Annotated in this window: 63 protein-coding genes and 1 tRNA gene (1 of these 64 only partly in view); 9 read left to right on the top strand and 55 right to left on the bottom strand. The window is 54.8% G+C overall.

Going from position 1 to position 53,933, the window contains the following annotated elements:
• The 3 genes in view from AC0L30_RS21595 to AC0L30_RS21585 are tightly spaced (at most 19 nt apart) and all read left to right on the top strand, a layout consistent with a single transcriptional unit that may run on beyond the window.
• A protein-coding gene (locus AC0L30_RS21595; RefSeq protein WP_246649374.1) for a DoxX family protein crosses the window boundary here: on the top strand, positions 1-209 show its final stretch. Its footprint begins 256 nt before the window's first position; the window shows 209 of its 465 coding nt (coding positions 257-465); its start codon lies beyond the left edge, outside the window; the stop codon is at positions 207-209.
• Positions 210-228: 19 nt separating this feature from the next.
• The gene (locus tag AC0L30_RS21590) at positions 229-690 is read left to right on the top strand and encodes a DsrE family protein (protein WP_219684545.1); all 462 of its coding nucleotides are present in this window, start codon (positions 229-231) and stop codon (positions 688-690) included.
• Entirely contained in the window at positions 683-1,279 is a 597-nt protein-coding gene (locus AC0L30_RS21585) for a TlpA family protein disulfide reductase (protein ID WP_473405162.1), read from the top strand. Before AC0L30_RS21590 ends, AC0L30_RS21585 begins: the two co-directional genes overlap by 8 nt.
• 6 nt (positions 1,280-1,285) lie before the next feature.
• Here the strand turns inward: AC0L30_RS21585 and AC0L30_RS21580 are convergent, their stop codons facing one another.
• The 13 genes from AC0L30_RS21580 to AC0L30_RS21520 form a co-directional block, all read right to left on the bottom strand.
• On the bottom strand, positions 1,286-2,425 hold the full coding sequence (locus tag AC0L30_RS21580; protein WP_473405161.1) for an amidohydrolase/deacetylase family metallohydrolase: 1,140 nt from the start codon (positions 2,423-2,425) through the stop codon (positions 1,286-1,288).
• A 112-nt stretch (positions 2,426-2,537) separates the two neighbouring features.
• On the bottom strand, positions 2,538-2,669 hold the full coding sequence (locus tag AC0L30_RS21575; RefSeq protein ID WP_473405160.1) for a hypothetical protein: 132 nt from the start codon (positions 2,667-2,669) through the stop codon (positions 2,538-2,540).
• A 9-nt stretch (positions 2,670-2,678) separates the two neighbouring features.
• Positions 2,679-3,401 (bottom strand): DUF2569 family protein, encoded by a 723-nt coding sequence (locus tag AC0L30_RS21570; RefSeq protein WP_473405159.1) that lies wholly within the window; start codon positions 3,399-3,401, stop codon positions 2,679-2,681.
• Between the two features lie 117 nt (positions 3,402-3,518).
• Positions 3,519-3,595, bottom strand: a tRNA-Arg gene (locus AC0L30_RS21565).
• Between the two features lie 281 nt (positions 3,596-3,876).
• Positions 3,877-4,134, bottom strand: coding sequence for a hypothetical protein (locus AC0L30_RS21560; protein WP_473405158.1), 258 nt, complete (start codon positions 4,132-4,134; stop codon positions 3,877-3,879).
• A 123-nt stretch (positions 4,135-4,257) separates the two neighbouring features.
• The gene (locus AC0L30_RS21555; RefSeq protein ID WP_473405157.1) at positions 4,258-4,401 is read right to left on the bottom strand and encodes a hypothetical protein; all 144 of its coding nucleotides are present in this window, start codon (positions 4,399-4,401) and stop codon (positions 4,258-4,260) included.
• A gap of 212 nt (positions 4,402-4,613) precedes the next feature.
• The gene (locus AC0L30_RS21550) at positions 4,614-5,159 is read right to left on the bottom strand and encodes a hypothetical protein (protein WP_473405156.1); all 546 of its coding nucleotides are present in this window, start codon (positions 5,157-5,159) and stop codon (positions 4,614-4,616) included.
• Positions 5,160-5,892: 733 nt separating this feature from the next.
• Positions 5,893-6,288 carry a hypothetical protein gene (locus AC0L30_RS21545; protein WP_473405155.1) on the bottom strand — a complete coding sequence of 132 codons (396 nt, stop codon included), beginning with the start codon at positions 6,286-6,288 and terminating at the stop codon, positions 5,893-5,895.
• A 644-nt stretch (positions 6,289-6,932) separates the two neighbouring features.
• The gene (locus tag AC0L30_RS21540) at positions 6,933-7,241 is read right to left on the bottom strand and encodes a hypothetical protein (protein ID WP_473405154.1); all 309 of its coding nucleotides are present in this window, start codon (positions 7,239-7,241) and stop codon (positions 6,933-6,935) included.
• Between the two features lie 159 nt (positions 7,242-7,400).
• Positions 7,401-7,790 carry a NinB/YbcN family protein gene (locus AC0L30_RS21535; protein WP_473405153.1) on the bottom strand — a complete coding sequence of 130 codons (390 nt, stop codon included), beginning with the start codon at positions 7,788-7,790 and terminating at the stop codon, positions 7,401-7,403.
• Between the two features lie 3 nt (positions 7,791-7,793).
• The gene (locus AC0L30_RS21530) at positions 7,794-8,078 is read right to left on the bottom strand and encodes a hypothetical protein (protein WP_473405152.1); all 285 of its coding nucleotides are present in this window, start codon (positions 8,076-8,078) and stop codon (positions 7,794-7,796) included.
• A 2-nt stretch (positions 8,079-8,080) separates the two neighbouring features.
• Complete coding sequence (locus tag AC0L30_RS21525) at positions 8,081-8,683, bottom strand: YqaJ viral recombinase family protein (protein WP_473405151.1); 603 nt, start codon at positions 8,681-8,683, stop codon at positions 8,081-8,083.
• Positions 8,670-9,353, bottom strand: coding sequence for a recombinase RecT (locus tag AC0L30_RS21520; protein ID WP_473405150.1), 684 nt, complete (start codon positions 9,351-9,353; stop codon positions 8,670-8,672). Before AC0L30_RS21520 ends, AC0L30_RS21525 begins: the two co-directional genes overlap by 14 nt.
• A gap of 101 nt (positions 9,354-9,454) precedes the next feature.
• Between AC0L30_RS21520 and AC0L30_RS21515 the strand changes: the two genes are divergently transcribed.
• Positions 9,455-9,805: a hypothetical protein gene (locus tag AC0L30_RS21515; RefSeq protein WP_473405149.1), complete on the top strand. Its 351-nt coding sequence runs from the start codon at positions 9,455-9,457 to the stop codon at positions 9,803-9,805.
• Positions 9,806-10,366: 561 nt separating this feature from the next.
• Here the strand turns inward: AC0L30_RS21515 and AC0L30_RS21510 are convergent.
• The 4 genes from AC0L30_RS21510 to AC0L30_RS21495 all read right to left on the bottom strand — a co-directional run bounded on the left by AC0L30_RS21510 (position 10,367) and on the right by AC0L30_RS21495 (position 13,183).
• The gene (locus tag AC0L30_RS21510; protein ID WP_473405148.1) at positions 10,367-10,528 is read right to left on the bottom strand and encodes a hypothetical protein; all 162 of its coding nucleotides are present in this window, start codon (positions 10,526-10,528) and stop codon (positions 10,367-10,369) included.
• A gap of 84 nt (positions 10,529-10,612) precedes the next feature.
• Positions 10,613-11,038 (bottom strand): hypothetical protein, encoded by a 426-nt coding sequence (locus tag AC0L30_RS21505; RefSeq protein WP_473405147.1) that lies wholly within the window; start codon positions 11,036-11,038, stop codon positions 10,613-10,615.
• A 104-nt stretch (positions 11,039-11,142) separates the two neighbouring features.
• Entirely contained in the window at positions 11,143-12,318 is a 1,176-nt protein-coding gene (locus AC0L30_RS21500; RefSeq protein ID WP_473405146.1) for a type IV secretory system conjugative DNA transfer family protein, read from the bottom strand.
• Between the two features lie 274 nt (positions 12,319-12,592).
• Positions 12,593-13,183: a hypothetical protein gene (locus tag AC0L30_RS21495; RefSeq protein ID WP_473405145.1), complete on the bottom strand. Its 591-nt coding sequence runs from the start codon at positions 13,181-13,183 to the stop codon at positions 12,593-12,595.
• Positions 13,184-14,762: 1,579 nt separating this feature from the next.
• Between AC0L30_RS21495 and AC0L30_RS21490 the strand changes: the two genes are divergently transcribed.
• Positions 14,763-15,080, top strand: a complete 318-nt coding sequence (locus AC0L30_RS21490; protein ID WP_473405143.1) for a hypothetical protein — start codon at positions 14,763-14,765, stop codon at positions 15,078-15,080.
• A 1,130-nt stretch (positions 15,081-16,210) separates the two neighbouring features.
• Here AC0L30_RS21490 and AC0L30_RS21485 read toward each other — a convergent pair.
• The 20 genes from AC0L30_RS21485 to AC0L30_RS21390 all read right to left on the bottom strand — a co-directional run bounded on the left by AC0L30_RS21485 (position 16,211) and on the right by AC0L30_RS21390 (position 34,383).
• Positions 16,211-17,014 (bottom strand): peptidoglycan-binding protein, encoded by an 804-nt coding sequence (locus tag AC0L30_RS21485; RefSeq protein ID WP_473405142.1) that lies wholly within the window; start codon positions 17,012-17,014, stop codon positions 16,211-16,213.
• Positions 17,011-17,250: a hypothetical protein gene (locus AC0L30_RS21480; protein WP_473405141.1), complete on the bottom strand. Its 240-nt coding sequence runs from the start codon at positions 17,248-17,250 to the stop codon at positions 17,011-17,013. Before AC0L30_RS21480 ends, AC0L30_RS21485 begins: the two co-directional genes overlap by 4 nt.
• A gap of 27 nt (positions 17,251-17,277) precedes the next feature.
• On the bottom strand, positions 17,278-18,498 hold the full coding sequence (locus AC0L30_RS21475; RefSeq protein WP_473405140.1) for a hypothetical protein: 1,221 nt from the start codon (positions 18,496-18,498) through the stop codon (positions 17,278-17,280).
• Positions 18,498-20,441: a hypothetical protein gene (locus tag AC0L30_RS21470; RefSeq protein ID WP_473405139.1), complete on the bottom strand. Its 1,944-nt coding sequence runs from the start codon at positions 20,439-20,441 to the stop codon at positions 18,498-18,500. The genes AC0L30_RS21475 and AC0L30_RS21470 overlap by 1 nt, the downstream gene beginning before the upstream one ends.
• A 12-nt stretch (positions 20,442-20,453) precedes the next feature.
• A complete protein-coding gene (locus tag AC0L30_RS21465) occupies positions 20,454-21,851 on the bottom strand; it encodes a hypothetical protein (protein ID WP_473405138.1) in 1,398 nt (465 codons plus the stop codon).
• Positions 21,852-22,043: 192 nt separating this feature from the next.
• Positions 22,044-22,334 (bottom strand): hypothetical protein, encoded by a 291-nt coding sequence (locus AC0L30_RS21460; RefSeq protein ID WP_473405137.1) that lies wholly within the window; start codon positions 22,332-22,334, stop codon positions 22,044-22,046.
• Positions 22,335-22,389: 55 nt separating this feature from the next.
• Positions 22,390-23,364: a phage tail tube protein gene (locus tag AC0L30_RS21455; protein ID WP_473405136.1), complete on the bottom strand. Its 975-nt coding sequence runs from the start codon at positions 23,362-23,364 to the stop codon at positions 22,390-22,392.
• A gap of 3 nt (positions 23,365-23,367) precedes the next feature.
• Complete coding sequence (locus AC0L30_RS21450) at positions 23,368-23,532, bottom strand: hypothetical protein (RefSeq protein WP_473405135.1); 165 nt, start codon at positions 23,530-23,532, stop codon at positions 23,368-23,370.
• Positions 23,533-23,541: 9 nt separating this feature from the next.
• Positions 23,542-24,045, bottom strand: a complete 504-nt coding sequence (locus AC0L30_RS21445) for a hypothetical protein (protein WP_473405134.1) — start codon at positions 24,043-24,045, stop codon at positions 23,542-23,544.
• Positions 24,046-24,048: 3 nt separating this feature from the next.
• On the bottom strand, positions 24,049-24,507 hold the full coding sequence (locus AC0L30_RS21440; RefSeq protein WP_473405133.1) for a phage virion morphogenesis family protein: 459 nt from the start codon (positions 24,505-24,507) through the stop codon (positions 24,049-24,051).
• Between the two features lie 5 nt (positions 24,508-24,512).
• Complete coding sequence (locus tag AC0L30_RS21435) at positions 24,513-25,370, bottom strand: phage protein Gp36 family protein (protein WP_473405132.1); 858 nt, start codon at positions 25,368-25,370, stop codon at positions 24,513-24,515.
• 256 nt (positions 25,371-25,626) lie between these two features.
• Entirely contained in the window at positions 25,627-25,938 is a 312-nt protein-coding gene (locus tag AC0L30_RS21430; protein ID WP_473405131.1) for a hypothetical protein, read from the bottom strand.
• 43 nt (positions 25,939-25,981) lie between these two features.
• Complete coding sequence (locus AC0L30_RS21425; protein ID WP_473405130.1) at positions 25,982-26,740, bottom strand: hypothetical protein; 759 nt, start codon at positions 26,738-26,740, stop codon at positions 25,982-25,984.
• A 1-nt stretch (position 26,741) separates the two neighbouring features.
• Complete coding sequence (locus AC0L30_RS21420) at positions 26,742-29,594, bottom strand: hypothetical protein (RefSeq protein WP_473405129.1); 2,853 nt, start codon at positions 29,592-29,594, stop codon at positions 26,742-26,744.
• 2 nt (positions 29,595-29,596) lie between these two features.
• Positions 29,597-30,148 carry a hypothetical protein gene (locus AC0L30_RS21415; protein WP_473405128.1) on the bottom strand — a complete coding sequence of 184 codons (552 nt, stop codon included), beginning with the start codon at positions 30,146-30,148 and terminating at the stop codon, positions 29,597-29,599.
• A 59-nt stretch (positions 30,149-30,207) separates the two neighbouring features.
• Positions 30,208-30,759, bottom strand: coding sequence for a hypothetical protein (locus tag AC0L30_RS21410; RefSeq protein ID WP_473405127.1), 552 nt, complete (start codon positions 30,757-30,759; stop codon positions 30,208-30,210).
• Positions 30,760-31,223: 464 nt separating this feature from the next.
• A complete protein-coding gene (locus tag AC0L30_RS21405) occupies positions 31,224-31,781 on the bottom strand; it encodes a hypothetical protein (protein ID WP_473405126.1) in 558 nt (185 codons plus the stop codon).
• A gap of 57 nt (positions 31,782-31,838) precedes the next feature.
• Positions 31,839-32,639: a major capsid protein gene (locus AC0L30_RS21400; protein ID WP_473405125.1), complete on the bottom strand. Its 801-nt coding sequence runs from the start codon at positions 32,637-32,639 to the stop codon at positions 31,839-31,841.
• A gap of 156 nt (positions 32,640-32,795) precedes the next feature.
• Positions 32,796-33,164 carry a capsid cement protein gene (locus tag AC0L30_RS21395; protein ID WP_473405124.1) on the bottom strand — a complete coding sequence of 123 codons (369 nt, stop codon included), beginning with the start codon at positions 33,162-33,164 and terminating at the stop codon, positions 32,796-32,798.
• 19 nt (positions 33,165-33,183) lie between these two features.
• Entirely contained in the window at positions 33,184-34,383 is a 1,200-nt protein-coding gene (locus tag AC0L30_RS21390; protein ID WP_473405123.1) for a phage protease, read from the bottom strand.
• A gap of 174 nt (positions 34,384-34,557) precedes the next feature.
• Here AC0L30_RS21390 and AC0L30_RS21385 point away from each other — a divergent pair, with 174 nt between their 5' ends.
• The gene (locus AC0L30_RS21385; RefSeq protein ID WP_473405122.1) at positions 34,558-34,992 is read left to right on the top strand and encodes a hypothetical protein; all 435 of its coding nucleotides are present in this window, start codon (positions 34,558-34,560) and stop codon (positions 34,990-34,992) included.
• 11 nt (positions 34,993-35,003) lie between these two features.
• Positions 35,004-35,375: a hypothetical protein gene (locus AC0L30_RS21380; RefSeq protein WP_473405121.1), complete on the top strand. Its 372-nt coding sequence runs from the start codon at positions 35,004-35,006 to the stop codon at positions 35,373-35,375.
• A gap of 5 nt (positions 35,376-35,380) precedes the next feature.
• Here the strand turns inward: AC0L30_RS21380 and AC0L30_RS21375 are convergent, their stop codons facing one another.
• From AC0L30_RS21375 to AC0L30_RS21340, 8 genes are all read right to left on the bottom strand, one after another.
• Entirely contained in the window at positions 35,381-37,573 is a 2,193-nt protein-coding gene (locus tag AC0L30_RS21375; protein ID WP_473405120.1) for a phage portal protein family protein, read from the bottom strand.
• 18 nt (positions 37,574-37,591) lie between these two features.
• A complete protein-coding gene (locus AC0L30_RS21370) occupies positions 37,592-39,088 on the bottom strand; it encodes a hypothetical protein (protein WP_473405119.1) in 1,497 nt (498 codons plus the stop codon).
• A gap of 67 nt (positions 39,089-39,155) precedes the next feature.
• The gene (locus AC0L30_RS21365; RefSeq protein ID WP_473405118.1) at positions 39,156-39,737 is read right to left on the bottom strand and encodes a terminase small subunit; all 582 of its coding nucleotides are present in this window, start codon (positions 39,735-39,737) and stop codon (positions 39,156-39,158) included.
• Positions 39,738-40,504: 767 nt separating this feature from the next.
• Positions 40,505-40,933 carry a coiled-coil domain-containing protein gene (locus tag AC0L30_RS21360; protein ID WP_473405117.1) on the bottom strand — a complete coding sequence of 143 codons (429 nt, stop codon included), beginning with the start codon at positions 40,931-40,933 and terminating at the stop codon, positions 40,505-40,507.
• A 467-nt stretch (positions 40,934-41,400) separates the two neighbouring features.
• Positions 41,401-41,712 (bottom strand): VRR-NUC domain-containing protein, encoded by a 312-nt coding sequence (locus tag AC0L30_RS21355; RefSeq protein ID WP_473405116.1) that lies wholly within the window; start codon positions 41,710-41,712, stop codon positions 41,401-41,403.
• Positions 41,713-42,120: 408 nt separating this feature from the next.
• Entirely contained in the window at positions 42,121-42,297 is a 177-nt protein-coding gene (locus AC0L30_RS21350; protein WP_473405115.1) for a hypothetical protein, read from the bottom strand.
• The gene (locus tag AC0L30_RS21345) at positions 42,294-43,010 is read right to left on the bottom strand and encodes a DUF932 domain-containing protein (protein ID WP_473405114.1); all 717 of its coding nucleotides are present in this window, start codon (positions 43,008-43,010) and stop codon (positions 42,294-42,296) included. The genes AC0L30_RS21350 and AC0L30_RS21345 overlap by 4 nt, the downstream gene beginning before the upstream one ends.
• 204 nt (positions 43,011-43,214) lie before the next feature.
• Positions 43,215-43,637, bottom strand: coding sequence for a CHC2 zinc finger domain-containing protein (locus tag AC0L30_RS21340; RefSeq protein ID WP_473405113.1), 423 nt, complete (start codon positions 43,635-43,637; stop codon positions 43,215-43,217).
• Positions 43,638-43,741: 104 nt separating this feature from the next.
• Here AC0L30_RS21340 and AC0L30_RS21335 point away from each other — a divergent pair, with 104 nt between their 5' ends.
• Positions 43,742-43,945 carry a hypothetical protein gene (locus tag AC0L30_RS21335; RefSeq protein ID WP_473405112.1) on the top strand — a complete coding sequence of 68 codons (204 nt, stop codon included), beginning with the start codon at positions 43,742-43,744 and terminating at the stop codon, positions 43,943-43,945.
• A gap of 40 nt (positions 43,946-43,985) precedes the next feature.
• Here AC0L30_RS21335 and AC0L30_RS21330 read toward each other — a convergent pair whose 3' ends face one another.
• The 10 genes from AC0L30_RS21330 to AC0L30_RS21285 all read right to left on the bottom strand — a co-directional run bounded on the left by AC0L30_RS21330 (position 43,986) and on the right by AC0L30_RS21285 (position 52,986).
• The gene (locus AC0L30_RS21330; protein WP_473405111.1) at positions 43,986-44,228 is read right to left on the bottom strand and encodes a hypothetical protein; all 243 of its coding nucleotides are present in this window, start codon (positions 44,226-44,228) and stop codon (positions 43,986-43,988) included.
• The gene (locus tag AC0L30_RS21325; protein WP_473405110.1) at positions 44,225-44,353 is read right to left on the bottom strand and encodes a hypothetical protein; all 129 of its coding nucleotides are present in this window, start codon (positions 44,351-44,353) and stop codon (positions 44,225-44,227) included. The genes AC0L30_RS21330 and AC0L30_RS21325 overlap by 4 nt, the downstream gene beginning before the upstream one ends.
• Positions 44,346-45,224, bottom strand: a complete 879-nt coding sequence (locus AC0L30_RS21320; RefSeq protein ID WP_473405109.1) for a hypothetical protein — start codon at positions 45,222-45,224, stop codon at positions 44,346-44,348. The genes AC0L30_RS21325 and AC0L30_RS21320 overlap by 8 nt, the downstream gene beginning before the upstream one ends.
• A 108-nt stretch (positions 45,225-45,332) precedes the next feature.
• Positions 45,333-46,718 (bottom strand): type IV secretory system conjugative DNA transfer family protein, encoded by a 1,386-nt coding sequence (locus AC0L30_RS21315; RefSeq protein ID WP_473405108.1) that lies wholly within the window; start codon positions 46,716-46,718, stop codon positions 45,333-45,335.
• Positions 46,715-47,308, bottom strand: coding sequence for a hypothetical protein (locus tag AC0L30_RS21310; protein ID WP_473405107.1), 594 nt, complete (start codon positions 47,306-47,308; stop codon positions 46,715-46,717). Before AC0L30_RS21310 ends, AC0L30_RS21315 begins: the two co-directional genes overlap by 4 nt.
• A 537-nt stretch (positions 47,309-47,845) precedes the next feature.
• Positions 47,846-49,129: a tyrosine-type recombinase/integrase gene (locus tag AC0L30_RS21305; RefSeq protein ID WP_473405106.1), complete on the bottom strand. Its 1,284-nt coding sequence runs from the start codon at positions 49,127-49,129 to the stop codon at positions 47,846-47,848.
• A gap of 271 nt (positions 49,130-49,400) precedes the next feature.
• On the bottom strand, positions 49,401-50,357 hold the full coding sequence (locus AC0L30_RS21300) for a tripartite tricarboxylate transporter substrate-binding protein (RefSeq protein ID WP_473405105.1): 957 nt from the start codon (positions 50,355-50,357) through the stop codon (positions 49,401-49,403).
• Positions 50,358-50,403: 46 nt separating this feature from the next.
• A complete protein-coding gene (locus AC0L30_RS21295; protein WP_007599315.1) occupies positions 50,404-50,775 on the bottom strand; it encodes a dimethylsulfonioproprionate lyase family protein in 372 nt (123 codons plus the stop codon).
• A gap of 28 nt (positions 50,776-50,803) precedes the next feature.
• Positions 50,804-51,442 carry an RraA family protein gene (locus AC0L30_RS21290; protein WP_275172775.1) on the bottom strand — a complete coding sequence of 213 codons (639 nt, stop codon included), beginning with the start codon at positions 51,440-51,442 and terminating at the stop codon, positions 50,804-50,806.
• A gap of 26 nt (positions 51,443-51,468) precedes the next feature.
• Positions 51,469-52,986, bottom strand: a complete 1,518-nt coding sequence (locus tag AC0L30_RS21285) for an AMP-binding protein (RefSeq protein WP_007599311.1) — start codon at positions 52,984-52,986, stop codon at positions 51,469-51,471.
• Positions 52,987-53,194: 208 nt separating this feature from the next.
• On the opposite strand from AC0L30_RS21285, the gene AC0L30_RS21280 reads away from it, so the two are divergent.
• The gene (locus AC0L30_RS21280; RefSeq protein ID WP_219684833.1) at positions 53,195-53,827 is read left to right on the top strand and encodes a hypothetical protein; all 633 of its coding nucleotides are present in this window, start codon (positions 53,195-53,197) and stop codon (positions 53,825-53,827) included.
• Positions 53,828-53,933: the final 106 nt, after the last annotated feature.

Here is a 53,933-nt window from a genome sequence, read left to right as displayed (position 1 = left end):
TCCTGCTGCCGGCGCTGACGCGGGTCCTGCCCCGGCTGACGGTGTTGGCTGCACTGGGCTGCTCCATGTTGCAGGTGTTGGCGCTCGTCTTCCACATCTCGCGCGGCGAGGCGCCGGTCACGCCGCTCAACGTCGTTCTGCTCGCGCTCAGCCTGTTCGTGCTGTGGGGGCGCGACCGCAAGGCGCCGATCGCGCCGCGTCAGTTCTGAACAGCTGAACGCCGCAGCCATGATTTCTGCCAACGGATGGTCCCGCAGGGGCCTGCTCGCCGGCACCGCGATCCTCACGGCCGGCGGCACCGCCGCGGCCAAGGAGGATCGTCTCGCCGACGGCGTCGTGATCCTGATCGACAGCAACGAGCCCTATGTCATGGGACACGCGATCAGCTACTCGGCCAACCTCTCGAAGCACTTTGCGGACAGGGGCGCGCGATTGCTGATCGAGGTCGTCGCCAATGGTAAGGGCATCGACGTCTTTCGGGCGGACAGGAGTCCGCTGGTCGAGCCGCTCGCGGCGCTGCGGCAGTCGCTGCCCAACCTCGCCTACAGCATGTGCGCATCGTCAAAAGCGATCGCCGAAGCCAAGGAGCAGGTCCCGATTCCGCTGATAGCAGGTGCCAGCCTCGTGCCGTTCGGCATCGGCCGCGTGGTCGATCTGCAACTCAAGGGCTGGGCCTACATTCATGCGTGAGACCGCGCGCGAAAGCGGTCCATTGCCGTCGCGGCGATCGATCATGATGGCCGCGCCGGCGCTTGTTGCCTCCTTCCGCGCGGCCCATGCGCAGGAAGACTGGCCGCCGGTGTTCGAGGCCGGCCGCAGTCAGTTCACGCTGGTGCGGCCGCGCGCGTCGATGCCAATGCTCAGGCTTCAAGACATTGGCGGGAAGGAGGTCGCGTTGAGCGCGAAGCCGGGCCGCATCACCCTCGTCAATTTCTGGGCCACCTGGTGCGCGGCCTGCCGGCTCGATCTGCCTGTGCTCGCAAGTCTCGCGGGATCACGGTCGGACCGGCTCGATGTTGTCGCGATCTGCACGGATACCAAAGACCTGCGCAAGATCCGCACCTTCCTCGGCGGCCTCGCCGTGCAGAACCTCGCTTGCTATGTCGACGCCTATGGCGCGGCGGCCGAAGCGTCGACCGCGATGTTCTCCCTCGTCGGCATGCCCATCACCTATCTCGTTGGAACGAGCGGTCACGTCGAGGGCTACATCGCCGGTGCGCCCGACTGGCTTTCTCCGGCAGGCGCGCGGCTGCTGCAATTCTATCGCGAGCGGGGCTAGCGCCGCTCAATTCGGATGCCACCAGCGGCCGCCGATCACGACGCCTTCAGACACGATCTTGCGGTCACCGATCAGGTGCTCGCCGACGACGTCCTCATAGTCGAACTGGCCTTCCCTCACCGAGATCAGCGTGGCGTCGCCGACGCTGCCCGGCTTGAGGCTGCCGAGCTCGGGGCGCCGCAGCGCCATCGCCGCGTTGACGGTCGAGGTTGCGATGACGTCGGACAGCGGCATGCCCATGCACAGGAATTTCGAGAGGGTCGTCACCTGGTCGAAGGCCGGGCCGTCGATGCAGAGTTGATGAATGTCGGACGAGATGGTGTCCGGATAGAAGCCGTTGGCGAGCATGGCGCGCGCAGTCTTGAACGCGAACGAGCCCTTGCCGTGCCCGATGTCGAACAGCACGCCGCGCTCGCGGGCGTCGAGCACCGCCCGCTTCACCGTGCCCTGCGCGGTCGCGGGCGTGTTGGGGAAGGGCCGGAACGCATGGGTGAGCACGTCGCCGGGGCGCAGACGCGCCAGCACCTCCTCGTAGCTCGGCGGCGGATGATCGATATGCGCCATCAGGGGCATGCCGACTTCGTTCGCGACCTCGAGCGCGATGTCGAGCGGCACGACGCCCGACGTGCCCGAGGAATGCAGCCCCACGCGGACCTTGATGCCGACGATGAGATCGCGGTTGGCATCGGCCACCTTGGCCGCCTCGATCGGATTCATCAGCCGCAGCTCCTCGCTCTCGCCGACCATGATCCGGTGCGAGAAGCCGAAAATGCCGGCATGCGAGACGTGCAGATAAGCGAGAATGCGAACCTGGCTCGGCTCGATCACATGCTTGCGGAAGCCCGCGAAATTGCCGGGCCCCGCGCTGCCGGTATCGACCGCGGTGGTGACGCCGGAGAGGCGGCAGAATTCCTCGGCGTCGATGCCGAGCGACGTGCCGCCCCAATAGACATGGGTGTGGAGATCGATCAGCCCCGGAGTCACGATGAACCGCGAGACATCGCGCACGTCAGTGCCCGGATCTGCCTTGAGCCCGGTGCCGATCGCAGCGACCTTGCCGCCGGAAAAGGCGACATCGGTCACGGCGTCGAGCTTCTGGGACGGGTCGACCACACGGCCGCCGCGCAGGATCAAGTCGAAGGGCATTGTCGTCTCCGGATATGGCAGCGAGGCGGGAAACAAACCAGGCTGGAAGGCAGAGTTCCAGCTTGATCACCCCTGTAGCAATTTTCGCGCCGCCGAAGCAAATCGGCCGCGATCAGTGCCCGTTGGACTTGCGATCTGCGCGCGGCGCCTGGTCCTTCAGCCGCTCCAGTGCATCCGGCATCATGCGGCCGAACATCGAGCTCAGCATCGCGGTCGGGATCAGGCCCGACGCAAAGCGGACCACAAACGCGACTTATTTCGTGAACGTATTCGCGACTCTGCGGGAGCGAAGCACGTACGTTATCCAAACCGCGGCACTCGTCACACGGACAACCGCCTGTCCGACCTGTCGCGTTTCAATGATGAAAAAATCGCTGAAAGGTCGGTTCAGCGCGGCGGAAAAAAACGATGCGACGCAGAGGAGATCGACGAGCGGCATCAGCACAGCGCAGATCATTTGCACGATGAAAAAGGCGGGAAATCTGTGGGAGTGTCTGAACAGGAGCACCGTTGTCCAGACCGAGAAGCCTATCATGGCGGCATTTATCAGCATTTCGCTCCAGATCACCGTCGGAAAGTAAGTCCAGGTTTCGTCGGTGATCGACTGCACGTATTGTCCGACGTTGAAGATCAGGCGCAGAATGCCCATCACTTGGCCGAACGCGAGTAGCGCGAGCCAACCGCTGATGCCGGTCATCTCGGGTTGGACGTTCTTGAAGGCAGCAGCGTCTTCTGCGGGAACGGACGGCTCCCGCGTGGCGTTGACCGGTTGCGGTGCCGGCATCGGCGACTGCGTTCGAAAGAGGTGCTCCGTGATCTCACGCACCTCCGCGACCGGCTTCCAGCTCTCCCAGCCCTCCCGCCAGACCAACACGCGCGGTGAATCTGCGATGCGAGCCAGTAGCGGAAGGAGCTCCGATATCGGCATCGGACCGCGTTTCTGCCCACCTTCCGCGTAGAACCACGAATCCGCCATGCGAACGCCCCCCTGCACCCGCCATATCCTAGCCGGCGATCGACACACGTCACGATAGAAAGTAATTGGAGGGGCGACCAGTACCGCGGCCGTCGCGGCGCTTAGCTCTCGAGAAAATGGCGATCCCGGGAAGACTCGAACTTCCGACCTACGGTTTAGGAAACCGTCGCTCTATCCGGCTGAGCTACGGGACCGGATCAATGATATCAAAGGCTTAGGCTGCTTCTTGTTTTTCGTTAGGCACCGTTTTGGCACGTCGTTGATGCGTGCGAATGCGGTGACAGTTAGAGCAAACCAAATCGCATTTCGCAAGTTCGTCGATAGCCGTTTGGAGACTGCCGACGAGATGCAAACGGTTCGGCTCGTAAAGCTTTACCACTTCAGGCCGATGGTCAAAGTCCATCACGTAATATGGATGGGTGTGTTTGCAGTCCGTACCATGAAAAGGCCCCGGATTTCTCCGGGGCCTTTCTCATTATTCTCTTTCTTTGACGATGGTCTTGCTGCGGGTACCGTCATCATGTTCTTTCTTGATGACGGTCGTGCGGTCGGTAGGTTCGCGCTCCTTGACTACGGTCTCGCGCTCACGAACACGGTCACGATCGTAGCCGGGACTTTGACCAACGGTCACGCCAGCGCCACCTGGGCCGACGCCAACACCGACGCCGACTTCATCCGCAAGTGCGGGCGTGGCAAGCGCGCACACTGCAGCTAGTAGTACTAGACGTTTCATGGGCATCTCCTGTTTCCGTACCGAAAAGGAGAAATCCATCGCGTTGCACGAAGTTCCTGCAAATCTCTCTGGAACTTCCGTCAGAACAAAAGGTGATGCCGGTGTCGCCACCGGCACCGTTCCTTACTTGCGCTGACCCTTCGTCTCGTCCTGCGACAATACGGAAGCTGCCAGCTTCTTGGCCTCGGTGATCGTCGGCTTCTTATCGCCGCTGAGCACCTTGGACGCGAGTGTCGAGAGCTTGCTCGACGATTGCTTCTTAGACATTTGTAATCCTCGGGATAGTGGACAGATTGAGTTTGGTCGACTACATATCCCGCAAGCACCGAGGCTTTCGCCCCGATGCCGGCGGGCAGTCTATCTTCTGACGGCTTGCCACATTGGGATACTCCTAGCTCTCCCTCGTGAGGGTCATGGGGTTGAACAGTGCCGACGGGTTCTGTTTTGACGGACCGATGCCCGACGGCGGTGACTAGAAACTACTTAAACATATCCTCGGCGGCCGATTCTTCGGTCGCCGTTTCTGTTTCTTCTTCTATAAGCGTTATCGGAATTCCTGGACCGCCGCCTGCGAACTGGACAGTCGCCCTCGTAGGCTTGGCGTTCGGATACCAGCTCAGCATCCCGAAGCGGCCGTTAGGAAGCTTGTGGAATGTGACGGTATTCTTCGAGAGCGAGTTGCGGAGCGACTGACGCGCGACGTCGTCAGTCTTGGTGTTGAAGGTGTAGCCGCCCTGGGTGAGCGCCTCGAATATTTCATTGATCGTCGCGGCGCCGAGGTTCTGCTGCTTACGCATCTCCAGGATGGTGCGCACCGCCGTTGCAAGCGGCTGCCCATAGAACTGGTCAGGGCGAATACGGCTCGGGACCGCGTCGTCAGGCAGTACGTCGAATGGGAATAACTCATCCCGCTCAGCGACGACGCACAGCGTGTTCACGACCTTCTTCTTCTCGCGGATCTGGCCCTCGAGCTGGCCGATCTCGGCGACGATCTCATCAATTGCCTGGTCTACCGTCTTGCTCATGGCGAATCCGCCTCCAGAGGTTCCAACGGATATACGGTAGGTTGCCAAGTTCCGCAATAGCGTCGATGCGTTCCCGCACGCCTTTTTTCGTTCATGTTGCAGACCATCAAGTAAGCCTTTGGTTTACCGCCATTTTTTATGCAGAGAAAGTTTCATGAGAGTTTCACGTGAAACTACCGTGATTCGGGTTTGTCCGGGTTATCCACGTTGTTCACAGGGTTATCCACCCATTCGGGTGCGGTTTCGGCGAATCGCTGTTCCCTCGGTGTGATGTCGAATCTAGCGACAGCGTACGCCCCTCCGTTGCTCTGCCGAACCGTGCAGACGCGGCGAAGCGCCCGCCCCGGTGGTCGGATCAGGTCGCGATAAGCGGAGTGAGATGGGCTTTTGAAAAGAAAAAGGCCCTCATTTCTGAGGGCCTTCTCTTTTAGAACAGCCGAGATAGTAAGGCTATGATCGACGCCATGTGCAGATTGCACGCGAAGCCGAGACGATAGGTCTTACCGCAGGGCTGGCTGGCTTCGAGAGTGAGCAACACTGTCACGTGTCTCTCCATCTCTTATGTACGAGGGTCCCTTACGGTACGTGCCTTCGCACACTAGGCCAGTAGCTGGGGTTTTTTGTTGAGTGCTCCGTGGTCCCCAACACACTGCACGTATTTCGGTATTCATCTTCTATGTAGATGATGTTTACGGCAGTTCAATGGCCGAAAACTTAGTAAGCCCTTAACGGACTAAAACATCCGTTGTGCCGGCACACACTTCGCAGTCATCCAGGAGAGGAAATGAGCCGTGCCGCCCGCTTTCAATTTCTTTCGCTCTTCAGGTGTCATCACGGTCATCCCCAAGCTGCCGGACACGCGATCGAGGGTCCCCGCCGTAGAGTATTTGTCTGACTCAAAACCAAACGAAATATTGTTCGCTTCAACGCGAATGAGCGGATGATCGGTATACAGCGGTGGCTTGAATGAATTGAGCTCTATATCCAAGATGGCTGTTTCTCCATTTATAGGGATCTGATTGCCCTCGGCCGTCATGCTTCCATTACAGACCAATGTGATGGGAGCAGCATTTGCTGCCCCAATGAATCCCAGCCACACAATGAAGAACGCCCCGAGCCGCATCGTCACCCCCTGTTCGTGCCGCACACGTTTATCTCACCCCTTTGTAGTTGTCGTCGACAATCTCTCTGTGCTGCTCGCAGAGCGGTAGTGATTTCTGTATGTAACTAGGCTCTGTAGGGGTTGATAGCACCTGGCTGATCTCATCTGTTGTTATGAGCATCCTCCCCGTAGCATCAGCGCCGCACACCTTGCCTGTATTACCAGGCACGACGTAGCAGCAGCGATCTTTCAGAGTGATGGGTGTGTCATTGGAGGGACCGACGAGCTTCCATCTTTTTCCCACCTTTACGAGAGTGCCGGAATCGAAGGCGGAGTCTCGTACCGTTCTGCGGTAGTTTTTTGGATTGGGCCACCAGTTGGAGATGTCGCGGAGTTCGGTCATACAAAAATAGTGAATGTTCTCCGTCCCGATGACATGTGCGGCTCTGTGCACTCGACACACGAGTCATTGTCTCCGATAGTGAACATTTCGCATTGTCTGTGCTTGTAGTACCGCATCTCCTTGATTTCTTCGATTGTTGCTACGCGGGGGTCTTCTCCTAATTCGTCTTCGATTGCTTCTTTAAACGCAGCAAGCGCCTCTTCCTTCGTGCGGCACCCCATCGTCATATACCCATCGCCTTCTGATAAACGTATCGCGTATCCTTTTTTCATACCTTTGCTATTCCTGGCTGATAATTCTCGAAGTACGCCAGCGCTGCATCATTGTCCTTGAGCACCTGGGCGCGGTCCTCTGGCCTGACGTACGAGACGCCGTTGATGCTGACGAGGTGATAGATGTAGTCTCGTCCAGTATCCTCCTCGCGAAACTCGTATTGATCCTTAGTTTCGAGGTCGCGGATGCGACTGGCTAATCTGGTGATCGGCGGCTTTGCGAGTCCGAGACATTCGTTCCGTGAGATTTTTCCAAACGCGAGAAGCCGACCGCGCACCCGCTCCAACTGAGATTTAGGTCTCATGCTGATCTGGGGATAAACCTGTGGATGTGGGGAAAAGTCGGCCTTGATGTTCCTCCTTCATGTGTCGCGCGAGTGCCTCGACAGAGTTGAACGGCTCGTGCGGGCTGCACATTGCGCACCATTTTGGCTGATAGGCTTTCTTGGTTTTTGTTGCCATGTTTAGTGAGGCAAATATCCCGCTGCCTGCGGGTCTGGTAATAGTACTTCGGTCATAGCGCAGATTTTCTCCAGGTATTCTCCGAATTCTACCTTGCCCAGCCCGGTGGTGCTGCGCGGCAGACGTATCTCCTCCCCCCGGATCGTTTTGAATACAGGGGGAAGAAACTTGCGCTTGAAGAATTCGTGGAGGTCGTCGGCGTTCTCGCCGGTCTCGCGCTCGATCACATGTAAGTAGACCCAATAGTAATTGTTCTGAGTGATTGACCGGGTGCGCTTTTCGAGCTCAATGGTGACGTGGCGGCCTTCGTGTGCTGCGAGGAATTCCTGGAATTTCTTTGTGAGAGCCGGACCGAGTGATAGCTTTCCGTCTTTGATGACAGCGCGAAACATACGCTAGAAGGGAATGTCGTCCGGGTTGATGTCGTCCTTCGGGTACTCGATTCCTGAGTTGGTCGTTTGTGCTTCATGTCGTTCGTGCCCTTGTCGCTCCTCCGTGTCGTCCTTAGGCTTCGAAATGAGCACGCGCCAATCGGGATGCCTCTCTTCTTTCTTGTAGCCATTCGTGAAACAGACGATTTTTATCTGCTCGCCATTGACGGTGATGTGGCCGGTCATAAACTGGCCTTTAGCGCCGTTCTTAATCCAGAGTGCACCGATTTCGTTTGCGTCTTTTGCCATATTTAGAATGTGAGCTGATTAACGATGTCGTTCACCTCCTTGATAATGTCGGCTTGGTACGTGAGATATTCGTCAATCTGCTCCTTTAGAGTTTCGCGCTTTACCTCGATGACGAAATAGTCTTTGACGAGGATGCGCGGGTCAAAAAAGACCATATGCAGCGTTTTCAATTTGTCATTGACGATGAAATATTGAAGCACTTGCATCTCGTACTCAGAGGGTACGGCTTTCGTCAGGAAGGCTTCGATATGACGCGCTGATGCGAGGCATTTTGCCTCTACAGCCTCGGTCTTTCCAATGAAGCCATCCGGTGATACCGCGATGCTCTCATTGTCGTCACGGGTCCAAATTACGAGGCTGGTGTCTACTTTCTTGCCGGTCTCATTGACGAACCTCTCCACGGCCTCCGCTTCGAGCCTGGAGCCCCTGTCCATCGGGTTTTCCTCGTCTGCCGGGACGCCCAGGCGCTCGGCAATCAGCTCGTAGAAGCCGATCTTCTTGCCCGTGCCGCGCTTGACGATGATGTCCTTGAGGCGCGATCCGGTAATCTTGCCCCGGCGTGCTGCGAGCCACTCTTCGCGGCTCTCAAACTTAAGCGTTTGCATATTTCGTTTTGAGTTCTTCCTTTACTGCTTCTAATGATTTCTTGGCCTGTATGGGGATGTTGGCCCAGACAGTTTTGAGCTCGTCGAGTGTCTTTACGGCACGGAGCTTCGCTTCGTAGTCAGTGAGATCGACTACATCCGTTTTGATTATTTCGGACTGCCTTTCTTCTTCGACGTACATCTGCGCCATCTCCTCCGGACACGCCATTCGGAGCGCATGCATCTCAGCGACCTTTGCGATCATGGTGCGGGGCTTGCTTGTCCAGAGGTTGCGGCCAGTGGTGTATTCCGTGAAGAAGACGGTTGCGGTGTAATCACCGATGTGCTCGCCAACCTTGCGCTTGATCGTGACGCTGCATGACAGGATTTTATTGCCGTCCATCTCGTAAGTAGGCGCGGACTTCCCGACAACGCCGCTTCTCATGCCGAGCTTGCGGGCGTAATCGATAGATGTGACGAGGCTATAGCCGCCGCTAAACGGGATGGCGTAGATGTTCTTTTGAAGGAAGTCTTCAAATTTGAAGTTGCGGAGCATTCCTTCGAGGATTGCGCGCTTTGCCGTCGGCGCGTCGAGCCCCTTGAAAGTCGTGGCTAGTAATGCGGGTAGCGTTTCTTTGTCTGCGAGTTGTTTGTTGATCTCGTTCTTAATTTCTAAGACGTCGGTAGACATATCATTGTTGGTTACCTTGTAAGTCGTGGCTCGCTGACACGATCGCCAGCGCGAGCTCGTCTGCAGCTCTTTCGTCGTGATCCGGGCAGTAGCCGTGGATCATGATGTTGCTCCAGTGGTCTGGGCAGTTTTCCGATCTTGCTGTGAAGGGCTCTGGCCGTTCTACGTTAGGCATACCTAAGAGTTGGAATACTGAGACTGATCAGTCCCATTGCTGCTGCGATGCTCCACAGTTTGATGCTGTTGACGGCGCGCTCCACGATCTCGAAGAGATGGATGGCTCGGCCACGGTCGCTGAACTTGGAATATCTCACGTTGTTGTAGGTGTAGTGCTTCATACGTGGGTGATGAAGAAGATTGCTAACTCGAAGAAGATTGTCAAAAAGACGCCGAACATCACTCCGCTAGTGAATGTTTCGGTGTCCTCCTTCTCTGTGTATTTCTTTTCTTGATCCATAAATTGATTTGTTTATCCCTTCGCCCCCGCCGCATCGAAAAAGGAGGCGGAGGAAGCGAAAGGTTCGATGCTATTTGTAATGAGAGAGAAAAGCTGGGAGGGAGTGATGAACAAAGTCCCCAGACCAATGGCGGTCCAATCTCAGTGAGATTTATCCGGATGGGTTATCGTAATGGCCCAAACTGCACGCGCCCCCTGCTTCGTGAGAGCATTCCTCGCGCCGTCGTACCTGTGTTTCCCCCTTTTTTACTACTCCTAGAGATGGTCGACTGGATTACCACCGGGTGCCGTTAGGAGCCGTCCTCCACTCTGTTATCCTGCCTACGATCGCTCGCGGCAGACCATTGCCGTCGGGACACTTTATTCACCTGTCCCCTCCAAACTTTCCTCTCTTGAAATCCTATTTAGTTTTCAAAGATCAAAACAGATGGAGAAGCAGAGCGGAATGGGTATGCATGCACTCCATGTCGGGTGCCCCAGTCACTCTGCTTCTTTGATCCACCTACAGCAATTAAAGCACCTATAAGAAAGCGGTCAAGCGCTTGGAGGTGGATAACTACACTCGCTTCTTTTTCTTAGGTTTGGAGCCACCTTTTGCACCGAGCTTTTGAAAATAGTCAGCGCCGTATTTTGTTTCTAACGTGGCACGCGCCTTTTTTGCGTTCTCGCTTCGATGCTGTTTTATAATCTGCTCGCGCGTTTCTTGAGAGACGTTCATGCACCAATGATAGCATGCGCTTACAAGCGGCTCGGCGCTATCCACAGTTCCTAGTGACCGTTGCATTACCGCGCCCCCAGCCCGCTACTTCCCAACTGACGCCTTGGGGTTCGGATAGATCTTCTTGAGCTCATCGGCCATGCGATTTGTTTCCTCTCGTATAGCATTGTACCTGGAAGCTGGAGCGTATTTGTCCGTAATCATCACGCGCAGATCAAGGCGATCGAGTTCAAGCGCGAGCAGCCACGAAATCAAAATGCCCTTTTCAACGCTTCTCTGAGCGATGACCGTCTCCCACATCAGTTGGCAGACCTTTTTGTCCTTGGAATCTGGCTCGAGAATTGAGCACGCTTCCATCCGATATCGTCCTGCTGCGTGAGACGCTGCGTCGTTTGCAGCTATCGACACATTAATGGCCACGGCATAATCTTTGTCCGCTTGTTTATCAGCGTACGCAAGGCTGCCGGAGCACATGAGGCTCAGGGCGACTAATGCTATAAATGCGCGCATGGGATTCACCTTTCCTCAAAGTAAAAGCGTACAGGTAAGGTATTCAGACCAATCGTCGCTTTTGTGCTAGTCGCCCAGATATTAGGCGAAGGCAGCCAATTCAGCTAACAGTTCCTGTCCCAATTCCCCCAGCCCCGAGGAGATTTAGAAAGCATCTTTTCAACAAGCTCACGCGGCCTTCCAAAGTTCGCAGCGGTGTTGCGGATGTTCTTGTCGAGATGTCCCGTCTCCAACTCCACCACCTCCGTCCTGGCAAGCGTCGCATCCGTTCTCCGGCCGTTGAGCGTCGAGACAAAGCGGTACTGACCAATTCCTAAATTCATCAGATCGGTTGCATTCCAGTCGAGAGCCTTGCCGATCAGTGGCGCGTCTTCAGGACCGATACGGAAAGATATCAACGTCTCGCAGTTTCCCAGGATTGCATCTCTCACTTCGTCGGAAAGCTGAGAGATGAACTGATGGGCAAGTGTGAGGTTGAGCTTCCACTTCCTTGCCTCGGAGAGAATGCTGCAGATCACATGCGTACCGAAGACCGGAAACTCGTCGATAATTAGTTGATATTCGATTGGTGGATATGCACTAAGTCCCGAGTTAGTTGAGATTCGCGCTTCTGCCGCTTGCTTAAAAGAATTGATGACCAGTGCGCCAATGAGGGCGGCGGGCTCGTCTCCGAGGTCTGATAAATCAATGACGAGCGGCGTACCTTTCTCAAGAAGAGTGTCGATGTGCAGTGTAGTGGACTGTCCGAGAATGTAGCGGAGCGGAAGGGGATCTGCGAGAGCGGCCACTTTGTTCTGCAGGCTTCCGATCTCCTCAGCTTGCTGCTTTTCTGTTTTGTTGTAGAACTCTCTCCATGTTTGACGAGTCTCTCTATCGGTACACTTCTTTTCCAGGCGGGCTCTGTACGTGCTGTCAGAAAGAATACGCCGAATATCCAACAAGGATGTGCCAGGCGTGTCGAGCAGAAGCCGCAACGAAGCTCGCAAGTAGTATAGAAGCCGAGGCGTCTCAGGTCCGAGCTTCCAAACATCAGCAAAAATAGCCACCACATCGGCGGTGACTTTCCATCTCAGGTCTGGATGGACATCTTGCAGTGGGTTGAGACCGATCAGCGCGGTGAGGTCTGACGGCTTCCAGTAAACGCACTCGCGGCTGTCTGCGATCTCGCGCGCGAGAGTGCCGTGCTTGTCGATCAGACAGAAGGCGCGGTCAGGGATGAGCTGCTTGAGCAGCGTTGATTTTCCAACTCCGGTCGCGCCGATAATATAAGAATGAGCCATCTTTTATCCGGCCACTAAAGATCGCCGGAATGAAAGAGAGCTACGTGGTGCTTACGTCTTGCATATTAGAATCCAAGTGCTCCGTCTTGCATATGTAAATTATATCACGTGCCGCGCCAGCTCAATGTCAGTTCTTGCGGTTGGAAAGCTGTGCGCTGATACGGGCGCGGCGGTCGTGTGTGGTCCGGGACCAAAGAACTCCCTACTTAGATTTTACACCCTGGCTGCACTACGCGTTCATTGAAGAGGCGATCAAATCGCGGAACGCACCGCGTTAGATTGGAAGCCCGGCAGAGTGCGCGGCCGTTTTAAAAGCCGACTGGAAGGCTATCTTAAAAAGAGCACTTCCTGAGTTCTTTGCAAAGGTAAATGCACCGCTTCTTATACTGCGCATTTGAAGATGTCTGACGAGATTTCCCGTCATTTGCATTCGGTCCTGGTCCGTGAGCTGCTTACCTTCCGGAGTGGCCTCTCGCATGAATTCGTCTATTGCGAGGATAATATTCTTTCGCTCGGTTTCGTCTGCCAAACTGACCTGCATTTGATGCGCGCCATCATTGAAGTCGTCAAACACAAGTGCCGGCGTGTCCTTGTCCTCAACTCCGTAAACATCCCGCATCTCTTTAGCTAGCGCGGTGTTGAAGTTCATGGGAACGAGAACAGACGTATCATTCTCATCGATGGGAAGCTTGTTTAGTGGAACAACAATATGCCATCGATCGCCTGATCTTCGGCCAAGTTCAAACCACGTATCGAAGACCCACTTCACAGCCCCTGTGTCGAGGCCGGATGCGACGAAGACGGCAACGATCTGCTTTCGCTTCTCGAGATAGACCACATCGTCGTAGGAATTGATTGCCTCCATGATCTGCCTCCCATTGTTCCGGGCAGATTAATTCAATAGTGAAAACTTGCAAGGCTAGCGTGGCGCGGGAAAAGGGATTGTCGTCTTTGAACTGTGTCACTGCACACTCAGCGAGGAACTGGAACGCGCTGTGTAGTGTAAGGGTGAGTACTGTCCGCATTGTCCGTCAACGAGCGTTCTGACTTCCTACTGGGGTTGTCCTTGAACATGTCCTTGTCCCTGTCCCTGAGCGGAGCGTAAGGGCAGCGCAGGAAGTGCAGGCCAGTAGGAAGTCAGAACGGGAGTGCCTGACGGAATGGATGCGGAAAAGTGAGCAATTGCAAAGCGCTGGAAGCGCGAGGTGGATCACTGGAGGGGGGCAGACAGTGAAGGGGTGTGTTTCATGGTCCTTCTGACCCACGTGAGTGGAAGCGTTCCGACATTTATAGAATGGCAAGCGCGAGCGGGACGCACGTTTTTCTACAGTTGATGTCAAGAGTCGCGAACATGTAAGGTGTCGCGGTCCGACGAGAAGGGGTACTTGTCGCTGGATGAGTCCAGCCATTAAAGCAGTGCCCCCCGACCTCGAAGATTCGGATCGTTCCGCGTACTACCGTTTCGCTATCTAGATTAAAGCGACGTCTACGTGTGCAACGCTGTACGCAAGAAAGCCGCCATTACCAAATGGGGTCATTCGTTTCTCTCTAGTGTGGCAACGCTAGTTCTTTGACAACGGTGATGGCGGCTACTCTTGCTTGGACTATCCCCAGGCTGCCATTATGATCATGAGGATCGCGTGGTCTCAGAGCCCGCCGCTCACTAAGTGAACAACAAGCATAGGCTGACGCATGACACGTCACTCCCAATGGGAGCTCTCGAGGAAAACTATTTAGACAGAGATTTGATGAAGCCGGGCCTTTTCCAAAGGGCTGTGAGTGCTTCTTTTCGTGCTGAGACACAGATTGGATGGGAGGGAGGACGTGTGGCCTTTTACCCTCCTTTCTCATCTATACCCCAGCTACGACTTCGATGATTGACTTTGCTTTGGCGGCGTTATGGTCCTTACGTCCGGACACTTATGAAATCTGCGCGCAAGCCATCCGTACTTAGTTTCTGGAGTAGCGGCGTCGCCACCGGAACCGCCAAAACGAAATCAACCATCTCGTTTTTAGCAGACGCTTATTTATGCTGATTGGCTTCGGGCGAGAGAGTGGACATTGTTAACATCCTGCATCGGCTACCCTCCCGAGAATTACTCGGTACTCTCGCTCACTCCTGCATGTAGGCTCTCCTACTCTCCCTCTCGAAACCAACCACAGCGGTGCGCCTGAACTCTTCCGCTGTTTTCTCTGTCAATGTACAAATATGCAAAAGAAAAAGCCGCCTATTTCTAGACGGCTCTCTCCGCATTGAACATGCAAGTGTCGAATGCTCGCTGTGAACAGATCGAATCTGCGCACAAAGAGCATCCTTCATTGCCATTCGATACTTGCATACCAGAACTGTAGCACGAGGTTTCACGTGTCACGCTAGAGGTGTGGATATCTTGCCAAGCCATTGCGGTGGAGTAGACTCTTCCCGATCAGAACGGGAGGTCGCTATGACCGTCAATTGGTTCGCGGAAGCAAAGCCAACGTTTGAGCACTTAGTGAAGCTGTGTGATCACCTGGCGAACGAATTGGAGATAACGACGGCGGAGTCAGCAGACGCGCGCGCGCTGCTGAGAAGGGCGGGCGCCTTTATCGAAGTACTGGAGCACACTGCATTAGATCCTGCGTGGCTCAAGGACGTAGGGGAGACTATGCCCGACGAGGAAGTACTCTTGAGGATGATCACTGATGAGGCGCTGTTCTTTTCGGGACTTGCCGAGAAATATTTCGGCGATCTAAAAAGTGAACTGAAGGACGTCGCGCACTAAATTGGCGAGCCTCGCATTTGCGCGAGGCTCTAGATGCATCCTCATTTGATCATACCGCAGGTTGCAATCAAATGTCTCAGAAGCTAGAATGGAGTGTTGCCTCTCTGCAGATCGTTTCTGAGCTGCCCCCTAGTGAAGCCCCGGCATTGAAGCAAAACGTGATCTTGCTTGGTGTATAGATTACATAAGAGATCGGAGCGTACTCAGTATCAGCGCCTCCTCGACGGGTTGACACCTCATATATCGAGTCGTGCTGCACCTCGAGGGTCGGTTGTATGGAGCAGTCATTCACCGTTCCGGTCGATATAGTCGGCGAAACCCATGTCTGCAAATTATTGGTGAGCTTGCGCTGATATTGCATCATGAATGCAATGTCGCACGAGACACGTCTATTTAGATTCTTGTCGATGATTAACGTATTGAAACGACAATTGAACGTGGATGGGGAGCCGACGTGGACGGGGCACTTAACGGCTTGCGAAAGGACTGTTACGCCATCCTGTGAAAGCGCGATGGTGTTCAAATTTGCTGTGATCGCGAACGCTAGCGGTATTGCGAGGACAAGACGCTTCATGGGCAGTCTCCTTTGAAAAGAATGACTGACTTACTGGAGTGGTCGATGCCGAAGTCGCAGGGACTAGAGTAGCTCATGATTCATTTCAGCACTACCGGACATTCACAACCCGGAACGTCCTGTGATGGTCCGAAACGCAAGCCCCCCTGGGGAAATGGTCAGGGCGCATTCGCGCGCCTCCTGGGTTCAATCCTTACTCCAGTGTAGCATCGGACTGAAGCAATCCGGCGTGGGTACCGTCGATTGTGCGGACGATCTTGCGGATCAGCGCGGCGATAGCGACGAGAGAGGAAATGATCACGAGCACGCTTTGGACTACTGCAACAACAGAGTCGACGAGCTGTGTAAGAAGATCTGACGGAAGAGAGATATTTGCAAGACCAGCGGCCATGGTGCCGTAAGTTACTAGGGCAGTAAGACCGGCCTTGACTGTTAGGGAGCGCGCAGTCGGATCAGCAGACGACCATACGAGCCAATTCCACGCGAGTGAGATGTATTTTGTCATACCTTAAGTGTACGACATGAAACGGCCGGTCCAGGAGCCGAGGTGGATAAGTCAGAGCCCCCACCTCTCCCGCACGACCTGGCGAGTCTTAGGACCAAAGAAGCCAGCATCAGGCATGATGCCAAGCTTGCGCTGAAACGCACCGAGAGCTGCCACCGTAAGCTGTCCGAAATATCCGGTCGGTTCGAAAGTCGCGACGCCTTGTTTCACCATTAGGCGCTGAAGGACGTACACATCGTACCCGATGGCGCCGAGCGTAAGCGTACGTTGGAAGATTGATTGCGTTGGGTCCACGCAACCGTGGTATCCCAAATCGTAGTCCCAAATTTCGTAGTAGTAGCCGGCGGTGTCGCGATAGATCGATCCCGCTGGCCAATCGGAATAGCTGCTGAGGTACTTCTTATCGGGCGAAGTCTGCGGCGTCCTGCGTAACGCCCTCTTCTGACAGTGCCGATGTGATCCGCGCTTGTCGCCAGCCTTTTGCATGGCCAAGGTTATCTGGACGCCGCTAGAAAAGACCAATCCGTGGTTCGCCTCGGTCCCTATGACCTCGCCAGCCTTAATATTCTGCCCCTGGCTGCACTTAGGATCGCAATGGCCCACCAGATACTCGTAGAGCTCAATTCCGTTGTCTACGATGCCGAAAACGCCGGTAAAGCCGCTTCCGTCGTTTGCCGGATTGGCTACGGTCAGAACCTTGTAAACATACATGTCAAACGGGGAGTGGATGAGGCTTCCGTAACCGCAATCGACGTCGATTGCGGGATGGCCTTTCAGTCCGGTTGATACATACGCCGAATTGGCATTTGCTCCGAAGCCTTGGTCCATTCGGCAGGTGTCTGGGTTGATGTTCATGAATTTGTTTTGGTGCTGATGACGAGCGCCACGAGTGCACCTATCACCGCTATGAGAACGATACCTACAAAGCCATACACGAGCATTTTTACAGGCCAAAATTCCGCCCGTGTAACGTATTCATTCTTCGCTTCTTTAAATTCTTCACGGAGCTGATTGACCAGGACATACAAGGAGATGAGAATGTCGTGATCGTTTGTAAATTCTATTTTTTCTGAAGGGTCTTTAGGAGGCATATCAGTTCATGAAAGTAATTATACAGCTTAGGAATAGGTCTCGGGGATCGAAAAGCCTCCACTGGTGATATCTGTAATTTGCCTACCCTGCTTGGCCTGGGTGTCAATGAAACTGCTTTTCACGAGCTCGATGGTGATCTCGACGCTTTCAAGCCTATACCGGACTTCGGTAATGAGCATATTGTCGCGAAAGATGTCGTCCTGGTTGGAACTGTAGCCCACCAAGCGACAGGTATCGCCTGGATTGATGTCCTCAATGTCCGCCCCTAAACCCTCTGAGTTGTTGTTGTCGAAGATGGTGCAGACAAGACGAAGCGCCGGGTCTTTGTTCTCTGCAAGGAACTTGGCGCCAGCCTGGTCGGCGGCTCCTGTGTCTTTGATACCCAGATCCGTAAGGCGCTCAGCTCGTCTGCCATAAATGGCAACAGAGGCATCGTCTTGGTAGTGGTTATAAACCCCCGATGAATCGCCGTTATAGATGAGGACGAAATTGCGAAGTTTCTCGAGTGATTTCTCTACGTGCACTCTTGAGAAATGACGACCGAAAATGAATGTATGAGTTGGCTCAGTCGGAATTTCTTTGAACGTGAAGTTACCCACCTCATCGAAGTACCAGTACACGTTCTGGGGCGCGAGGCTCTTGAGCGCATCAATCGCTTCGCGGTATGTCTTTTGCTGAAAGATATACTTGGCGGTCGTCGACGTGTTCGGTATATCGTCAGTTGAGTTGTAGTGGATCTTCGTGCTGCTCGTCTCCGACACATATTGGTCAATCACTGCACGCATTATGAGACCAATGTCGGCCGCATTATTGCTCGCGCCGGTCGTCGTGAGGCCCGTTGAGCTGTTTGAGTAAAGCGTGCTCTGCGAGCCGTCCTTGAGGATATCGAGCGCGAGAAGCGTATAGTATCCGAGAATATGCACGACTACCTTCTCACTTGATCCATCGAGATCACGTTCAACAAGTGAAATATATCCGCGATAGATCGTGCGAGTCATGCCGTACGGCAAGCCGTTCGCATCCTGGGCTAAAGTATCAGCGTCGCAGATGACGAGCTCCACGTCATTTCCTTCACGGAGGTCGCTGCCTGAGTAGTCAAATCCGACGTTGTACGTGATGATGCATTCGCTCGAGCCACCATTGAGTGTCTTCGTGTATCCATTGAATTGGATATTGGTCCATGCCGTGATGAAAGTGCCGCTAGACGTCGACACCTTGGCGAGCAATTGTTTTCGTGCGTAGGTCATTAGAGATACGTCTTAGTGTACTGGACCGTGTGAGTGAATGTCGTTGCCTTTGGCGAACCACCCATCAATAATCGAAATGAGAGCTTCTCGAGCCCTGCTGCCGGCCACGTGCTGCCCGAGTCTGTGCTTCTGACGTTAGTTGTGTACGGTGCGTTGTCGTAATCCAGATATGGAGAATCGGGACCGTAAATGAAATAAGTGTTCGACGGGTCCGTAGATGCAGCAGTAAAACACAACCAATACTTGGTGTTTGCATCGAGAGAAAATATGGACCCGGCAGGAATGTAGACGTAGCTCATGTCGGGTGTGGCCGGGATTGCGGTAGCCGCAATAGGCCCTGACGCAATCGTAGCGCCCCCAAAATCCGGGGCCCCTGCATTGTCATTCTTGATGTACCAGGTGAAATTTCCTGGTGATCCGAGTTTGCAGAGGCCGATCACGAAGCCGCCGAAAGTATCGTCCGCATACGGTACCTGAAAGCTTTGTGCGTACCATCTGGAATTCAGATTATGTACCAACGCAACCCCTTGCGCGGGAGTCGTATCGGCGTAATCGCTCGTTGCTTGATTGATGAAACCACCTGTCTGAATCCGGATATTATTCACGCCAATCTTAAGCCGAGGGAAAATTCCAAAAAACGGCCCTTCTACCTGTTCCGTGGACGATAAATTGTCGGTCACTTTCTTGTTGGCGAAGTCGATGACGATCTGCTTTCCTGACAGTCCCGACATATTGACGTTGCGAGTGACGATGATGCGTTCACCTGTGTCCACATCGGTGTACTGAAAGCCCCGCATAGTTGAGTCCGGAGTGCCTGAGAGCGTGAGCGTCACGACGGGCTTTGGTATTGCGCTTCCGGCTAAGGTGAACTGCTGATCACTATCGCAGGCGAAAAAGTTTCGCGGGGGCACGGCAATCGTATAGGATACCCACTGTTCGGTGCTGCTGGTAAATGTGCCCGGATTTTCATCGAGCGTGGGGTTGGGATTCAGAAGGCGTTCTGCTGTATTTGTGCTGGCGCCATTTGCGCCTGCGGCTGTTGAAGTCTGAAGGTTTGAATATGCAGCGGGAGCAACGGTGGCGACGACCTGAGCGTCGCCGCCACGAGTTGCGATCCACATATGGATATCGGAAGTCGTTACGGACTGTGCTGGTGGGTTTGAATTGGTGGAATTTCCCGTACTCGCTGTGCCCGTCGGTGTGTTGGCATTTGCAATTCTGAGTACTACGTGCGTGCTTTGTTCTGATGCACTGGTCGTTATCGTGCAGGTATCTGAGCCCTCTGCCGCTTTCCAAAAGATGGCTTGCGTCACAGCGCTCGTGCCATCTGTCGTCTGTCCAAGTTTTGTCCAGTCGGCCGGCGCGGTGCACGTGGGGTTTCCATCCACCGTGAACACCAACAAAAGAATCTCACTCTCGAGAATTCCAGAAGGCAATGTAATGACGTGGGAGAGTGTATCTACCGCGGTCGTAGCCCCTGTCGAACGCGTCATCACCACGGGCCGTGTGGTGTCTACTGCAACGCCATTGGCGGCTGTGGTCGTTGCCGTGTCTTTTCCTACACCGGACGAGACGGTGAACTCGGCCGTCCAAGGAACCGCATTGGTGTGGTAGTGGTCTCGGTCGAACGCGTGCGATGTGCATGTGGCAACAAAGCGCATCGTGCCACCACCCCACGAAACATCCAGGTTCTTTTCAGGGCGTGAGAACAACTCTTTGAAAGAGTCGATATTGGCATCGAGCGTTGCCTGGTCGGCGGCTGTAAGCGTTCCCTGCAGCCTAACGGTCTTCCTTCCGTAGCGCTCTGAAATGAAAATATCACCGTCATCTCGAGCTTGCGGCAGCGCGATTATTGATCGATCCGCGACGGTTTCGTGCTTAACGAACTGCGGCATATAGGCGGAGGTCAGTATTTCTGTTCCGTCAAATTGGATCGATGCCATATGCCAATTGTACTATGCTCCTGCAGTGCGGAGGGAGCTCTGACGATTGATAGTGTCGATGGTCTGCTTGATCAGCGTCTGAATGCCAGCGTCGCCAACGACGGCATCATTGAAATTGAAATGGTAGGTGTTTCCCAAGCTGCCGGAATTTCCAACAGGGATCACCCGCTCCTGACCATGCGCGAGAATCGGAACGGGCATACCAGGCGCACCGGGTACAATGCCTCCTTTGTCAAAGCTAGGTAGAGCATGGAAGGTACTCTGGGTCGCAGGTGCTCCGATGGCCGAGCCGACCTTACCAGCAATGTCACCGATAAACTGGAACGGCTTCTCGATGATCCCTTTGGCTTTGTTGTAGAGATCGATGAGCCGCTGTATCCGATCGGCAATCGGCTGGAACACCTCGAGGGCCTTGTCCCTGAGCATGTCCCAATGTTTGATAATCCAGAGTACGCCAGCAACGATGCCGCCGACGATTGCGCCGCCGATGATGAAGGGCGCAAGCGCAATGGCCGCGGCGACGATCGCCGGAATGAGAGCAGTCCAAATCGTGATGCCAAGGGCTATGAAGGCTGGTATGAGCGCGCCCGTAATGGCGCCTGCGATTATGAGAAGAATTGTCTGGTGCTTTTGCAGCCATTTAACGAGCTCTGCCGTGTTATCGGCCCATTCCATGATCTTCTCAATGATCGGATTCAGCGCTTTCAAAAACGCAGTGAGTAGTGGCAGCAGGCGGGTTCCGATGCTTTCTTCCAGGTTTTCGAACTCCTTGTGAAAGATCTGTACCTGGCCTTGGAACGTATTAGCGAACGCCTCGGACTGGCCCGATACCTTCTTCTGCAGCTCAGCGAGTGCTTGCATCGGCGTAAGGGTGTCGCTGATCTCAATTCCGTAGAGCTTTAGAGCACGCTGGTTGCCAGACATGACCAGACTGATGAGCTTTTGCGAGTCCGCCAGATCAATACCTTTCGCGCGCGCGAGGTCCATTGCGAGGCCGTTGAGCTTGATCGCTTCGTTCAAATCGCCCGTGCGCTGAAGGAGGTTAGCAATAGAGACCGCGGCATCCTCGTCATCAAAGCCGAGCTTTGTGGTTGCCGCAGCAGCCTTGAGGATCGAATCGCGGGCGACCAGGCCAGTCTTACCCATGGTCGCAAGCGTGGCGTCCATTTTAGCTATCTTGGTCTCCGCATCCGCTGCCGCCTTAACAGCTGCAACGCCAAACGCTCCGACGGCCACGCCGGCAGCACCGATACCGATAGCGAACTTCGTGGAAGCGGAAACGGCGTATTCGAAACTACCCCTCATCTTCTTGAGTTTCTCGTTTGCGTCATCCAAGGCCTTACTGGCTTCATCGCGCGCCTTGATTACGATCTGTATTTCTTGCTCGCTGGATGATCCGAATAGGGACATATGTCTATTGTAACTGATCGCGGGCCTGCTTCTCCTTTTTCGCGTCGAGATCGTACTTGGAAATGAGGAGGTCTATAAACCACTTAGGCTGCGCCGAGTAGGTTGTGAAATCCCAACCCATGCGCTCACACATGAACGCTATCAACATGGGGCCTTTGATTTGCCCTGACGCGTAGCTCGCGATTGATTCTGCTATTTTTTTTTATCACCGGTCGCTTCGTCGATGGCCGCGACGACTTCGCGGTAATCGCTGACCGGCAATTGGAGCACTGCGTCGAGTACATTGTCTCTGTTGCCATCTACGCTAACGACCATGGTTTTGATCGCAAGATGGCTAGACTCCGTGGCCATAGAAGCGGTGACGCCGCTGAGCTGGGCGGACGCGCCGCCAGCAGCATCACGCTCAATTCTGCCGACTTCCATCTTCTTGAGGAACACGTCTTGGACCTGCTCGAATTCACCCCCGGTCATGTAGGTGAACATAGCGATCTCGTGCCCTCCTGCAGTGTTGACTATTCGTGTTGGTCGATCCGCCATATTATGCGTAGCTCGAGGTGTCGTTGACGACTACGACCTGAACTTCTTTATCGGTGGCCTCGTATTCGACTGTGAAGGTTTGATTTAGGACGATGATGCCATCGAGGTTATGAACGATAGGCTCGCCGGTAAGGACCAGACGACCGAGCTTGATGGTGATGCTTTCTGCCGTAGTCCCGCCACCTGTTACGGCTCCGGTGAAAGTGACGATAGCGGCGTTCTTCGTGTTCGCCTTGTATTTGTCGAGCTCCGTAGTGCTTGAGAATTGGAGGGAGTAGGAGCCTGTGGCTTCGAAGCGGCCAGCAATCCACGCGGTCGGCTGGTTGCTACCTGAGAGAAACGCCTCATCCACGAGCACGTTATTCTTGATGTTGAGATTGAAAGACTTGATCGCAGTAGCGGAATTTCCTGCTGCTGCAGAAAGAGATGTGCCGAGCTTGAGCGTCATTTGGTGATAGGCGTATTCGCTCTCCTGGGCAAATGACTCCGTTACAGAGCCCGTATCAGGATAGCCGCCAAGTATCTGGGCAGTCATCTTTGCCCATGAGTCAGAAACAGAAAGGTCGAGCTCGTTGACGACGCAATTCGCGAAACGCTCGGTGACGATCGATCCATCCTCGGAAAGAATGGTTGCCGTTTTCATTGAGGCGTTTGTCTGCTGGACAGTGAACGTATGCGAGTAGGTGCCATCCGTTGGGCCAGATGTGGATTTACTGCCGAGAGCGAGATAGCAGAATATCGGGGCGATGTCGCCGTTCGGAATTATGCCGATCGATCCGCGCGAGAATTTGCGCTTGATCATACTGTCGGAGGACATGTTGCGCACACCTCGTTGGGATGTGAGCATTTCTTTTTCGGACACCCCTTGCAGCGAAAGCTCAGTCCACTTCGGGAAGTGTGTTGCAGCGACTGCTGTTCCTGCGGTCGCTTCGATGCCGATGCCTACATTGGTCTGTGTTCCGCTGGTGATTGCCATACATTATTTGATGACTGCTTTTTTATTATCCTCCACCTTCGTAATGTGGGGATGTGCGAGGATAATCTTTTGGTGCTCTTTGTTTTCAGGAAGCTCGCGATGTTCTCCGGCGGAGATGGCCCATCCGAATCCGGGGAAATCAATGGAGCGTCGTGAAGTCACTTTCATACGTATATTCTACCGCACTTGGTGGAAGGTCGCGACGAAATCCACACGTGCCTCTACCGACCACTGCTCGGGCGCGCGATTTTGCAGGGTGAGACCGTAGTCAACTCTGGTGACTGTGCCGAGATCAGTGCGAAGGCCATATGTCGAATCCAGCAAGGTATTATGCCGTAAAATCGACAGCACCGAATTGTCTTTGAGGCTGTAATCAGCGTCGCGGCCCTCGATAATTTCGTACAATGTAGCGATCCCGGCGTTGACCGCACCCGCGTTCTCATCTGTGGACAAGTCATTGCGAATATCGGCCACGACGGTGATGGACATACTTATTCCGTGCTCGTCCTCAGTATTGGTGAACGTGCCCACGCGCGTTTCTCTTTTCGAGATCATCGCGTACGGAAAATCGACACCGGGCACCCTGATCGGTTCGCCCTGGAAATACGTCTTAATCAACGCGCCATTTGCTTTTAGGAGGGCGATGTACTTTTCAATTACTGGGTCTGAGTAGTCGGACATAGATTAGGGGTTATGCATTCCTGCTTGTAAGTGCGCCTGGAAGAATCTCACTATTTCTTCGCGCTGAGACTGCCCGATTTTCATCATCACACGACGTGGCAATCTCTCTCGCGGTTTGTTGCTCTGGTGATATTTGAAGTATGGAGCGGTGTTGTAGATGACCGCCTGGTCCGTCGAGACTATCGCTTGAAAGCTTCCTTGCATCCGCCCCGATGCAATCAGAGGCGTGGATGGAAAGCCCCGCCGCGCTTTCTGCGCAACAGTGTACGGTGAGAGGCGTTGCCATCTCTCGCCGATCGCTGCGCCTTGTGACTCGAAAACATCCCGCGCAAAGACAGTCTTCAGATACTGAGCAGATTCCTTGAACGGATAGGACAAATCCTTGATGCTCGATCCCAAACCGAGGAGAACTCGAGAGAGCTGCTTGTCCCCTTCGATGCGCCATTCCAGTTGAAATGCCATACATATTAAAATCTGTCGCCTATTGAGAATTGAGCCTCGTCAGTGTCTTCGTCATTCGGGTAGCCGTCCAGTACACCGACCTTCGTGTTACGCTCGAGCTCTGTACCGTCTGCGCCGATGAGGATTTGCGTTCCTTTCGCGATTGATTTGATGAGCGCGCGACCTTCGCCAAGCCACTTCACTCCTTCACCGTCTTTGCCGAATTCTTCGTAGTCGATATATCCCGCCGCAAGCAGCTCGCAGATTTGACCGAGAAGCGCCGGTACCTCCGCAAGTGGCATAACATACTTCGCTGCAAGAGCGCTATTGATCTCGTTCTCAGCCTGCTTGCGCTTCACTTCCAGACGTGCATCTGAGTAGCGTGGATTACCCGCCAGTCCCGCATGCTTCCTGATCGCGTAGAGAGAGGCGTAGCGTAGACTCTCATCCGCGAGTACCGCCTCAGCATCGTCGTCATCCGTCTCCTCGGCAGTCGTCGAATTGTAATAGGTGGCTTTGAAATAGGTGTACGTGCTCCCGGTGTATTCGAGTGTCGTACCCATCGGGTCGTCGACTTGGATGAGAACCGGAGAGCCCTCTGCAGTCAGTTCTGTGAAGCTACCAGCAGCCGATGTAGCGCCGTAGAACTTGCGTTTGTCGTACCGATAAAGCCTGATCGGCTCGCCCTTCGAATGATTGAACTTCAGTGTTGCTACGCGGATGTTGGTGCTTCCTGAGACCGCTTGATTGATCTGCGCGAGTTCACAGAGCTCGTTCCCTTCATGGCCGACTGCTAGAAACGCTGCATTTGCGAGACCGTTGTTGTTGACCAATGTAAGGGTCACGTTCGATCCGGCAGTTGCGTCGGCATCGAGAATACCCATTTCTCCCTTTATGAAATCCTCTGTCGGCGCCTGGAGAGCTCTCATGCCTTTAGGATAGCACGGCAGTATGTGCCTTCGAGGTCAAGAGCGTGCTTGTGGGGAAACGGGAGGTCATCAGCGGAGAGGACGCGCGCCGCGTAAGAAGAATGGTCGTTGGCCGGCCTGAGGTGGTTGTGATCTGGACCGCCTGCGTTCCTATGATCGATCCGTATGCTACTGAGCCATATGAAGCGTTGCCGAACATATAGTTAGTGTATCAGATACTTTTTGCAGGCAACGGCCCATTCGCTTTGTAAATATCTGATTCCGCTTTTGTGATTGGAAATTCAAACCTCGTTCCGCTTTGATCCAGACACACCTCGTAATCTTGCGACCCGATGATGTTAGCAACGATCGAAACCTTACCGCTAGTTGCAGAAGGTAGACTACCGATCCTATTCATTGGATCGTAGTAGCCATCATCGAGACTGCCTGATGGTGTGTCGTACACGTTCTTGGTAACCGCCCCTGTGCAATCCAATGGCGTGCCCGCTTTTCCTAATATTTGTGCTGCACTGGCGAAGGTCATGGCGCCGACGACTATTGCAATTCCTTTTTGCGTGGGCGTCATACTATGGAAAAAAGAATGGAAACGCCGCGCTGCTGTCAGAGTATGGATCGGCGGATGTTACAGCGACTCCCACAGGCAATTCAGCCATCAAAATACCGACACTTGCGATTGCAGCCGCCTTCGAATAGGTAGCAGTGAAACCACCCGCTGGATGCACGACGCCATTACTGTCGCCGTATTCACGCGACGCGGAGCCTACACTTCCAGAGTTATCCACTCTCCCAGTTGCTCCTGTTGTTGCCCATCCGTTGCTTGATTCATTGTATGCCATCTCCACGACCCAACTATTATCAGCAACAGTCGTGAGTGTTTGGGATATTGAAGCGGCTCCTGGCCCGCCAGTATTTGAAATGAATGTTGTAGGGAGTGTTGGCGCATTTTGTCCTGTATACGACGCCATGAATACAATCACTGACTCAACCCCCGTGCCGCTCGCAACAACACTCTTAATCCCCGCATGAGGACTTTTAATCGCCCATAATGCAATACTGCCGTGAGTATTATTCACATTTCCAATGAATGTCATCGCTTGACCGTCCCATGTAACACCCGAAGAAGTGTCACTCGCTCCATTTTGCTGAAGAAATACAACACCAACCGTTGCGCTTGCTGAGGTATTTCCGCTGTTGACGGTAACGGTGGGGAAATTCCCGTTGCCTGTAACGCTGACATCAAACGCAATCGTCGATGCAAATACGGGATGCGGATTGAAGAATACAAAGACTGACAGAATGAGAAAAAGCGTGAGCAGTCGTCGCATATTACGGTAAGCATGTGCCCTTGGGCGTGGTTGATGCATACAAAAGTAGATAGCGACCACCGAGGGGACTATTTGCCATTGCCGAATAGATGAATCCGAAAATCGTAGATCTCCCCGCAACGGTGCTTACAGTGGGTGTGCCCATCGACGATATGATAAAGCCGGATGAGAAATTGTCCCACGCTACATTGCGCCCGCCGGTCGCGTCTTCGCAGATTTCGAGCAAATATTTGAATCCGTCGATTGGCCGGGAAGATGTTGAATTGAGCTGTAATGTGAGGGTCGATGTTGCGAGCACGCGGACGTAGTTTCGAGTCCACACGATATTCAGCAGAGGGCCTCCAACAGCACTCGATGAAGCAATATTGCTACCTACTGCGGCATCGAAGAGCGTTGTCGTTGCAATGGATACACCTATACCGCGCGAGCTATCGAGTGTTGTTGTCGCTATACCAAACGAAATAGCGCTCCATAAGGGGGCTTGGAAGGTCGATGACGCGTTCACGAAAATCCCTTGCGGGAAGTTCACCGTTCCTGTTCTGCCGTTCATCATTATTGATGCTACGGTCGATGTGCTCAGATTCGTGGAGGTCGCGAAGTAGAAGTTGCTCGAGATCGATCGCATCGTCCACTGAAAGTCATTGGGATTACCGCTCGAGAGCGCGAGCTGTGGGCGAGACGAGGTGGCAATCGTCAGTAGTGACCATGCAGGGCTTGATGTGCCGAATAACCACAAACCACTGTTGGTGAGCCGGCCGCGCAAATTTGATGAGAGTGTCCCTTTGGTGAAAAAGTCTATGGTCGATGAAGCATCCGAGAGTGTCGAGGATGCGGTCGTGAATGAAAGGCCGCCATCGCTTGACAGAAGCGAGAGGTCATTATTTCTTTGGCCTGAGAAGAGCGCCTGGCTATATCCGTCACCGTTGAGGCACAGTTCTCCAAAGTAAGACGTATCCGTGGAGAGCCTGTTTTTTACAACCTTACAAGCCGATGCATTGGTTCCTGCATTCGTATTTGACGTTATATCTTGCACGTAGCTATTCACGTTGCCGGACGACTGAAACAGTGTCGTTGAGCCGAACAGCATTCCGCTGTTAGCGAATTTTCCGACCATCAATCCACCGAGTATCGTAGTCGTAGAGGTGTCGGTACCAAGGGTTGATGAGGCGTTTACGGTGATGCCACCGTTAAAATTAACGACCGTCGAGGTGCCGTTGTAGGCTTGTGTGAACGGATAAGATCCCGCGCTGGGCCATGCAGATCGACAATCACCACTTACACACACCGTTGTCGCCGAAAGGGCGGTAGTCGAAGCGTACGGAAATTGCGAGGCGAACGTTGTGGTGGCAAACACTGCACCAAAACTTGGGGATGACGAAGCATTAATGGTCAGAGTACCACCGAGGGCCACACTCGCATCACCGGACAAGCCCTTATACGAGAGATTGATCGTCGAGTTTACGAGATCAGTATTGGCGACAGTTGCGCATGTGAAAGCACCTACGGCTGAGATCGCTCTCAGAAACTGATTAGAACATGCTGATGGTGCGGTGTAGCCCGTTACACCGCCTGTCGATCCAGCGAGAAGGAGCGCCGAGGCGATGCCGCGAATACCGAGAGTTGTGGTTGTTGCGCTCGTCGTCGTGCTGTTTATCCCAGTGAAATTGTCGAACACAGCGGGATTTTGAGCGGTCGATGAGGCAAAGATTGGACCGCGAATCCAGATTGGTGTCGTAGTTGAAAGTGTCGTCGTGGCGTAGGTTGAGAGCGAAACAAATAGATTACTGAGGGTCACTTTCGCTGCGAACGTGGCGAAGTCCGCCGCTGCTATACAGCCTGGCACCGAGGCAGTAGCTGCTGTGCAGGTGACTGCATTGGTTGCACCGCTCCACACGAGTGCTCCTGAGAACGTCGTGGTCGCGGTGTGTACGTAATTAAATTCATTTTGCGTTTCGTAGCCGGCCTGCCCAGCGGTTGCAGGTTGAATTGTGATCGATCCGCCGGAGCCAATCTGCGTGAGAGAGCCACCGAGAGGTGACGCAGGTGTCAGGGTCGATGTGGCGACCGATGCGACTGTGTTCTGTCCGGTCGCATAAATAAGTTGATTTGCCGTTATGGCGGACGAGGTGCCGATCTTAGTAGAGAAGCTTGCATTGAGATCAGCCTGGCTCGAGAGCGTCCCAGTGATTGCACCCCACGCAATACCAGTGATGTACCCCTTACTCGTGCCCCAGTAGTCAGCCGAGGTCGTAGAGAACGCAGAACCTTGGTTCTGTGATAGGAAGTAGGATGCCGACGATGTGGAGAATGCTGGTCCCTGATTTTGTGCGAGGAAATATGTAGACGATGTGGTAGCCCACCTCACCTTTGTAAGATCCCAGGCCTCGGCAGATGTAGTAGAAAAGAAGTTGTTCTGTGTCTTCCAATAATCTGAAGAGGTCGTAGCCCAACGCCACTTGGTCGCGTCCCACGCGTCTGTCGATGTGGTGGAGAAGAAATCGCGGGTGCCCTTCCAATAATCAGCCGATGTCGTGGAAAAGGTGCCGCTCGCCCCCCCTATAGAGGTGTAGCACGTGCCATTGAGACACAATGTGCCCGTTGAGATTGCCGTTGTAGAGGCATATGGGAATGTCGAGGCGTTTGTCGTTGATGTAGCAGTGAAGTATCCGGCGGTCGGGGATGTTGTGGCGGCAAGTCGAAGTTGTGAGTTGCCGATAAGAAATGCCCCGGCAGGCACGCTTGTCAGACCGGTGCCGCCGCTCGGCACCGTCGACTGCGCATATGCGATTGGTACGATTGCAATCGAGGCGAAGGCTGTGGCTGCGAGTATTGATATGAAACGGTGAAGCAGCATAGTTACATTATCCCATGGATTGAACCTCCGATGCCGACGGGAAATGAGAGTGTCACGTTGGGAGTACTCCAGGTCCATACGGCTGCGCCGCCGACCGTTGAATCAGAGAAATACGTGCTGCCGTTGATGACGACCGCGCGGGGCTGCGCGGTAAAGGCAAATGTCACGTTCGAATCGTTAACGGTGCCAGTGGGGATCTCCTTCGGGAAGAAGCTCGCCGCGATATCGATGATCATCTTCTGGGTAAGCGCCAAAACCATCTTATAGGTCTTGCCGGCCGTATTCTTCGTGCTAGCGCTGCTACTCTCCTGGGCGCGAGTGATCGTGAGTGTGTCGCTCGAGCGCGCGGTGACGCGCACAATCTCCACATTGGGATCATCTGCAGGGTCGCCGTATGTGGTGGAATCCCACCAAACGAGATTAAAAGCCCCGTCCGATGATGGATCGGGGAGTCTCGCTCCATGGCCTGACGAGAGCGCTATCGAAGTAGCGGACGCGTCATACCCTGTGCTCACGGTGCATTTTGCAAAGTTTTTGGTTGGATCTAGGGTCATGAAAATGCCGCCTGGTCGCTACGGCCGGAGTGGCGGTGTCCTCCGGCCGCTTTGGCTGCTTACTTTTGCTGCTTGATTGGCACGACCTGCATCCAGACAGAACCGTTGGCTCCCGTGATCGAGGAAACAAAGCGGGTGTACTGGAATGGGGTCGGCATAACGAGCGATGCGGTAGAGCAAATACTGACTGGTGTCGTCGTAGCTGCGCTAGCGAGCGTCGATGTCGCGAACGGCCATCTGGTGGAGAACGGCGTCCCCAAAATCGCGGGATTACTTGTGGTCGCAGAGATAGTCATCGGATCGACGACAAAGTTACGGTAGTAGTCGATGTTATCGGCTGAATGCTCCTGAGCGATGTTGAGGGTGGTGAGCGTCGAGCTTGCACAGAAGCGTACAAGCAATCCCACGAAGTCAGTCTTGGAGGTAAAACCCCCTGCGACTGTCTGCGCGAGTGCGTTGTAGACCGGTGTGGTGCTCGTACCCGTACCAGGCGTCATCCATGCGGGTGACGTACTTGCTGCGCTATTGGTTGTGACGCCAATACCGAAGAATGATGGGTTGGCGTGTGCCACACTTGCGAATGCGAATGCAACGAAAAGCGCCACCATCATGATGAGGCCCCGAAGCTGGATTATTGATTTTGACATAGATTACAGATTAGCGGATGGGTCTTTCTCCTTACTAGGCGACAGGCTGCGGCCCTTGCGGGAGATCGTTGTCTTAGTGGGCTGGTCCGCATGCGCAGGCTCCTGTACGGGAGCGGGAGCTCGCGTCACCGGGTCAACGACCACGGTGATGTCCTTCGCTTCCCCTGAAGCATTTGCGCTATCTGGAGTATCCAATGAGGGCTCGCCTGTCTTGATCTCCTCGCCGCCAGATACCGCCTCCTGGCGTTCTGGCTCCGCATGCGCAGGCTCCTGCACGGGAGCGGGAGCACTGATCGGCTCGGACTGTAGGAGGCCGGCTGAGGCGAGGTCATCTGCTGCTGCGCCTGCAAGCTCAATGGTATCACCGAGCTTATAGTCCTTTCCGTCGTGACTGAGATTACCCTTTACGTAGTAAGTCGCCATATGCCTTATTCGGAGATGACGTACTCAACAAAGACATTAAGCTTGCCGGCCGTGAGAGCCGCAGTTGCGACTGTCGCGGTGATCTCCCTTACTGCTGTGGTCTTGATGAAGGATGCTGCGTTACGAGCTGCATCGAGGACGGCTGTGTCTCCTGCTACTGTAGCTTCAGCGTACGAGCCTGGCAGACATCCGTGAATGCCCGCATCCCAGACGTCGCCCGCAGTTGCGATCGAGATCGCAGATACGAGATCGTTGGCACTTTGTACCGAGAGAGCGATCGTCGCGAGGTCCGTGCCACCGGCCGTCGATTGGAATGTCGTAATGACATCCACCCATGCCTTGGTGATGATCGCTTTGGTCGGCAAATACACTCCGAGGCCGTGGGCCGCAGTGGTCGTATTCGCTACGCCGGAGCTGTCATTCGCTGCCGTGTCAAAGGTCGCAACTGCGAGCCTTCGAGCGACCGTACCCACGCGCTTGGTGTCCGTCTGTCCAGATTTGTTCTGGATGATGAAGTCAGGCGCCGAGATGGCCAGATCTTTCTTTTCTACTGTTCCTGCCATAAATGATTTTGATTATGCGCCCTGGCCCCGCCGAAGCGGGGCCTAGACGCCTAGTAATTAGGAAACGACTGTCTTGAGGAGGTATCCAGCCGAAGCCGATACGAGGTTCTGGTCGTAGTACCAGTTACCTACGCGCACATACGTACCCTTACGGTCCTCTTCATCGGTGCCGCGGAGTCTTTCGACTTGGCGCTGCTGCCAGGTGTAGTTGAGACCGAGCGAGACGGTCTTCTGACCAATACGAGGGTTGATGAAGGCAAGAACCATGTCCTTACCCCAAATGTATGAGGTGGCGTTGGTCTGGGCTTCGTTGGCGGTCTGCTTACCTGCTGCGCCGATGAGTACGCGATCAACTTCGAGCAACGCCGCGAGCAAATCAGGAGTTACCTGACCGCGCTGCGTGTACTTGATGCGCTCAAGGAAAGCAGGATGGAATTTAAGTTTGTCCCATACCTGTTTGCCCATGATAACCGTGTTTGGGCGCTTGAAGATCGAAGCGTGAACGGTCTGCATGCCCGTCTCGATCTTTGTGAACGGGTCACTGTTGCTGTAATCATCAAATCGGTCAGTACCAGAAAGTGTGACGTTCTGGGTAAGGTTCGCGGTGCTCGTGACAATACCGGCGAGCTCGACTTCGCGCGCGACCAAATTCATTTCGGTGACGTTCTCGGTAGCATCGACCATTGGGTCAATACCAGCCGGAGCGTTCTTGAGATCCTCATCTGGAACGAACTGCTTGAGAGCGTGATCTTCGCAGAAGTACGTGAGACCGCTAGTTACTTTGATATCGACTTCATTCGAGTTGGAGCCAGCAGCACGACGATTCGGCGTGTTGGTGAACATACCCTTGTCGTACATGAAGTGCTTACCGGACTGCAATGCAACGGGGAGCGATGGAAACACCTGATCCGCGATGTATGCGTCGTTCTGGTAACCAATCGAAATATTCGAAAGGACTGGATCGACGACTTGATAACGATTAGTAGACATAGAGAATTAGAATTACGTGAGTAATTAGATTGAGATCATCGCCATCGGCGTGAGCATCATTTCGAGGTAATCGCCGTCGGCTGCTGCCGCTTCTAATGCGATACCGATGATTGCTTGCTTGTCGGTCGTCGTCGTAACGACTTTACCGCCCGTAGTGGCCGTGAGGCGCGCCCCTGCCGAGATTGCTGCCGAAGCTGTTACCTTGGTTGTGCCGAGGAAACGGAACGTGCATCCTTCTGTAATTGCCGCCGTGTTCTGCGATACTCCGACCATTGCGTCGGTGTTTGCTGTTGCGACATCAACGCCTGTCGAAGTCACCTTGACTACGAGAAACTTTGTGATCGCGGCGTCAGCAACGAGTGTCTTTTCAAAATCCCTTACTGCTTGAGACATAGACTATAGATTTATATGATTAATTGGACGTACCCGACTCCATCGCCTTATCGTATTCGGCCTTCAATTCAGGCTTCTCTGCGAACACTGCGAGGACGGCCTTCGAGTAGGTGAGTGACTTATCAGATGCCATCTTCTCGCTGGCGAGCTTCTGGACTTCCTTTGCAATGCCTTCTGCACCAGCATTGGCATCATTGCCGCCGTCGCCGAGTTCACCGAAGATCGATGCGTCAGCCTTAGGCATATTGCCGATAAGGGCAACAAACTGAGTGCGCTGCGCTTCTGAGAGCGTCTTAAGAAACGATTCGAGAGCTTCATTCTGCTTAGGAAGGAAGTGACCGGCCTTGTTGGACTCAGAGAGTGTCAACTTGGCGATAACCTCTTTGCGCTCAGACGCCTCCACTTTCTGAAGTGCTTTTGCTCCTGCTTCCGCTGCGACGCGGAGTGCCGCGACCTCCACCGCATCCATGGTAATGACCTTGCCCTTTTCGCTGGCTTGGATCACTGGCTCAGGGGTTGGCTCGGGAGTCGGTTCAGGTTCAGGAGTCGGCTCCGGGGCTGGCTCGGATGCCAACACTACCTTGAACGTCTCCTTCTGTTCCGCCGTCATCTGTTCACTATTCGCGCGGAGGAACGTCTTCTCTTCTGCGGAAAGCTCGGAAGCCTTCTTCGCAAGAATGGACTGTAAATTCATATGGAATGTTATTTGCTTACTAATATCTTCACTAAATGAGTACACCTGCTCGAGCTCCTTGAAGTACGGCTTATTGGTGAGCGCGGCGCCCACAAGAACATTCTTGCGGATGTCGTGCGTCTCCGGGTCGTCGTACACTTCATAGAATTCGGGCGAGAGGTACTTGAACGAACCCTCGGTCAGCAATTTCTCGCCTTCCGGTGTCCATTCGACAGTGCAGTAGAGTCCGTTGACACCGCGATCGATGGCTTCTTTAAACCATCCAACTGCGGGCAACTCTCCACCGCTCATGCCGTTGTCGTGGCCCTGCGTGATTGGAATCTCACGGCGGATCTTGTCATCGAAGTTCTTTTTGAACTGCGTGATATCGCCCGCTGTGATTATCATGGGGCCGTACATCGGGTGAGCCCATTCACCTGTTGGGATGACATGGATCTCACTCGGTAGTTCTGCAGAACCCGACCGTTCTGCAAATAGCTGAACCAACGCGACTCGCTTTTTGCTATCTCGCTGATCTTTGCTCATGCATTCATCATACCGCACACGCGAACGCTGCTGCGGAATGGGAGCGGCCCTATGTTGATAAGTGGAGCCGGGAGAGAGCATCCTTAGGCTGCAATTGCTGCTTGTTTGGCGAATGACTTGGGTACATGCTCTTGTCTTAGTTTGGACCCACAACGACCCGAACAGGAGCTTTCAATGAGCGCTAACGAAGAGCCGTACGGCGTTGATTCTGCAGATCGATTGTATGCAGAGCTTGGTGCAAGTCGCACCTACGAGATAGTGGCCCATTTTACTGCATTGCAGAAAGAGAGGTATCTTACTGCATCGAACCATCTGACTATTGGTTCCTCTATCGCGACTATACTAGTGGGCACTATTTCCATTTGGGCAATAAGATCATTCCAAAAGGACTTTTTCCTTACAGTTGGAGAAATCTCGGGCGCAGGGCCTTCTTTGCTGATCGTTCAAGTAGTATTTTGGCTAGCAGCAATCGCTTCGATTTCTGTTTGCGTCTATATCATTGCGTACATCCATTTGAATTTAGAGAGGTCGCTGGAATTCACCTACAACGAGACGAGAGACTACCTGGAAGAGTTCTTCCACGTTCAGCTCCCAAGACGCTACGCCTAAGGTGAAATGAGATGGCGGACACAAAGGAAGTTCTCATAGCTACGCTAGTTCAGGCCTTACGTTCTCGGATTTTGGGTCCTAAGGATTTCTTCGAACGTCAAAAGAAGCGGTTGCTCCGCAGAGTTTTCATTCTGCTGGGCGTCGTCATCGCAGGACCAGCCATTCTTACCGGCTTGCTCTCTAATACAGACCGAGTTGCTGTACAGTATCGCGGAGCATACATTCAATTCGTTGGAAGGGCGACTGACGACACGCTCATTTTTGCAGGTGCGTTAGTCACCGTATATCTGTTCGCTCTTCTTGCGAACCTCTACTACGCAGCGCACGTCAGAAGTAGTTTCAATGACGTCCAGGCGCTCGAGAAGGAATTTTCAGAGCGGTAGTGCGGTCACCTCTTCTTTGGCATTGGATTCTTAGGTTGAATCAGATCATTCACCGCATCGCCAAACCGGTCGCGCAACGATTGCGGGATGCCACCGATTGTCGGCAGCTCCTCCTCGTCCTTGAGAATTGCGACCCATATGCCGCGACAGTTTGAATGGAAGATGGTGTTCTGTGCGAACGCGTCATCCTTCTCTACAATGCGACCATCGATCGAAAGACAATAGTTGCACGTGCTCTCGTCGAGAATTTCAGAGCGCTGCAGTGCGTGGATGTCGTCACCGTTGCGATCAAAGACAACGCCACGTCCGTGATTAATGTAACCGGAGACAACGATCGCGGACATGTCGCTCGTGAGCGCATCGATCGTCGCCTCTGCTGCTGCGTCCGCTGCTCCGAGCGCCACTGCGATTGACTCGCCTTTGTTCAAAGCCTGGACATATGCATTTTTGCTATCAACTGTGATCTCTGCGATGTGATGCTCAGCAATTGCATCCGACTGAATATCGATCTGCTGTAGTATTGCGCTCGGGTTCGCTGGGGCTGCTGCACCGATCTCTTTTGCTGCGTTGTTCTTTCCGTATTCAAATGCTGACTTGAGAGCGTTCTTTATGATCCTGGCGTAATCGCTCTGCACCTTCAGGGTGGCTTCCTTGATCGCAGCAGTGTCACCTGCATGTGCCGCTTTCGTAAATGCGGCCATGTACGCGTCGCGTGCGCCGTGCAGAAGGTCTTTGGTAGCCTGGTCAAACTGGCCTTCGAGCTCGTCCATCTTGGACGCGAGCTTTTCGAAGTCTACTTTGTCCTCCGCAAACGTGAGCTTTCGCCACGGCTTAAATTCTGAAAACTTTTTTTTTACACCACCGTGTTCGTGCGCCTTCTTGTCTGGGACCGGCTTATTTTCCGGATTGTTCTGGTCTACCGGCTCCGTCTCGCGTATGCCGCTTTCATCGAGCTCAGGCAGGCCAAGCTTCTCGCGGAATGACGCCTCATCAGCATCCTGGGCGGTAAGTGCACCAGATGTTTTGAGTGAAGAGTATGTCTCGGCAAGCGCCTTTACGTCCTCGCCTGTTATGCCCTCGAATTCGAGTTCCGGATATTCCGTCACATTATCGAAGTTCAAGTCGACGAGCTGCTTGATCGCCTGCTTATTGATTGTGGAAGCGATTGAGCGTGCCTCTGACTCTATGGACTGGAGAAAGAGAGCAGAATGATCCGCAGAGAGGGCGTGCGAGCCGCCACCTGAATTGGTAGCACCGGATGAGCCCAGCTCGAGGAATTGCGCGAGTACTGCTTTCATTATCTGGCGGTCATGATGCGCGATGGAATTCTGAGGATCGCGCGTGGTGTTGGCTTTCATGTCCATGAATTCAACAGTGTATCCGTCGGGCTTGATCACGTACGCCTGCGAGTTTGCGCGTATGTTTTTGAGAATGGTTTCCATCGTCGAGCGCTCCCGGCTCGTCGCTCCGTCAGGAAGTTGACCGGAAGGAATGCCGAGGCCCTGACGCTCAAATGCAATCGCGTCAATCTTGTAGAAAACATTCTTCATGAACCAGTGCTTGTAGGCAGCACGAAAGATAGAAGTGCCGTTCCAATTCATACCTTCCATTTCGTGGACGAACACGATGAGCTTATCCATTGGAATATCAACGACACTGCCGTCTGATCGAGTTTGCGTAATACCCGGCGTATCCGTAGGACCAATAGCCCATCGCTGAATTGAGCGTGGCAAACGAGGTGCGAGCTTGCTCCACACGATGCGCTGCTTGCCGTCGATGTCGCGCGTCTCGAACACTTTCTCGAACGGCAATACACCGTACGGAAGTGAGAGAAGCGCCTGTCTCAGGAAATCATCGAATGAAAGTTCTTTAAAGAGACACCGCTCTACGAAGTCTGCAATATCCTGATCTGCTTTCTCTTCGCTGGCTGGTTTGACATACCACTCTGCTGCGCGAATCGGGAGCGTGACGGCGAGCTCTGCAGCGCGCACAGTAGAATCTGATTTGCGCATCTCGTCGTATTTTATAAACGCTTTAACGCCTTGAAGCTCAGTGTTGTATTCCTCGTTGATGAAGCCATTGAGAATATGTGTGCCGGTGTCGCCAATCTCCAGGGCGCGTATTGGTTTCGATTGTGAGTTGGGTTTCTTTTCGGCAGCAAATCGAGGGAGCGAAAAATCTCGCCCAAAGATATTCATGCTGTAATAATAGCACCCTTAAAACTGCCTGCTCATCAATCCACCGGTGACTGTGGATGTGCGTTTCTCCTTCTCGGTCTGTTCAGGCGGTAGCTGTTGGGCGGTCTTGCCGAGCATCCACCGACGCAGCCAGAGCATGGTGCTATCCGGCACGTGATCGTCCTCTTTGAGCGGCTTATCGCTGCCTTCCTGGTATCGATATCGCTTGTGCTGCCAAATACCGGTCTTGCATGCGCGTAGGATGCGGAGTAGGCGGCGGGAGAAATAGGTGCGGTAGTTACCGAGCATGACCTCTTTCTCAGTGCCTAGATTCTTCGAAAGCTCCTTCTTTTTGTCGGTCTTCTTCTCATTGGCGGCGATCTGGTACGGGCGACCGAATGGCACCTCGACGACACTGCACCTGAATTGTTTTTCGGGTGGGAGGGAGTCTATAGCCTTCCTAATTTCGGCGCGTAGGTCCGCGTTCTCGAACGGATGTGAGGCGTCGGCATGAATCATGGACAGCCGGTACTTGAGCACGTCCTTTACGATGTCCGCGATGATTACCCCGCTGCGCACCTGTGTCCATAAGCGGTTCTCAAGCTGTACCTTTACGTTGTCCTTATGAGCGTACCCACACACCCACGACGTCTGACCGGAGAAACCCCAGTCGAGCCCACCTGCAGCGTCGACTCCAGTGCGGTGCGCGTATTCCTCGCCAAACTCGTCGATTACGCATGCATCCACATCCTCGGGGTCGTTGACCATGCCCTCAGCGCTTGGCCTGGTGCCCATGAACTCAACATCGAAATAGTCGACTGACGCCTTCTCGCGCCATGCCTGGATGATGTTTTCTACCGGTATCCAGCCCTCCGGATCGCCGGTGCGGCCTCCTGCGCGCTTCTCGAGCTGCGCAAGGTCGGGGATCTCGCGCACAAGCTTCTCGTCGCGCCAGATGGCATGATCAAACTCACGGCATACATCGAAGCTGTCCCAGGACAGGCGGACCCACCCGAGCTCGTCCGCGCGGTCCCACGTTTCCTGGAAATAACCAAAGATTTTGTGGAAGGTCGAGGTCATGACGACGAGCGAATGCGCGGAAGTGTTGACCATCGGCATTGCGTCTAGGATGAGCTGATCCTTCGTCTCGCACGCCTCGTCAATGAAAAGCACGTCAGGGTGCGGGCCGCGCACGGCTTTTGGCGACGCCGCGACTGCTTTGAAATAGTTCCCTTTGTCAGTCTTGGTCTCCTTCATTGTCGGCTCGTCGGGGAGCGCGTTTACGATCGCCTCAGACGCATAGATGTGACTGACGAAATAGTTATAGACGCCCTGCGCCTGTTGCAGCGATCCGCCCATGTCTACGATGCTGAGCAGCTTGAGGAACCACATGACGAAGCCAAGTGCGCCCAGGCTCTTTGACTTACCTCCTCCACGCGGGCCTTTGATAATGAAGCGTGTGGCGGCATTGCCCTGTGGATCTTGCCCGAGCCAGATAAGCGCGAAGATGTAGCGGATCTTCTTGGGGAAGCGCATCGTAGGATCGATGAACCGGAGAAGCTGTATTGGCTTCTCCCCGTATCGCCTGCGTATGTCGTCGAGGTTACCGAGTGCCGCCGCCTTGAGACGAGCTAGCGCTTCTGAGAAGCTCGGCCTCTGCGATGAGCTTGCTGATTTCTGCATAGAAATGGTCTTGGCGCTCCTGTGGGAGCGTTGCGATCACCGTCGACAGGTCGGTCTCACCAAACGGGAGCCGGTTGATCTGCTGGGTTTTGTCGATGATGCGACCACGGAGTTTATTGAACTCTCGGATGGCTGCGATCTTGGCGGTGTTGTCGTGGTTCTGAGTGACGAGCTTCGCCAGTTCACTGTCTACGATCTCGTCTTTCAGGAGCTCATTGAGGAGAACCGTCAAACGTGCCTGTATCTCAGGCTTTCTAAGGAGACGACCTGCCTCTGTTGCACATACCTGGCAGGACTTATCGTACTCGCTATCTTCAATCTTTTTACCGTCCTCATCATACTCAGCCTCACGCGATAAGGTATCGAGCTCATAGCCATAGGCTTCAGCGTAGGCATGTGTCCCATTGCCAAACATGTCGCCGCTCTGGGTGTAGAAACGACAGAATAGCTCACGTTTCGCTTTGAGCTCCTGCTCTCCCTTGTTTTCCTTTCTGCTGGCCATGGCGCGTTAGTGATTGTATTATAGCACCTCATATTCCCCCTGGTTGACGACGGAGAGGGGCAATGCATTTCAATCGAATCTATAGATGGCTGTCGAACCGATCTCGGAGAGAGGTTCTGACTTTTATAGGTACTCCGATCGGTCTAATCGTTGGCGGGTTATGGACTGGCTTCACCTATTTCGACAAGAGTCACGCTGAGCAGAAGCCGTCGCCTCCAGCAACGGTCAATCAAACCGTCGAGAACAAGCCCTCGGTCAACGTGGCCCCTCATATCGAGGCAAACCCCACTTTCAACGTGTCACCGACAGTGAAAAACGAAAACAGCGTGACGGTGAATACGCCATCAGAGCCACCATTAAAGATGGAAGTCACCTATCAAGTATGTGTCGGGGAGTACCCCTATCCTAAAGGTAGATGCCCGAAAGGCAGCATTTTCGTATCGTGCGGGACAGACGTAATTTCATATGCGACGAGTAAATGCGGCGAGCTTCAAAAGCAACTGGCTCACCTATGGGCTCGAGATCACGATAAGTGCGGCTACGACTTGTATAATCTGAAATGTGTTGCGACCGCCGGTAAGTAGACCGATCATTTCGCCACACTTCCGAGCGAGAGGACCGTCAGTTTCCCGAAACCGTTCACGACGTGAATGCTGCCTTTTTTCCAGTTGATCCGAACGAGCCTACAGCCTGGGGCGAGTGCGGCTATGATTCGCTCTTCCGTAAGTCCCTTGGATACTTTCCGGCCGTCGATGTACATCTCTGAATTATAGCTTGCCCAAGAGCATGGTGAGCATACCAACGACCGCGCTGAGCGTGCCCTGCAGGCTATCGAGCTTCTTCTCAAGCGCCGTCATGCGCGCCTCTGCTTGATAAGACGGTGCTGGCGCCGCGGAGACTGTCAATTGTCGGCTGCTGAGCTGATCTCGAAGCTGCGCATTCTCCCGCTTCAGCTGCTGTATATCCGCTTTCATCTCATCGATTTCTGATCGATTGTATCCGACGATCTTCGCGGCGAGCCACGCATCCTTGAAGACGCTGGTATTCAAATTGTCGAGTTGCTGTGGTGAGGTTGCCTGGATCTCGGCACGTGCAGTATTGGAGTTGTCGATAAACGCCGCCGAAGCGAAAACTGGAAAGAATGAAAACACAGCTATACTAAGCGACGCGCCGACTGCCCCATATTTAGTTGTCATACACAGAATCATACCGCGTTTTCGTCTTTGTGCAACTCGCTGGGGACAACGTAGCGCACAGGCGGCTGGCAGTGATCGCACGTGATGATGTTGCTTCCGTCGTTGCCGCAATACTGGCAGAGACTACCTTGTTCCGGCGCCACGTAGTTTCGACGTGAGTTGTTCATGCACGTTCCTTAAAGGCCGGTGACAGCTTCTTCTGTGCAGAGCCGAAACGCGAAAATCGCCACGGATGCTTCGGTACTGTCGGATGATTCTTCTTGTTTCCTATCCGCTTCATACTTTCGGAGCGTCAACAAAGACGATTGGAATCTTATTGAAGTCACGCTTGTTCCTGCCACAGAGAGTAGCGTAGTGGGCGTACTGCTGATCCGTCATCTCGATCTGTTTCGGCAGATAGAGCTTTACCCAATCCTCGAGGTTGCCGAGGCTGAAGTTGTTCCAACCGATTACTTTGAGAGGGAGGATCATAGGCCGAAAGAAATTACATCGTCGATGCTACGCGCTACCAGATAATCACCTCCTGCGAGAACACAGCGTCGCTCGAACTCGATCTGGTGCTCGGAGAGTTTGCCAGACGGCCGCTTGACCTCAATCCCGATGAACCGACCGTCACGGATGACGATGATGTCAGGAATGCCATGCAGGGCGTACTTGGGCATTGATCGGAACGTCTGGTGCGCCCCGTCATAAATTGGTGTGTTGTTGCTCCGCCAGAAAAAGACCTTCTTGAGCGCGAGGTAGTCGCAGATGGCGGCCTGTATTTCCGTTTCCTTCATACATAGGGATCACCCCTTCACGTCGAGCTCTTGACAGGTAGAGCCATATGCAGCCGTGGCATCCGCAAAATTGTCGGCAGACCAGACATTGAAGGGTTCAGCGTATGTGCAGACTTCTTTAGGATCAAAATACCGCCAGTCGACTGACGGGCATGACTCAACGAGCACGCAGCGCCAATGCTTCACTAGGGGCGGCGTCCGCATCTGCTCTGCTTTCGTCGGGATCTGAGTGTCGATTATTGTGATCTCACGGTGCGTCGAGACGCATATGAAAGTCACTACGGCTGCGAGTAGTGCGACGTTGATGAATGTTTTCAACCAGTCCATATTCTAATTTCGTATCTCAATCCTAACACAAGAAAAGTCCCCACCCGTATTCCAGAGTGGGGACAAGAAAGAACAAAAGAGCTATTGAACCGAACAGGGCACCTCAAGGACCATGGCGTCTTCTTCGCACGTTTCGCAGAACAGGTAGTCAAAGATATCTTCGAGCACCCATTCTTGCTTTTCCGTGTCCCACTTCGCCCAAGCATCTTTACAGACGTCCTCACTGCCACACTTGGCGCATACGACTTTAATCTTCATTGGATGACCTCACACGTTGAGTCGATCACCTGATGAAGCCGTTTTGTCAGGTCCGGCCGTTCTGCGACCTTACCAGCCAAGGCAAAGGTGGCTGCGTTGAAGAGGCGCCAAGCTGTGCGATCTCCCCAATCATGAGGAGGTTCGTCGAAGGCCTTTAGGACATGTCCGATAGCCTGGACACCAATCACGTCCTTTCGATGAAGGTCCATGATCGCGTGATCCGCCTGCATATCGGACAGTGGCATCTGCTGATACGTCAGGAGCTTCTGATTTTGCGCTATTCGCTGCGCCTGAAGAGGCTGGATGATCTCAGTTACAAGACCAGGCAGTTCTTTCTTAGCTTTGACCGTGTGCTTGCGCTTGATGACGTGATCTCCCGCGAACGAAAGATTGTCACATACGAACACTCTTGAGCCGTACGCGATGCCTATCGGGAAACTCTTGTCGTGACTATTGCGTAGTCCCAACGTATCCGTGTACTCGCCGTACGGACTCCGAAGCGAGAGAAGGCCGAAGTACCTGGCGCCGTCGGGTGTTATAGCGTGGTGCTCCTCAGCTATAACATGCTGATAGAAGCTGAGCGTGAAGCGGACCAGTTCTACGAGCTCATGATGTGGCACGGGCAGATGAGTGTCCGTACCGCCTGGTGTTGTGATCGCGCGCAATTGGTCGTACGTAGCGGGTGTCGCGCCGCTGTGGAGCATCAAGGTCATTTCAATCCTCCTCATTGAGCCAAGTGTCGTCGATGAAGCTAGGTCGGTTGGGATCGAGTACATGCACGCGCGCACAGAATTCGGTGCAGCAGAGCATGTTGGTCTTACAGATCCACGCGACGCCAATACCGGGCCGCTCTTCTGCGAACTTGCCCCCGCAGAAGCCACAGGTGTACGAGTCGTCGTCCTTTATGAAAGTCACCCTCATGTGGCCCTCAGCTTTACGACCTTGGCCTCTTCCAGCGCGGTGACGCGCTGTTCCAGGTCTTCGATCATGTCCTTGAGAGTTTCGAGGTAGAGATCGGGCTCTTTCTCGGGGGGCGACTTTGGAGCTGTAGGGGAACTGTCGAGTCCGATCTTCTTCGCTATCTCAGCAGCGGCATCCCGCTGTGATATACCTTGCGTGTGGGCGACCATGGCAATTAGGTCGCCGCCAGTGCGCGCGCTGAAGCAGTAAAATGACGCCCTGCCTGTATGTACTGCTAGAACGCGATCGTCTCCTTTCGGACAAGCTGGGCACGGCCCGCGTCCTTGAGGGCCTTTCCACTTCTGCTTGAGGTCGTAGAGGGTGCAGACATCTTCGATCTTCACCTTCTCCTTGAGAGCGGCAAAATCTGTAAACGTCATTCATTCCTCCTCTATTGGCAACGTAGCTACAGCGTACCACACGCAGTGGTTGCATGCGAGGCGAATGCAAGTACACTTGCGGGGTTGCCAAAAGGAGAGAGCGAATGAGTGAGAAACCAGTTGCCAAATACAGAGTGGGATACGTGACTGCCGCAGTCTGGAAAAATGGCGAATTCTTCTCCGTTACAATCCAGCGGGCGTTTAAAGAGGGTGAGGAGTGGCGTAACAGCGATTCACTCGGACACGGAGATATCGCGAACGCGATCCTGGTACTTCAAAGAGCAGAGCACTTTATCTCTACAAAGTAGTTGCCAAAAAACTAAGGCCGCATTCTCGCGGCCTTTTCCTTTAGTCCTCGCCAGAATCGTCACCAGCGTCGCCAACGTCCTCGCCCTCGTCAACCTCAGCGCCGTCGCCCCCACTATCGCCAACGTCGCCGATATCAATCTCCTTGTAGTCGACGACGAAAGAGTCCGAAGGTTCTTCTTCAAGTTCAGCGCCGCATTCGTAACAGTAGGGTGTGAGGAGACACCAATCCGCCTGGGCGTCTTCTACAGTGGTGAGACAGTTGGGACACCGATACTCACTCATGTCTTCTCCTTGTTTTCTTTCGGTTTACGTGGGGTCTTCAGGGCCGCCGACTCCGCCTTAACGGCTTCGGTCAGAAGTTTGAGCTCTGCTTTTAGTTCTGTAATTCGCGCTACTCTGTCATTCATTTCCGTTTTTCCTATCAAGGCCAGTGTCAGTTATCGCCCAGCCTGGCCGTAGCTGGGGGATTCCTTGAAGGATCGTGGGGAATACGATCCAACGAAAGCAGTTGTGATACCGATCGGTCATTTGATGCAAAAGCTTGCGCATGTTGTTGACACGCGTCGGCGTCGTAGAGGTGAAGAGCACGAACAGATTTGGAATCTTCCAATGAGATTGATACAGGCGCTGATCGAGCACCGTTAAATACGCTGCAAGTTTCGACTCAATCGCCTGCCTGTCGCGGTTGGAGCTTTCCAAGGGTTCTGAAGCGCAATCGACTTCCACAACGACAAATCTGTAGAGGTCATTGCCGTAGCCAATTCCTATTGGACCCAAGTCCGGTGTCAGTTTGTGCTGATCGTACGTGTGCCCTTTCCATGAAAAGGTCACTGGAATAGCAGTGTGGGGAAGAACCACGTGCTCAAGGCCAGCAGCTCGTGCACCCACTTCAAAAGAAGCGGCGGTTTGGCTTTGCGTCAGTTGATGTACGAAATGTATTGCGGGCTCTCGATACTCAACATCGACACCCATTTCTTTAAGGTAGGCTGCACCCCTGCGAGTGAGGTGGTACGCTAACCTTGTAGACCGATGGAGGCGGCTTTGGTCCAATTGCGACTTGTGCACCTGGATCAGCTTGTGGGGATCGCGCTTGAGGAAGCGCACGCGTTCCACAATTGCCGCATACGAGCGATTTGTGAGACCAGCGATATCCAGGACGGTGAGAACCGGATAGCGCGCAAGAGCTTTAAGAATTTCAATATTGCCAGCAGCATCGGCCCGTACGGTAACGGCCTTGCCGTTGCGTTTGACTGCGTCAGTTGTCCATCGTGAGTTCATACACAGAAAATAAGACCAAGCTAATAAGCGGTCTAGCGGCAACGATGGAGTACTATGTGCAACTATACACTACGTGGCTGCGCTATGTTCGGAGCACGTTGCTAAAAATTAATTCGGCCGCTTCCACTTCCCTGGCGGCGGAAGTTCACCAGAGATAGGTGGTAGAATTGGCTCATGAGATACGAAGGTGCTTTTATCGCGTGATGCTATAATTTCAGGATCAGCTTCGGCTGGTTTTTGAAGAGGGACGCGTGAAGGCTCGGGCTTGCTCGGGCCTCCGTGCGTTATAATGGGAGCTACCTTAGCGGGCGGCGCTTCAGCACTCTTCACGGGTGCTGTTTGCGTTTCAATCCCATACAGCTTCTGCATACGTTCTTGATGCAACTGCTTTTCCTGTCGCTGCATACGGCTATGCGGTAGTTTTGCAATAGGGACCGAAACTATCGACGGTCCTTCTCCTCGCGCATGGAGAGCAAACTGGCCGATGGGCAGATTGTTCATGCGCTCCACGGGTATGTGTAGCAGCTTGCTGAAGTAGGCCGCTTCCGCGTCCACGTTCACCATTTTGATTGCGCAGTTTTCCAGGGCACTGAGCACGTTCGGATCTTTGATCTGGGAGGTTCGCTGATGGGACATGATGAGCGCAATTCTCTGAGACCGACACCGATCTATGATCTCAGCCACTGTGGAGTCGAGCATACTGTCGGCTTCATCAATGTAGACGTATACGGGCTTTTTCTGATTTTGCGGTCTTGATGATCGTGCTGTGGCTGCGGCCCAAATCTGCGAGATGAAATAGCGCCCGAGAAAGGCAGAGCCCCCCTTGTGGAGATGTTCTACTGAATTGTTGATGACGACGACCTTACCCGTGTCCATCGCCTCACCCATCTTGAAGCGTGTCTTAGGTGACATAAACATCGTTTTGATTATGTCGATCTCCATGAGCAATCGGAGACGCCACTTCAATTCAGTACAGGTCTTTTCGTAGTCGGCCCACTCGCCTTTCTTACTTGTATCGAAAAGATGCTGAAGATCGTCAGGTAGATTTCGGATGTACGCGCGGTAATTCTCCGGCCCTTTGGTGATCAGGTCTTGGATTGTGAGGAGAGTGGCGTCAGGGATTCCTATGATGCAAGCTCGTAACAGGGACCGCAGGAGTGCTTTTTGCTTCGGTGTTGCCTCAGCATCCAATATTGCGCCGAAGATGTATTCGACCTGATCCACCGCACGCTTGGTGTCAGACTTAGGTACGTCAAGTGGATTGAGAGCAAACGGGACAGTTGAAGGGTCGATGGTTATGAGGCGATGCTGATACTCGCGATCGAGAAGAAAAAGTTCGCTGATCGGTCTTGCAATATCCCCTTTCGGGTCGATCACGATGACACAAGCGTCTTTCTCCAGATCAGCCGCAATCATGTGCAGAAGCGCATTCGACTTACCAGTTCCGTGGAGCGCGACCACCCATTGGCTTGAAAATCGTGTTTCGGGGTTCATGACACATCAAATGGTTTCGGTTGCCAACGTGCCTCTTCTGCCTCACGGACTAGCTGCTCCTGGTTGAGCTTGCGCTGCTTCTCGTCTTCTTTTCGTTGCTGCTCAGCTTCCTTATGTTCTTGGTCTACCTCTGCACTTATTTTTTCATCGAGCTGATGGATGAATTCTGCGGTGAGGCGATCAGCCAAAACGCTTTCTGCCGCAAAAATAACGTCGATTTGCTTCTTACGGAATTCCATCTCAAAGTCGTCATAGAATGGTTGGATGTACTGCTGCGGAGACATCCCCGCGATTGGATTGAAAAGGTTTGCAATGATGCCGCCACACGTTTTCTCGATGAACTCTAGGTGTTTTTCATCGAGAAGCTTCTTGCATTCCGGGTCTTCAAAGGGATCGGCGTCAAAGCCATACCGCTTGTCTTCGATGAAAGGAGAGACAGCTTTTTGATGACACTTGGCTGAGCAAAACCAGTACGGGAGCTGGAGAATTTTCCCCTGGTCGTTTACGAGATAGGAAATGGTCTTGAGCGGAGCTTGCGGTCGGGCGCGATTGCCGCAAGTCAGGCATTTATCTTCAGAGGGAGTGGCCATCACTTATTCCTCTGTTCAAATATGCGCTTCGCTATATATTTTCTTTGAGCGGCAGCCCAAACGGGAAGAACTTGTATCCACATGAGAACGCCGATTGCGAAGGTGACCCATGGGAAAAAAGCTGAGGTGTGATCTATCCAAGCGTATGTCAGGTTCACAATACCGATGAATGCGACGACAAAACCTAGAAGTCCGGTGAGTGATCGAAGTAGGTCCATGCGAACCTCCCGAGGAAGGCGGGAGTGTTGGATGCTCCCGCCCGCTCCTCATTACGGAGCGTCGGATCTGGTCCTCGCGCATCTCTCCAGATATTCAGTCACCTCATGTGACCACCAGACGCGCGGGGAACCGCGATAGGGCGCGAGTTTGAAACTGCGCGGAAACCTTTTCGCCTTTTCCAAACGGTCAAGGTGAGTACGACTATAAGGTATTCCAAAATCGGGACGCAGACGCTTGAATGTGACCACTGATTTCTCAGACATCGCTCAGACTCCTTTGTGGGAGCCGTCGCGACGGCAGGGTTGATCAGCCGACGAGCTACCTTATCACGTGCTGCAGGAGGTAGGACTCGTAATTCTGCTGTGCCAGCTTCATCTCGCGTAGGTAAGTGTGTCTGTCGTAGATTTCGGTCATCGCGCTTTGAGAGCTGATGTGATTGACCAGGCGCTCGCCGATGTGAGGCGGTGTGCCGATGCGTGCATGTATGGTGCGGTATGTGCGACGGAGATCGTGGAGCGTCCAATTTTCGACGCCACACGCTTTATCGAGAGCTGTCTTGCTCTTCGACCATCCGTTTATATGTTTGTCGGGCTTACCACGCGCGGGAAATAATAATGAGGATTGCGATTGCTGTGTATGCTCCGAGAGCAGCAGCGAGGCCATAGGGCCAATCGGGAGGTGATGAAGTCTCCCGTTTTTCGTCACGCTCGCTGGTAGGGTGATTGTCCATAGGTCATTCGCGGTACCGAACGATTCGATAAGGGTAGTATCCAATGTTAATGCGGGCGGTAAAAATGACTGTTGCGACGGCGATTGCTGCGACGAGTGTTTTGATATCCATGATGCTTGAAGTGACGCAACTTCGCTTTTCCTCTGTCCGGTGAGGATGAGGAGCTGCACGATCTTGCAGTAGTTTGCGGGCAGGCGGGGAGAGGGAGCCTCACTTTCCGGGTTCGAGGCGCGCTTACCGGACGTGCTACTTTTGTCACTTCCCCCCGACTGACTACAAGCTCTCCATATTCTACCAAGTTCTTCGTCAGTAAGCACGCGGCTGCGCGAGACGTTGGTGTGCGCAGACAGCCCAATGATCGGATTGTCGGTGATGTACTGCTTGCGGTGCGCCCATGTGAAAAAGGTCTTGGCGCATGCGAGCCGGTGATTGTGTTCTGACGGCGGGAGCTTCTTGAGCTTCCGTTCGAGGTCGCCGTGCATCACGTCTGAAAGCTGGCACTTGAAGCCCAGGAGATCGAGGTGACGTTTGTGATCCGCCACAGTACGTTCGCGCCTGCGGGCCTGCTTCTCTTCTAGAAAGACTTCCACAGCTGCAGAGAAGGAGATCGAGCTGGGACGCACGCGACCGAGGGTTCGCTCAGCCAATATCCTTTTCGCCTCTGTGCGAGCTTCTGAGAGCGTCAGGACGGGGTAGCGGCCGATTGCCCTACGTGCGTTGTCGAGCTTCAGCACAAAGGTCTTGGAGCCGCCCTGAGACACGCGAACGGCGAAAGCGCCCTCACGAAAGGAGCTGTCCCAATAGTCGACCTGCCCCTTCGGAGGTGGCTTTAGAGACCGCAGGTTTACATCGGTGAGCGTGATCTTAGGCACTGCCTAGGCACTCCCAAAGCTCGTGCTGGGGTGGTGCACAGAGAGTATCTATAAACGCAATTTCTGTCGAGGATTCAAAAGGCTAAGGGCACTATGTTGAACAGTGAGCTACCCTGAATAACGGCCGTCTTCGGTTTAGGAAACCGTCGCTCTATCCGGCTGAGCTACGGGACCGCGGAACCCGCAGAGCGGGCTACCGGGGCTTCATATCAAAGCGGAGGGGAGATCGGAAGCCCTACGCGTTGCTCAATGCGGAGGGCTGCCGGTCATCTTACGCCCGGATATTGTTGTCCCGGACCACCTTGCCCCAAGTGGCAACCTGCTTGTCGAAGAAGGTCTTGAAGGAGGGACCGTCCTCGAGCAGCAGCGTCATCTGCTGCGTCTCCTTGAGCTGGGCGGCGGTCGCGGGCTCGCTCAGTATCTCCTTGGACGCCGCCGCGAGGCCCGCGACGATGTCCGGCGGCGTGCCCGTGGGCGCGAAGATGCCCCACCAGGCCAGCGTCTCGAAATCCGGGAAGCCGGCCTCGATCGCGGTTGGCGTATCCGGCAGGCCGGGCAGCCGCTCGCGGCCGAGCTGCAGGATCGGACGCAGCATGTTGGTGCCGAGCTGGGCTGCGACCAGCGCCGCCGATCCCGCGATCAGGTCGACATGGCCACCGAGCACGTCGTTCATCGCGGGGCCGCCGCCGCGATAGGGCACGTGCATGATCTCGACGCCGGCCTTGTTGCCGAGCACAGTCATGGCGAGATGGCCGAGCGTGCCGATGCCGACGGAGGCATATTTCACCGCGCCGGGCGTCGCCTTGCAGGCCGCCACCACGTCGGCAAAGCTCTTGTAGGGACGGCCGGCACCGGCGGCGATCACGTAAGGCGCAGTGCCGACCAGCAACACCGGCATCAGCTCGCGCTCGACATCGACGGGCGGCTTGTCGAGGATGGAGGGGATCACCGCGTGTGAATCGAAGGTGACCAGGAACGTCGAGCCATCAGGCGGGCTCTTGGCGACCTGCGCCGCGCCGAGCGCGCCGGCGGCGCCCGACTTGTTCTCGACAATGACGATGCGGTTGAGCTTGGTTTGCAGATGGCTCTGGAGCAGCCGAGCCATCGCGTCGGTCGATCCCCCCGGCGGAAACGGCACCACCAGCGTGATCTTCCCGGCCTGGGCCAACGCCGGCGTCATCGCGAGAATAGCCGGCGCTGCGAGCAGCGCGCGTCGTGTGATCGTCATGGTCCCCTCCCCTGTTTTCTCGCGCCCGGCTTTTGCTCTTGGCGCTTTAGGTCGTTCCGAAACCGGATCCCGCTTTTCTGTATTCTGGCCGCGGCGGGCTGAAAATGTCCAGCACGCGGGCGCCGTCGGGGCCGGCGCGCATGGTGTGCGGCACGTTGCCGGGCGTGCGCCAGAAATCGCCCTTCTTCACGGCAATCTCCTCACTGCCCTGGACGCGGATGGCGGAGCCGTCGAGCAGCACGCCCCATTGCTCCTCGGGATGATGATGCAGCGTGCCTTGCGCATGCGGCGCCAGCGTCACCACCGACAGCATCGCCTGTTCGCCGGAGAAGATGCGCGTGGTCACCCCTGCCGCGAGCTCGCGAAACAATCCGTCGCCGGTATCGTCGAGATTGTGGAATTCGTCCTTCTGGCTCACGCTATTCTCTCCTCGTTTTTTTTGCTGATCAGGATTTGCCATACGAGCCCTGATAACGGCCCTCGCGGATCGCCTTCAGCGTCTCCTCCTCGCGCGCGACCTGGGCGCGCACGGCGTCGAGCAGCGCCGCGGCACCTGCGGCGGCAAACGACACCACGCCGTCTTCGTCGCCGACGACGATGTCGCCGGGGGAGATCACGCTGCCGCCGATCGTGACAGGTACGTTGATCTCGCCGGGGCCGTTCTTGTAGGGGCCGCGGTGGATCACCGCGCGAGCGTAGCAGGGAAAGTCATCGGCCGCGAACGCCGCGACATCGCGGATCGCGCCGTCGATGACATAGCCTTCGGCTTTGCGCCATTGCGCGATATTCTTCATGATCTCGCCGACCAGCGCGCGGGTCTCATCGCCGCCGCCATCGACCACGATGACGTCGCCGGGGCCCACCAGTTCGAGCGCCCGGTGGATGGCGAGATTGTCGCCGGGACGGGTGCGAACCGTGAAGGCCGTGCCCACCAGCTTGGCGCCGCGATGATAGGGCTTGAGCCCCACCGCGCCCGGCAGCCGGCCGAGATTGTCCGAAATGACCGAGGTCGGCGCACCGCGAAAACCCTCGATGATCTCGGCCGGCGGCTTCGGCACGGCGTTCGCGGCGATGGTGATGGTCATAATCTCAGTCCTTCCCGTGAATTCTCTTAATCGGCGTGCGCCCGCGCCCTTGCCGGCAAAATCCGGAAGGCGCGCCCCTCCTTCATCCATGTTGCGCGCTCGTCGCGCAACAGCGTGCGGCGAACTTTTCCGGAATCGTCGCGCGGCGGGGCGCTGACAATCTCGAAACTCTCCGGATGCTTGTAGCGGCTCAGCCTGTCCTTGAGGAAATCCGCCATGCCGTCGGCGATGGCCTGACCGTCCGCATCGCAATCCGGCTCGATGATGGCGTGCACGCGCTGGCCCAATTCCGGATCGGGCAATCCCACCACCACGCAGGAGCGCACGCCCGGACAGGCGGAGACGGCAGCTTCGACCTCGGCCGGATAGATGTTGGCGCCGCCGCGCAGCACCATGTCGGCGAGGCGGTCGCCGAGATACAGATAGCCTTCCGCATCCAGTCTGCCGATATCGCCGAGCGATTCCCAGCCGTCGGCGCGGCGCTTCGGCTCGGCACCGAGATAGTGATAGGTGGCATCCTTGCCGTCATTGTTGAGGAAATAGATCTCGCCGCTCTCGCCCGGCGCGACGTCGTTGCCGTCCTCGCCGATGATGCGCAAGCGCGCCATCTCGCCGATCTTGCCGACCGAGCCCTTGTGCGTCAGCCATTCCGTGCCGGAGATGATGCAGGAGCCTTGTCGCTCGGTACCGCCATAGAGCTCCCAGATCCGCTCAGGCCCGAGCCAGGCGATCCAGTTCTCCTTCAGCCAGGGCGGCATCGGAGCGGCCATGTGGAAGACGGTCTGCAGGCTCGACACGTCGTAGGCGTTGCGCACGTGCTCCGGCAGCGCCCAGATCCTGTGCATCATGGTCGGGACGAAATTGACCCATTGCACGCGCTCGCGCGCAATTTGTCGCAGCGCCTCCTCGGCGTCGAACTTGACGAGGCCGGTGAGCTGGCCGCCGGTGAACAGCGCGTAATGCGACACGATGAACGGCGCATTGTGATAGAGCGGACCGGGATTGAGCAGCGAGACCCCAAAGGGAATATTGAGCGGCGGCGCGGCGACCGTGTCGATCACGGCCGGCTGGTGATCGAGGATCACCTTCGGCCGCCCGGTCGATCCGCCGCTGGTCATCGCTTTCCAATAGCGCGCCACTGGTGCGGTGAGCGGCTCGTCCGAAAACCCTTCCGGCATGAAATCCGCGGGCAGACGGTTCGGCGCATTCCAATCGGCTTCGCCGCCGACCACCAGCGCCGGCTTCAGGATATCGAGCACCGCGGCGGCTTCGCCGCGCGGCAGCCGCCATGACAGCGAGGTCGGCGTCGCTCCGCATTTCCACACCGCAAACGAGGTCTCGAAGAACGCATTGCCGTTGGGCAAACCGATTGCGATAAAATCGCCGGGCCTGACGCCCTTGGCCATGAACGCCCGTGCGCGCCGGTTGGCGCCGCGTTCGAGCGCGTCCCATGTCAGCGTATCCTGCCCGTGACGGACGGCGATCGTGCCTTGCGGTTTGCGCTCGGCGTACCAGCGCGGCACATCGGACAGGGGCAGCAGCATCAGGCGTTTCCACTTCGTTTTCTTGGCGTCGCCAATGAGGCGAGCGCAGGATGAAGTGACGCTGTGACTCCTGCGCCACGTCAAGCAAAAAATGTCAGCATCGCAGCCATGAAATTCCCGGGTTCCATGGGTGACAAGCCGGCCATAAAGGGGCAAAAATCAGTCCGACTCAGTTCGGGTTGAGTTTTGCAAGGAATGCTCTCGTAGAATGTCGGACGTAGTTGCATCGCGTCGTGCGGCGCTTGTCGCTGCCGCAGCAGGATTTTTCCTGCTGGCGCCGTCGCATGCCCAGGCACAATGGTGGAAGCGCGCGCCTGTCGACTTCGAGGCCTGCGCCGACGCCGCCGAGAAAGCGACGACCAAATCCGAGAAGACGGCTGCGCTTGCAGACTGCAACGCCAAATTCGCCGGCCGGCGCAAGGCAGGCGGCGGCTATTCCTATTACGACTTCCTCCAGGACCGCACCTTCGACATCGCCGGCCCCAATCCGACACCGGAGGAGCAGAAGAAGATCGACGAAGCCTACACCGCCTATCTCGCAAATCAGCGCCGCAGCAATGAAGCCGCGCAGGCCACCGCGCGCCAGCAGCGCGAGCAGCAGGAACAACAGGTGCAGCAGCTCCAGCGGGTCGCGTTGCGAACCGAGGTCGAGCGCGTGCCGGTGCCGGTCGAGCGGCCCAAGGTCCAGCAGGCCGCCATCGGCGACGCGCGACCGCGGCCGAAAGGCGCCCCGTGCACCAAGGGCTCGTTCTCCTGCGAATGGCCGCGGCTGTCGGATGGATTGAACGACATCAAAAAGCTGTTCAGCCCGACGCCGAGCAAGCCCGCGAAGAAGGGCTGAGTCACCGCCGTTGGGTTCGGCGGGCGAGGCCGCAGAACCACCAAAAGAGAAGAGCGGCGGGGGGTGGGTGGAGTGGGGAGCGGGAGACGAATCGGGTGGGGGGTGG

It is taken from the genome of Bradyrhizobium sp. MI1.11 (assembly GCF_055811255.1).
The sequence above is the reverse complement of the archived record's forward strand: the minus strand, read 5'-3'. Positions and strand labels throughout refer to the sequence as shown.

What these genes read in the sequence shown, in the direction of transcription:
- AC0L30_RS21420 (WP_473405129.1), bottom strand. Translation starts at nt 29,594, where the DNA reads ATGCTGCTTCACCGTTTCATATCAATACTCGCAGCCACAGCCTTCGCC.
- AC0L30_RS21415 (WP_473405128.1), bottom strand. Translation starts at nt 30,148, where the DNA reads ATGACCCTAGATCCAACCAAAAACTTTGCAAAATGCACCGTGAGCACA.
- AC0L30_RS21485 (WP_473405142.1), bottom strand. Translation starts at nt 17,014, where the DNA reads ATGAACATCAACCCAGACACCTGCCGAATGGACCAAGGCTTCGGAGCA.
- AC0L30_RS21525 (WP_473405151.1), bottom strand. Translation starts at nt 8,683, where the DNA reads ATGCAAACGCTTAAGTTTGAGAGCCGCGAAGAGTGGCTCGCAGCACGC.
- AC0L30_RS21290 (WP_275172775.1), bottom strand. Translation starts at nt 51,442, where the DNA reads ATGACCATCACCATCGCCGCGAACGCCGTGCCGAAGCCGCCGGCCGAG.
- AC0L30_RS21350 (WP_473405115.1), bottom strand. Translation starts at nt 42,297, where the DNA reads ATGAAGATTAAAGTCGTATGCGCCAAGTGTGGCAGTGAGGACGTCTGT.
- AC0L30_RS21530 (WP_473405152.1), bottom strand. Translation starts at nt 8,078, where the DNA reads ATGGCAAAAGACGCAAACGAAATCGGTGCACTCTGGATTAAGAACGGC.
- AC0L30_RS21440 (WP_473405133.1), bottom strand. Translation starts at nt 24,507, where the DNA reads ATGGCATTTCAACTGGAATGGCGCATCGAAGGGGACAAGCAGCTCTCT.
- AC0L30_RS21330 (WP_473405111.1), bottom strand. Translation starts at nt 44,228, where the DNA reads ATGAGTGAGTATCGGTGTCCCAACTGTCTCACCACTGTAGAAGACGCC.
- AC0L30_RS21590 (WP_219684545.1), top strand. Translation starts at nt 229, where the DNA reads ATGATTTCTGCCAACGGATGGTCCCGCAGGGGCCTGCTCGCCGGCACC.
- AC0L30_RS21400 (WP_473405125.1), bottom strand. Translation starts at nt 32,639, where the DNA reads ATGTACGACAAGGGTATGTTCACCAACACGCCGAATCGTCGTGCTGCT.
- AC0L30_RS21395 (WP_473405124.1), bottom strand. Translation starts at nt 33,164, where the DNA reads ATGTCTCAAGCAGTAAGGGATTTTGAAAAGACACTCGTTGCTGACGCC.
- AC0L30_RS21300 (WP_473405105.1), bottom strand. Translation starts at nt 50,357, where the DNA reads ATGACGATCACACGACGCGCGCTGCTCGCAGCGCCGGCTATTCTCGCG.
- AC0L30_RS21490 (WP_473405143.1), top strand. Translation starts at nt 14,763, where the DNA reads ATGACCGTCAATTGGTTCGCGGAAGCAAAGCCAACGTTTGAGCACTTA.
- AC0L30_RS21280 (WP_219684833.1), top strand. Translation starts at nt 53,195, where the DNA reads ATGTCGGACGTAGTTGCATCGCGTCGTGCGGCGCTTGTCGCTGCCGCA.
- AC0L30_RS21455 (WP_473405136.1), bottom strand. Translation starts at nt 23,364, where the DNA reads ATGGCAATCACCAGCGGAACACAGACCAATGTAGGCATCGGCATCGAA.
- AC0L30_RS21535 (WP_473405153.1), bottom strand. Translation starts at nt 7,790, where the DNA reads ATGTTTCGCGCTGTCATCAAAGACGGAAAGCTATCACTCGGTCCGGCT.
- AC0L30_RS21390 (WP_473405123.1), bottom strand. Translation starts at nt 34,383, where the DNA reads ATGAGCAAAGATCAGCGAGATAGCAAAAAGCGAGTCGCGTTGGTTCAG.
- AC0L30_RS21430 (WP_473405131.1), bottom strand. Translation starts at nt 25,938, where the DNA reads ATGACCTTCGCCAGTGCAGCACAAATATTAGGAAAAGCGGGCACGCCA.
- AC0L30_RS21570 (WP_473405159.1), bottom strand. Translation starts at nt 3,401, where the DNA reads ATGGCGGATTCGTGGTTCTACGCGGAAGGTGGGCAGAAACGCGGTCCG.
- AC0L30_RS21460 (WP_473405137.1), bottom strand. Translation starts at nt 22,334, where the DNA reads ATGTTCACCTACATGACCGGGGGTGAATTCGAGCAGGTCCAAGACGTG.
- AC0L30_RS21475 (WP_473405140.1), bottom strand. Translation starts at nt 18,498, where the DNA reads ATGACCTACGCACGAAAACAATTGCTCGCCAAGGTGTCGACGTCTAGC.
- AC0L30_RS21500 (WP_473405146.1), bottom strand. Translation starts at nt 12,318, where the DNA reads ATGGCTCATTCTTATATTATCGGCGCGACCGGAGTTGGAAAATCAACG.
- AC0L30_RS21360 (WP_473405117.1), bottom strand. Translation starts at nt 40,933, where the DNA reads ATGACAACTAAATATGGGGCAGTCGGCGCGTCGCTTAGTATAGCTGTG.
- AC0L30_RS21515 (WP_473405149.1), top strand. Translation starts at nt 9,455, where the DNA reads ATGATGTTGCTCCAGTGGTCTGGGCAGTTTTCCGATCTTGCTGTGAAG.
- AC0L30_RS21480 (WP_473405141.1), bottom strand. Translation starts at nt 17,250, where the DNA reads ATGCCTCCTAAAGACCCTTCAGAAAAAATAGAATTTACAAACGATCAC.
- AC0L30_RS21510 (WP_473405148.1), bottom strand. Translation starts at nt 10,528, where the DNA reads ATGAACGTCTCTCAAGAAACGCGCGAGCAGATTATAAAACAGCATCGA.
- AC0L30_RS21555 (WP_473405157.1), bottom strand. Translation starts at nt 4,401, where the DNA reads ATGTCTAAGAAGCAATCGTCGAGCAAGCTCTCGACACTCGCGTCCAAG.
- AC0L30_RS21580 (WP_473405161.1), bottom strand. Translation starts at nt 2,425, where the DNA reads ATGCCCTTCGACTTGATCCTGCGCGGCGGCCGTGTGGTCGACCCGTCC.
- AC0L30_RS21465 (WP_473405138.1), bottom strand. Translation starts at nt 21,851, where the DNA reads ATGTCCCTATTCGGATCATCCAGCGAGCAAGAAATACAGATCGTAATC.
- AC0L30_RS21340 (WP_473405113.1), bottom strand. Translation starts at nt 43,637, where the DNA reads ATGACGTTTACAGATTTTGCCGCTCTCAAGGAGAAGGTGAAGATCGAA.
- AC0L30_RS21410 (WP_473405127.1), bottom strand. Translation starts at nt 30,759, where the DNA reads ATGATGGTGGCGCTTTTCGTTGCATTCGCATTCGCAAGTGTGGCACAC.
- AC0L30_RS21550 (WP_473405156.1), bottom strand. Translation starts at nt 5,159, where the DNA reads ATGAGCAAGACGGTAGACCAGGCAATTGATGAGATCGTCGCCGAGATC.
- AC0L30_RS21375 (WP_473405120.1), bottom strand. Translation starts at nt 37,573, where the DNA reads ATGAATATCTTTGGGCGAGATTTTTCGCTCCCTCGATTTGCTGCCGAA.
- AC0L30_RS21520 (WP_473405150.1), bottom strand. Translation starts at nt 9,353, where the DNA reads ATGTCTACCGACGTCTTAGAAATTAAGAACGAGATCAACAAACAACTC.
- AC0L30_RS21405 (WP_473405126.1), bottom strand. Translation starts at nt 31,781, where the DNA reads ATGGCAGGAACAGTAGAAAAGAAAGATCTGGCCATCTCGGCGCCTGAC.
- AC0L30_RS21560 (WP_473405158.1), bottom strand. Translation starts at nt 4,134, where the DNA reads ATGAAACGTCTAGTACTACTAGCTGCAGTGTGCGCGCTTGCCACGCCC.
- AC0L30_RS21365 (WP_473405118.1), bottom strand. Translation starts at nt 39,737, where the DNA reads ATGGCCAGCAGAAAGGAAAACAAGGGAGAGCAGGAGCTCAAAGCGAAA.
- AC0L30_RS21495 (WP_473405145.1), bottom strand. Translation starts at nt 13,183, where the DNA reads ATGGAGGCAATCAATTCCTACGACGATGTGGTCTATCTCGAGAAGCGA.
- AC0L30_RS21320 (WP_473405109.1), bottom strand. Translation starts at nt 45,224, where the DNA reads ATGAACTCACGATGGACAACTGACGCAGTCAAACGCAACGGCAAGGCC.
- AC0L30_RS21540 (WP_473405154.1), bottom strand. Translation starts at nt 7,241, where the DNA reads ATGAGACCTAAATCTCAGTTGGAGCGGGTGCGCGGTCGGCTTCTCGCG.
- AC0L30_RS21425 (WP_473405130.1), bottom strand. Translation starts at nt 26,740, where the DNA reads ATGCGACGACTGCTCACGCTTTTTCTCATTCTGTCAGTCTTTGTATTC.
- AC0L30_RS21315 (WP_473405108.1), bottom strand. Translation starts at nt 46,718, where the DNA reads ATGAACCCCGAAACACGATTTTCAAGCCAATGGGTGGTCGCGCTCCAC.
- AC0L30_RS21325 (WP_473405110.1), bottom strand. Translation starts at nt 44,353, where the DNA reads ATGAATGACAGAGTAGCGCGAATTACAGAACTAAAAGCAGAGCTCAAA.
- AC0L30_RS21380 (WP_473405121.1), top strand. Translation starts at nt 35,004, where the DNA reads ATGGCGGACACAAAGGAAGTTCTCATAGCTACGCTAGTTCAGGCCTTA.
- AC0L30_RS21335 (WP_473405112.1), top strand. Translation starts at nt 43,742, where the DNA reads ATGAGTGAGAAACCAGTTGCCAAATACAGAGTGGGATACGTGACTGCC.
- AC0L30_RS21345 (WP_473405114.1), bottom strand. Translation starts at nt 43,010, where the DNA reads ATGACCTTGATGCTCCACAGCGGCGCGACACCCGCTACGTACGACCAA.
- AC0L30_RS21385 (WP_473405122.1), top strand. Translation starts at nt 34,558, where the DNA reads ATGAGCGCTAACGAAGAGCCGTACGGCGTTGATTCTGCAGATCGATTG.
- AC0L30_RS21355 (WP_473405116.1), bottom strand. Translation starts at nt 41,712, where the DNA reads ATGAAGGAAACGGAAATACAGGCCGCCATCTGCGACTACCTCGCGCTC.
- AC0L30_RS21445 (WP_473405134.1), bottom strand. Translation starts at nt 24,045, where the DNA reads ATGTCCGACTACTCAGACCCAGTAATTGAAAAGTACATCGCCCTCCTA.
- AC0L30_RS21310 (WP_473405107.1), bottom strand. Translation starts at nt 47,308, where the DNA reads ATGGCCACTCCCTCTGAAGATAAATGCCTGACTTGCGGCAATCGCGCC.
- AC0L30_RS21505 (WP_473405147.1), bottom strand. Translation starts at nt 11,038, where the DNA reads ATGCGCGCATTTATAGCATTAGTCGCCCTGAGCCTCATGTGCTCCGGC.
- AC0L30_RS21470 (WP_473405139.1), bottom strand. Translation starts at nt 20,441, where the DNA reads ATGGCATCGATCCAATTTGACGGAACAGAAATACTGACCTCCGCCTAT.
- AC0L30_RS21285 (WP_007599311.1), bottom strand. Translation starts at nt 52,986, where the DNA reads ATGCTGCTGCCCCTGTCCGATGTGCCGCGCTGGTACGCCGAGCGCAAA.
- AC0L30_RS21435 (WP_473405132.1), bottom strand. Translation starts at nt 25,370, where the DNA reads ATGGGTATTCTCGATGCCGACGCAACTGCCGGATCGAACGTGACCCTT.
- AC0L30_RS21585 (WP_473405162.1), top strand. Translation starts at nt 683, where the DNA reads ATGCGTGAGACCGCGCGCGAAAGCGGTCCATTGCCGTCGCGGCGATCG.
- AC0L30_RS21450 (WP_473405135.1), bottom strand. Translation starts at nt 23,532, where the DNA reads ATGAAAGTGACTTCACGACGCTCCATTGATTTCCCCGGATTCGGATGG.
- AC0L30_RS21370 (WP_473405119.1), bottom strand. Translation starts at nt 39,088, where the DNA reads ATGCGCTTCCCCAAGAAGATCCGCTACATCTTCGCGCTTATCTGGCTC.